We start from the raw sequence: 57,671 nt of genomic DNA on the forward strand, positions 1-57,671 counted from the left end.
AATCTTTTATAAATTATAAATTAATAAAAATAACTATTAAGCTTTCATTTTCAAGAAATGATTATTATTAGATTAGAAATGAATATATTAAATTCTTGTTTTCTTAAGTAGTATAGTAGAAGATAACGATTTTTGTATAAATGAAGGTATTTAATTATTAATCTAAACTTGTATTATACAATAAATTACTTACTAAGTTTAAGTTGAATCCAGAAGTCTTTAATTATTAATACATATTTAGATTTATTATTCAAGGGGTATTATATGAGTGTAAAAAGAAAAACGTTAAACAGCACACAAATGGTTAGGGCAATAGCAATAGTATTCATAGTTGTATGTTTTTTTATGGGTGTAATATGTTTTAAATACTATTGTAAATTGAGAAACACTGTGCAAGAAGAAAGTAGCAACTATCTTCAAGAAATATCTAATAGAATAGGTAGTAATGTGAGTAAGATTATTGATGATAGCTACTCTATATTAGATACAATAGCATTAATGATAAAAAATACAAATATAGATTCTTTTCAGAAAGCGAAACCTATAATGGATTCTCAAAAAAAATATTGGAATTGCCAAGATATTATGATGATTGATGAAAATGGAGTTGCATATAATTCTGATGGCGAATCAGTTTCTCTTAGCAGTGATGCATACCTTCAAGATGCTGTCATAAATAAGAAAGAATCTATGTCTGTGTCACAAATGATAGATAATAAAGAATGTATAGTTTTTGCTGTCCCACTAGATAATGTGTCAATTGATAATAAAAATATAGTTGCACTTGCGATAAGTTATTCTCCTGAAGCCTTTGATAAAGTGCTATCTATGACTTCATTTAACAATCAAGCATATTCACATATTATCAATAAAGATGGTACAGTGGTAGTTCGTTCATCATCTCCTATTGCTGAAAAAACAGGGTATAATATACTGAACACTATAAGCCAATCTCAGTTAGATTCTAATAGTGACTTCAGCAAGATGAAAAATGATATAAACAATAATCTTAGTGGGCAAATCGGGTTTAAATTAAATGGTTCACACGAATATATGGTATATATTCCTATTGGACAGGAAAATTGGTATTTGTTAACTTTTGTGCCAGTATCTGTAGTAAATGCAAAATCTAACTTATTGTTAAAGATTACATTATTATTATGTGGTTTTATAACATTAGCATTTGCAATTCTTACAATAGCTTTGATAATATCTTTTTATCGACATAAGAAGAACTTAGAACAGATTGCCTATGTAGATACTGTGACTAAAGGAAATACAATACAGAAATTTTATAATATCTCAGATGACTTATTAAATCAATCTTCTGAACAATATGCACTTGTATATATGAATATTGAAAAGTTTAAAATGCTAAATGACCAGTTTGGAAGAAAAGCAGGAGATTCTATATTACGAGGAGTGTATGATGGTATAACCTCTCTTTTAGCTCCTAATGAATGTATGGGAAGATTGTTTGCAGATAACTTCTGTATACTCATATCATATAGTGAGGATTCTTCTCTTACTAGAAGATTTGAAGATTGGTATGATGCTATTATGAAAAATTCTGGAAAATATGGGTTTGAGTGGGCTTCTCTTTCCATACAATTTGGTGTTTTTATAATTACAGATACTTCTATGGAATTTCCGTACATGGCTGACCGCGCAAAACTTGCACTACGTGATTCTACAAAAGATTTTAAAAATAACAAGATAAAGTATTCTATTTATAATGAAAAGGTTCGTCAACAATTAGTACGTGAAAAACAGTTAGAGGATATGATGGAAAGTGCCTTAGAAGAAGGAGAATTCCAAGTATATCTACAACCTAAATATATGACTGAAAATGAGAAAATAGGGGGAGCAGAGGCATTAGTTCGTTGGATTAGTAAATCAGAAGGTATGATTTATCCAGACGCATTTATCCCATTGTTTGAGAAAAATGGATTTATTGTAAATGTAGATTTATGGGTATTTGAAAATGTTTGTATGACTTTGCAAAGATGGCTAAATGAAGGCAAAGATTTAGTAAAAATATCTGTAAACTGTTCAAGGATTCAATTAAAAGATGAAAAGTTTTTAGATAAGTATTATGAAATTTTTTCACGTTATAGTGTGCCTTCACAGTATATTGAGATTGAGCTGACAGAAAATATGGTATATGAAGATACTGAACGTTTATCTGCCATTATTGATGAAATTCATTCAATGGGATTTGGATGTTCTATGGATGATTTTGGAAGTGGATATTCTTCACTAAATCTTATACAGGATATACCTGTAGATACATTAAAATTAGATAAGATATTTTTTAGAAATACTAAAAACAACTATGGTCGTACTAAGTCTGTAGTAAGCAGTATAATTGTTATGGCAAAATCACTTTCTATGACTACTGTGGCAGAAGGTGTTGAAGAGTATAATCAAGTAAAAATGCTAAAAGAAATAGGTTGTGACTATATTCAAGGATATGTATTTGCAAAACCAATGCCAATTTCAAATTTTGAAGAACTTTTATTTGGGTTACCAAAAAATGATGAGGAGTGATACTATATGTTACGATGTTTGAAGCTTAAATATTTAAGGCACTTTTATAAAATCAAACTATCTTTGGTATTAATTTTACTTAGTATTTTTGTAACTTTTATAATTTGTGGGTGTACAAAAAATGAAACAGAAGATATTCTAACACAAAAAGTAACCCAAGATAATCGAACTCCTATTACTATTTTGGTTAAGTATGCTTTTTCAATTAATAACTTTGAAAAAGCTGTTGAAAAAAAATTTCCTAATATTGATATTGTTCAAGTTGGGAACTACACAGCCAATACTACTTTAGCAGAGGAATATAAAGCACGTTTAGAGCATGATGATTTAACTGATATAGTTATGACTTGGCCATTAGATGTAGGAGAGGAATACTGGGATGACCGACTTATTGATTTATCTGGTATGACTTTTACCAGTAAGTATAATACATCCATGCTTAAGCCTATTACTAGAGATGGAAAGCTTTATTATTTACCAGGACCTGCAACTATACGTGCTATTGTCTATAATAAAACATTATTTGAAGAAAATGGTTGGGATGTGCCTAAAAATTATAATGAATTCATTGAATTATGTCAAAAAATTGAGAAGACAGGTATGCGTTCCTTACAACTTAGTCTTGGAAATAAAGAAGTCTTAGATACACCATTTATTGGTTTTAACTATGCAAATAGCTTTAGTAAACCTGAAGATGCTAAATGGCTTGATAATTATAATAATGGAAGTGGAAGTTTTGGTGATCATTTCAAACCTTCTTTGGACGTTTTTCAAGAACTTATCCAAAAAGGGGTACTGAAGAAGAATGACTTAAATCTACACTATCAAGATAGCCAAAATATGTTGTTTACTCGTCAATGTGCTATGACAGAAGACTCTAATTTACTGGCACATTCAGCTTTTGAACAAACTGGGTCTACTGATGAATTTGCACTTATGCCGTTTTTTAGTCCTGGTGAAGATGGAGATTGGGCTAGATTATATATGGTTTGTTACATTGGTCTTAATAAGCATTTAACTGAATCAGAAAATAAAGAAAAATATGACTTAGTAATGCAGTTGATGAATTATATTAGTACTCCTGAAGGGCAAGAAGCATTATCTAGTGATGCTGGTGGCATGTTTTCAAGTTTAAAAGGGATGCCATTACCAAGTGAACCCGAAATAGAACCATTATTACCAGCTTTAAAACATGGACGATATGCTGTTTTTCCTACTTTTAAAAATATACAAGACTCATTGCGTGAAGGTCTTGCTGGAATGATAGATGGGACATTAGATAAAAATGATGTTATAAAAATGGTTGATAAACAGAACACATCTTCTTCAAAAGCTATAAGTCCTAAAGTAATTGGAAATGCTAAAAAAGATTTTTCTATGATTGAAACAGGAAACCTTATAACAGATGCTATGCGTGCGAAAAGTGGATGTGAAATTGCATTGTTTTTAGATAATGGTAAAGATGGACGCTATAATGGTAAGGGAGTTAGCGCTAAGCTTTATAAAGGTGATGTTACAACAACAGATATACAACGAATATTTCCTGATTTAAAGCATGGAGAGACTGGAACACTATGGAAGATAAGTATGACTGGTAAAGACCTCCTTAACACTTTAGAACACTCTATAACTGTGGATAACAACAATAGTGGATGGTTTTATTATTTTTCTGGGCTTAAAATGGAGTATTCTCCAACAGATAAACCAGGTAAAAGAATTAAAAAGATTACAACAGCAGAAGGAGATTCTATAGATTTAAACAAATCATATTCAATTGCTGTTATGGATTATAGCGTTCCAGACAAATATATTAAGAAATGTGATAAGACAAATATTAAAATTACGGATATAATAACAGAATATATAGAAAAACAAAAAGGTGTTTCTCCTAGTGAAGACCAAAGATTTGTGATAGCAAATCCTTAACAACTTAACTTAATACATACGACAAATAATAATTTTTTTATATTAATTTATAATATTTTAGAATTATACAGATACATATAATTATGGGTTAATAAAGGACAGTACTAAAAGAGAAAATATGTATTATAATAGTTTATGCATAGACCAAATAAATAGGATTATCTAGTGAATATAAGAAATTAAAAACTGTAGACAGGAAAATACCAATAATATGGTATTATAGTGATTTTCTAATATTTAAGCAGGTGTTACAACAACATAAGAGTTGGCACCTGCTTTTTATATTAGATAAATTTGTTATTGAATTTTATAACATCTATACATACTTTCACCACTTTTAAAGGAGAATTTAAAATAAATTTTGTCATTAGAAAAGTCTTTTTCCATAGCTACTAAATCCTGGCTTTCTCCAGCTTTTCCTCCAGTACCAATCAAAAACACATTTTTATCACTATCTATTTCTTGAACTGACCCCATATATTTATAGTAGTCATCTATACTATATGAATTATATTCGGTAACTTTTTTATTTTCTTCATCCAATTTTATTTTAACAACTCTTGTAGCTTGATTTTTTACGCCATTATCATATAGAGTTATGTATCCATCTTCTGTAATTCTAGCATTATGTTGTCTTGAGAATTTTTGATTATCTGTTAAGTTAAACTCATCTCCCAATCCTCCTAATGTCCAAAGAATCTCTCCTGTTTTTCTATCTAATTTTATAACTTCATCTAGATTTCTAAATGAACAAATTAAGTTTCCATCATTTGGGTCAATAGCCATAGAATTAAAATGTACATAATCTAAAGCTGAGTCACTTTTTTGGCTAAAAGTATTGTTTTCAACGCTTTCTGAATATAGTTTTTGATTGTCAGTACTTTCCCACTGCCATACAACCTTTCCATCTTTTATCTCTTGTAATACACTATTTACTACATAAGGTGAATTTCCTTTACTTAAACTTGATGGAATATTTGTTGCTTTAACTTTTTGATAACTAGAAACAATATAGTGATTGTCATTTATATATATAAAATCATGATTTTCTAATTCAGTACCAGCATCTATATTTTTACTTTTTTCCATAGTAATTTTATTTATTTCATTATAGTTCTCATCTAAGATTACAAGATAAGTTGGTGAATATCCAACAGCATTTATTCTTTTTGTTGAATCTTTATCTTGTAGTAAGTACCCATATCTAATTTTACCATCCTCTGTAGTTATTTTTTTAAAGTCAAAAGGATTTGATTCAACCTCTTTATAAAAAATTATATTTCCATCATTGTTTAATTTAAATACAAAATTATGTTCTTCGTTGTGCGTAGTAAGATAATAATCACCATCATAAGGGCTATTTGCAGTAACATTATACTTTGGAAAGTTTTTTGAAAGAGAATTTATATAATAATTTCTGTATGAACTTTCATTTTTATACATAACAGATATTTTTATTTTTGAGGAACTACTTATTTCTTTCAATTCAAAAGTAGAGTTTTTAGATATATCGATTTCTTTGTCGTTTATTTTTACAATGCTTGCTTTATCATTGTTTTTTACTGCTATGCTATTTTGGGTAGTAGAATTAAGCTGCTTTACATTTTGACTATTAAAAATGCCTTCTTTAGAAAGTGTTATATCATAACCATTTATAGAGATATCTAGCGTTGGTTTTGATTTGTTTTGATTTGCAAAGACTCGATTTACAAAAATTCCGAAAATGAATAATACACTGCATAAAAATACAATCTTAAATAAATTTTTTCTTTTCATAGTTTACCACCTTTTCATATTAAGTTTTCATGTTGACATCTTGATTTTATTACATGAATAAAGAAAATAGATGAATTTATTTATGCTAAAAATGAATTTTATTGGACAATTATATGAAAATTCATTCATCTAAAAATAGAATAGATGAAGAAAATATGAAAAAATAAACTATTTTTAGAATAAATAATTACATAAAAAGATTATTAAACATAAAAAACCAGTAATAAAAAACAAAAAAATCATTTCTGTAACAAAAAAAACCACAAAAAATATAAAAAAGTATGGTTAGTTAAGTGATTAACAAGTAAAAATTAAAATAAAAATTAAAAAAAATTTATCAATGAAAGTTGGGTAAAAACCTATAATAGAGTAGCATTTTAGGGAAAACATTTTCTTTTGTTTCACAAAAAAAGCCACTTTTTGGCACGCGGCATGCTTTATATAAAGGCAAGAAAAACAAGATATAAGATAAGTGCAATTAGGAGGTGTAAATATGGAGTTTATAAATTTTGTAAGTGATAAAGTTATAAACCTTAAAATGGAGTGTAAAACAAAAGAAGATTTCTTTAAAGAAATACATAATAAAGTTTTTGAACTAGGCTTTGTAAAAGAAGAATTTGGAGAAAAAATATTAGGAAGAGAGAATGTATTTCCAACAGGTTTAAATTTAGGTGACTATGGAGTAGCCATACCACATACAGATGCAGAATATATAAAAGAGCAATTTATAGCAGTCTGTACTTTTAATGAACCAGTAGTATTTAGTTCTATGGAAGACCAAGATGAAAAAGTGCCTGTAAATTTAGCTTTTGTATTAGGTCTTAATCAACCACATAGTCAATTATCTGTATTAACAGAGTTGATGGGAATTATGCAAAATAAAGAGTTAGTTGACAAGTTAATAAATTCTACTGACAAAGAAGAAGTTTTAAAGACAATAAAGTCTTTATAAAAATAAAAAAGAAAAGTACTAAAAATAAAAAATAGAAAATAAAATCATTGGGAGGAAATAAAAATGAAAAAAATATTAGTAGCATGTGGAGCAGGAATAGCAACATCAACAGTAGTTTGTGACAAGGTAGAGAGATTAGTTAAGGAAAACAATATACAAGCAGAAGTTATACAATGCAAAATAGCTGAATGTGCAACAAAGCAAGATGGAGCAGACTTAATAGTATCAACAACTATATTACCAACAACTTATAATATACCAGCAATAAAAGCAACAGCTTATATAACTGGAGTAAATACAGCAGCATTAGATAAGAAAATATTAGATGCTTTAAAATAATCCTATCATAAATACATTGAAATCATATTTTATAAAACAGAAAAAGGAGGATTTATAAATGGATAAATTATTAGCAGTAGTACAATACATTTTAAACATGGGACCAACAGTAATACTACCAATAACAATTGTAGTCTTAGGAATGATATTTAGAATTAAGTTTACAAAAGCTCTAAAGTCAGGTCTTACAATTGGTATAGGATTTGTGGGTATAAACTTAGTTGTAAACCTATTAACTTCAACACTAGGGCCAGCAGCTCAAGGAATGGTTGAAAGATTTGGACTTAACTTAACAGTAATAGATGTTGGTTGGCCAACAACAGCATCAGCAACATGGGCTTCACCAGTTGCACCAATATTAATACCAGTTTGTTTATTAGTAAACTTACTATTATTATACTTCAATAAAACAAAGATATTAAACGTTGATATATGGAACTATTGGCACTTTATAGTAGCAGGTGCAGTTGGATATATAGTAACAGGAAGTTACCTTTGGGCTATATTCTGTGCGATATTAATGGAATTATTAGTACTATTTATTGCAGAAAAAACAGCCAAAAACGTCCAGGAGTTTTATGATTTAGAAGGTATAGCACTACCAACTGGTTCAACAGCTTCATTTGCTCCACTTGGATATTTAGTAGGAAAATTTGTTGAAAAAATACCAGGAATAAATAAGATACAAGCAGACCCAGATTCTATACAGAAAAAGTTTGGTATCTTTGGAGAACCAATGATGATGGGTATTATATTAGGTATAATACTTGGAGCACTTGCTGGATATGATGTAGCAGGAATATTCAATGTAGGTATATCAATGGGTGCAGTAATGTTACTTATGCCTAGAATGGTTAGAATATTAATGGAAGGTCTAATTCCAATTTCAGAATCAATAAGAGATTTCTTACAAGCAAAATATGGAGACAGAGAACTTTATATAGGACTAGATGCAGCAGTAGCAACTGGGCATCCAGCAGTTATATCAACAGCTCTTATACTTGTTCCTATAACTCTATTCTTAGCAGTTATATTACCAGGAAATAAAGTTCTACCATTTGGAGACTTAGCGACAATACCATTCTATATGGCATTTATAGTATGCTTTAGAAAAGGTAATATAGTTCAGTCAGTTATAACAGGAACTATAGTAATAGCTATATCACTTTATATGGCTACAAACTTTGCAGATGTTCATACACAATTATTACAACAAGCAAACATGATGCCAAAAGGAACAACAATGGTTACAAGTATAGATACAGGTGGTAACTTGCTAAAATGGGGAATATTGAAATTATCTCAATTAGTTTCTTCATTTGGAATATTCTAATATGTAGTTAATAGAGATTACTCTTTTTTAGTAAAGTATGCGAAAATTTAACATTTAGCAGCTACTAGAAAAGAGTAATATTTTTTATAAAATTTTAAAAAATACAAAATACAAGAGGAGGAGATTTATCGTGAAAGCAGCAGTATTACATGGCACAAATGATATGAGATTTGAAGATATAGAAATAAAACCATGTGAAAGTGATGAAGTAAAAATAAAAGTTATGGCAGCAGGAATATGTGGGTCAGATCCTCCAAGAGTATTAAAACATTGGAAATATCCAGTTCCAGCTATACCAGGACATGAATTTTCTGGAGTAATTGCTGAAGTTGGTAAGGATGTAAAGAATGTAAAAGTTGGAGATAGAGTAGTTGCAATTCCTTTTATACCTTGTAATGAATGTGAATATTGTAAAAGAGGATTATTTTCACTATGTGATGACCATGGAATGTTAGGAGCTAAGACTTTTGGAGCTTTTGCAGAGTATGCAAATATAAAAGCTACAAATGTATTACCAATAGGAGACATGGATTTTGAAGATGCAGCTATGATAGAACCATTAGCAGTTGCTATGCATGGAGTACTTAATATAGGTGTTCAAGTTGGAGACACTGTAGCTGTAATGGGTAGTGGAACAATGGGACAATTAGTAATACAAGGACTTAAAATAGCAGGAGCAGGAAAAATTATAGCAGTTGACATATCTGAGAATAAATTAAGAGAATCAAAGGAATTAGGGGCTGATATAATAATCAATGCTAAAGATGTTAACCCAGTAGAAAAAATAAAAGAACTTACTGATGGAAAAGGTGTTGACATAGCTCTTGAATGTGCAGGTTCAAAAATAACTCAAGAACAGTGTTTACTTATAACTAAAAAGAAAAGTAAAATAGGATTTTTAGGAATAGCATACTCAGATATAACTTTATCAGAAGAAGCATTTGAAAATATATTTAGAAAAGAACTAGAATTAAAAGGTTTCTGGAACTCTTATTCTGCACCATTCCCAGGGCAAGAATGGACTAAAGGAATCAACCTAGTTAATGAAGGAAAAATAAAATTAAAAGAAATGGTATCTCATAGATTTTCACTTGAAGACACTTACAAAGCTTTTGAGATGATAAGAGATAGAAAAGAAGAATTTAATAAGATATTAATTTTACCACAAGGGGTTGAAAAATAATGAAGGCAGTAGTTAAAACTAAACCAGGCTATGATAATGTAGAAGTCTTAGATGTAGAAGAGCCAAAAGCTACAGGAGACAAGGTTAAAATAAAAGTAGAATATAGTGGTATATGTGGTTCAGATATACATTCATTTAAAGGAGAATATGCAAATATAAAAGCTCCAGTAACATTAGGGCATGAATTTTCTGGAATTGTTGTAGAAATAGGAGAAGATGTTAAAAATATAAAAGTAGGAGATAGAGTTACATCAGAAACTACTTTTGCAACTTGTGAGAGCTGTATATACTGTGCAACTAAAGATTATAACTTATGCTCAACTAGAAAAGGTATTGGGACTCAAGTAAATGGAAGTTTTGCTGAGTATGTATTATCAAGAGAGGAAAGTATACATGTTCTTCCTGAAAATGTATCTTTATTATCAGCAGCTCTTACAGAGCCACTAGCTTGTTGTGTTCATGCAGCTCTTGAAAAGACTACTATAGAAAGTAATGATACAGTTTTAATAATAGGACCAGGACCAATCGGCTTATTATTAGCTCAAGTTGTTAAATCTCAAGGTGCTACAGTTATAATGTCTGGAGTTACAAAAGATAAAGAAAGATTAGAAATAGCTAAAAATCTTGGTGTAGATAGAACAGTAAATGTAATGGAAGAAAATTTAGCAGATGTAGTAAATGAAATGACTGATGGAAATGGAGTAAGTAAAGCCTTTGATTGTTCTGGATTTATGCCAGCAGTTAATGAAGCTTTAAGATTACTTAGAAAAAAAGGTACTTTTGTTCAAGTTGGAATATTTGCTAAGAAACTAAATGAAATGGACCAAGATGCAATAGTTCAAAGAGAATTACAATATATAGGAAGTAGATCACAAAAGCCTAGTTCTTGGATTATAGCATTGGATTTAATGAATAGTGGAAAAGTAAATACAGAAGCTTTAGTTACGAGAACTGTTAGTTTAGACGAATTTAAAGAGGGTATTACAGCTTTAATGAACGGAGAAGAAATAAAAGTAGCAGTAAAATCTTAAAAAAACATTTGTATTATTTTAAAAAAAATTGTAAAATCTACTGTAGGATAAGAAATGTAAGGTCTTAAAAAATAACAGGAGGAAGAAAGTATGAGCACTCTTAGATATCATTCTAATAACATTAGAAAAAACATAATAAAAATGGTTGCAGAAGCTAAAAGCGGACATCCAGGTGGTTCATTATCAATAGCTGACATATTGACAGTGTTGTATTTTGAGAAAATGAATGTATGTGTAGAAAATCCAAAAATGGATGATAGAGATAGATTTGTTCTATCAAAAGGTCATGCAGCACCAGCTTTATATGCCACATTAGCAGAAAAAGGATTTTTCCCAAAAGAAGAACTAATAACATTAAGAAAATTTGGTTCTAAATTACAAGGTCACCCAGACATGAAAAAAGTAGCAGGAATAGATATGTCTACTGGTTCTCTTGGTCAAGGTCTATCTGCAGCAAATGGTATGGCACTTGCAGGAAAATTAGATAACAAAGACTATACAGTGTATACTATATTAGGTGATGGCGAAATCCAAGAAGGTCAAGTATGGGAAGCTGCAATGACAGCATCACATTACAAATTAGATAATTTAATTGCATTTGTTGACTTAAATGGATTACAAATAGATGGTTCTAATGAAGAAGTAATGAATGTAAATCCAGTAGATGACAAATTCAAATCTTTTGGATGGAATGTAATGGTAGTAAATGGACATTCTTTTGAAGAAATAGGAAATGCAGTTGATGAGGCTAAAAAAGTTACAGGAAAACCAACTGTAATAATAGCTAAGACAGTAAAAGGTAAAGGTGTTTCATTTATGGAAAATAATGCTGCATGGCATGGAACAGCTCCAAATGCAGAACAAGCAGAACAAGCATTGAAAGATTTAGAAGGAGGTCTATAAGAATGGGAATAGCAACTAGAGAAGCTTACGGACAAGTGTTAAAAGAACTTGCAGAAAATAAAGATATAGTAGTATTAGATGCAGATTTAGGAAAAGCTACAAAAAGTATAACATTTAAAGAAGTTGCTCCAGATAGATTTTTTGATATGGGGATAGCAGAAGGTGACATGATTGGTACAGCAGCAGGTCTTGCTACTTGTGGTAAAATACCTTTTGCAAGTACTTTTGCAATATTTGCAGCAGGGAGAGGTTATGAACAAATAAGAAACTCTGTAGCATATCCAAATTTAAATGTTAAAATAGCAGCTACTCATGCAGGAGTAACAGTAGGTGAAGATGGTGGTAGCCATCAAGCTATAGAAGATATATCTCTAATGAGAGGTATACCAAATATGGTTGTATTAAATCCAGCAGATGCTTTAGAAGCAAGACAAGCTATACTTGCATCTATTGATTATAATGGACCTGTGTATATAAGATTAGGTAGAGCTGCGACTCCTGACATAAACAGTGAAAATTACAAATTTGAAATAGGAAAAGGAACTGTTTTAAGAGAAGGTTCTGATATAACAGTAATAGCTACAGGAATAATGGTAGCAAAAGCTTTAGAAGCAGCAGAAGAACTTACTAAAGAAGGTGTAAATGTAGAAGTTATCAATATGTCTACAATAAAACCATTAGATGAAGCATTGATAAAAGAAACTGCTAAGAAAACTGGAAAAGTAATTACAGCAGAGGAGCATAGCATAATAGGTGGTTTAGGTTCAGCTGTATGTGAAGCTTTAGCAGAAACTAAAGATGTAGTAATTAGAAGAATTGGTGTTAAAGATGTATTTGGTCAATCAGGTACACCAGCTGATTTATTAAAGCATTATGGATTAACTACAGAAGATATAGTAAAAAATATAAAAGAATTATTATAGATATAAATATATCTAATAATAAATTGATTTAATATAAATCAATTAAAGCTGTCTTAAAAATAGAAAGAAATTTCTACAATGGGACAGCTTTATTTTTACGATAATTGAAAAATATTAAAAATGGAAATGAAAAATCATGAAAGAGGTGCTGTTTAATGAAGATATCTATTGGATGCGACCATGGTGGTTATGAATTAAAAGAATTTATAAAAGAAAACTTATTAAATAAAGGTATAGAAGTTGAAGATGTAGGTACAAATTCAAAGGAAAGTGTAGATTTTCCAATATATGCAAAGAAAGTAAGTCAAAATGTTCAAAGTAAAAAATCAGATTTAGGTATACTTTGTTGTGGAACAGGTATTGGTATGTCTATTGCAGCAAATAAGTTTAAAGGAATTAGAGCTGCTGTTGTTTCAGATTGTTTCTCAGCTCAAGCTACTAGAGAGCATAACAATACAAATGTACTCTGTTTAGGTGAAAGAGTTGTTGGAAAAGGATTGGCAATGAGAATTGTTGAAGAATGGTTAAATTCAAGTTATAATGGAGAAAGACATGCAAGAAGATTACAAATGATTGATGACATAGAAAAAGAAAACTTATAAGTATCTAAAATTTATAACAAGGAGGAAAGTTATGTCTATTATTTGTGCTTCAATAATGTGTGCAGACCAAATGAATTTAAAAAAGGAATTAGAAGCTCTTGAAGAAGCAGATGTGAAATTACTTCATTGTGATGTTATGGATGGAATATTTGTTAAAAACTTGGCTATGGGTCCAGAGCTATTAAAGTCAATAAGTGAAAATACAACAATACCTTTAGACATTCATTTAGCTACAGAAACTCCAGACAAGTATATCGATATGATGTCTTATATAAAGCCAAAATATATTTCTTTTCATATAGAATCAAGTACAGATGTAAAAGCAGATATACAAAAGTTAAGAGATTATGGTATAGGGCCAGTCTTAGCAATAAGTCCTCAAACAAGTGTGGACAAAATAGAAGAATATATAGATTTAGTTGAGGGTATCTTAGTAATGACAGTAAATCCAGGATTTGCAGGTCAAAAGTTTAATCTTTCTGTATTGGATAAGTTGGATAAACTTACAGATATACTAAAAGATTATGATAATCCTCCATTTATAGAGGTTGATGGAAATATAAATAAGGATACTATCAAACTTATGAATGGTAAAAAAGTAGATATATACGTTGTTGGTACTTCAGCTTTATTTAATGACAAACCTCCAACTTCATATAAAGACAAAATAAAAGAGCTAAAGGAAAGTATAAAGTAACGATATAAATTTATAAGATGTTTCTGTTTCATAATGAAGGGCTTGAATAGAAACAATAAATTTTACAATATTTAATAAAAATTTTAGTTAAGTAAGGAGAATTTTTTATGGGAGACCTATATAAACTGCAAAATGGTACTGATATTAGAGGAATAGCATATGAAAATGATTCTAAGGAAGTTAATCTAACTGTAGAAGAAGTAAGAAAAATAGCTAAAGCGTTTCATATTTGGTTAAAAGAAAAGACTAAGAAAGAGAAAGTAACCGTTGCTATAGGAACTGATTCTAGGATAACAGGAAGTCAATTTAGAAGTACTGTTATTGAAACTTTGACTAATGACAATTGTAATGTAATTGATTGTAATATTGCCACAACTCCAGCAATGTTTATGACAACTATTATGGATGGATATAATTCTGATGGATCAATTATGATTACAGCTAGTCACTTACCATATTACTATAATGGTTTAAAGTTTTTTACAGAAAATGGAGGACTAGAAAAAACTGATATAAAAGAAATGTTGGACATAGCCGTTAAGAATGTTAGTGAAGATTGTAACGAAGTTGATAAAAAAGGTGAAGTCATCGTAAAAAATTTAATAGAAGACTATTCTAATTTATTAATAGATAAAATTAGAGTAGGTGTAAATTCAAGCAAAAATTATGAAAAGCCTTTTTCTGGACTAAAGATATTAGTTGATGCAGGAAATGGAGCTGGTGGATTCTTTGCTGAAAAAGTTTTACACATACTGGGAGCAGATACAACAGGTAGTCAGTTTTTGAACCCAGATGGTATGTTCCCAAACCATATACCAAACCCTGAAAATAAAGAAGCAATGGAAAGCATATGTAAAGCTGTACTAGATAATAAGAGCGATTTAGGAATAATATTTGATACAGACGTAGATAGAGCTGCTATTGTAGGTAAAAATGGAAAACCAATAAATAAAAATGCTCTTATAGCTGTTATATCATCAATAATATTAGAAGAACATCCAAAAACAGCTATAGTAACTGATTCTATTACTTCTGAAGGTCTTGCTAAGTTCATAAATGAATTAGGAGGAAGACATCATAGATTTAAAAGAGGGTATAAAAATGTAATAAATGAAGCCATAAGATTAAATAGTGAAGGCGAAGAATGCAATTTGGCTATAGAGACATCTGGACATGCAGCATTAAAAGAAAATTATTTCTTAGATGATGGAGCATACTTAATAGCTAAAATTTTAATAAAAGTAGCAAAATTATCCTTAGAAGGAAAGACTATAGAAGAATTGATAGAAAATCTTGAAGAAGCAAAAGAAGAAAAAGAAGTTAGAATAGGTATTAATAAAGAAGATTTTAGACCATATGCAGAAGATATATTAAAAGATTTAGATTCTCATGTTAGAAGTATTGATGGATGGTCTGTAGCACCAAATAATTTCGAGGGTATAAGAGTTAATTGTAATGAATCAAATGGTGATGGATGGTTTTTACTTAGAATATCACTACATGAACCATTACTGGCTTTAAATATTGAATCAAATAAGATTGGCGGAGCAGAACAAATTTATTCTAAGCTAAAAATTTTCTTAGAAAAATATGATTTAAAAGGTCTTTAGGATTAATAAAAAGCATATATTTATATTGAAGAATGGATGTAAATTTATACCTTAGATTACAAATATTACAAAATTGTAATCTAAGGTAACAGAGATGTAACTGATTATGGAAACTCTATGTGATATTATAAATACAGAGAGATGAAATACATGATGAATTATAGAGAAATATAATTTAAAATGTATTAATATCAAACCAAAAAGGTATAATCAAAAAATATGTAAATATAAACCCCAACATTTAGAAAAAGACCTCCAAGGAGGTTTTTTTCTTTTTTAAAACAAACATCAAATGTCATGATATAATAACCTTAGTAGAATGATAAGGGGATAATGATACTATGGGTAAAAGTGAATATATTAAGCGAGTTGAAGAATTTATAAATTCATATTTTGTAGAGAGAAATGTAAAAAAATGCATGTCTTTTTTTCATAAAAACATCTGTTGGTTTGGCACAGGAAAGTTTGAAGTAGGTAATAGTATAGAAGAGGTAGAACATTTATTAGAGGCATATATAAGACAGTCTCCAGAAGGTTTTAGCATAGAAAAATTATGGCTGGACAGTAGAGAATATTCAAAAAATTTACATATGGTATTTGGTGAATATTTGGTTGGTAAAAAAACTAAGAAAGGCTATAATTTTCAAGTAGAAATAAGAGTAACTTATTTATGTGTTGAATGTGAAGGAGAGATATTAATAAGTAGTGTTCATACTTCTGTTGCAAATGACTTACAGAAGGTAGGCGAATATTTTCCAATAAGTCTGATGGAAGCAGAAAATAATAGATTAGAAGCAATTGTTCATGAAAAAACTAAGGAAATAGAAGAACAGAAAGTTATGTTAATAGAAGCAAATAAAAAACTTCAGCAATTAGCCATCACTGATGAATTGACAGGTTTATTAAACCAGAGAGCAATTATAGGAAATATAAGAAAAGTTATTAAAGAAAATTTAAAGAAATATGCAATAATGATAATAGATATAGATAATTTTAAAAGTGTAAATGATACTTATGGACATTTAGTAGGTAATGAAGTTATAAGAACAGTAGGTCACATGGTTAAATCATTTGAATCTTATTATTTATTTTCTGGAAGGTATGGTGGAGATGAGTTTATTATCTTAACAGAGAACATAGAGAAAGCATTGTATATAGAATCTAAAGTCCATAGCAATTTACTTGAATATAACTTTGAAGGTATTGGACATAAAATAACTGTAAGTATTGGAATTTCTGAATGGGAAAGTTTTAACTCATTTGAAGTATTTTTAAGTGAAGCAGATAAGAAATTATATAAAGCTAAAAAATTAGGAAGAAATAGGACTATATATTAAAAATATGTGTATTGAGAGTGTTTTATAAGGTTGTAATTGGCAAGATAACTATCATCTAATGTGATATGATACTAACCTGCAATTACAACCTTATGTAATCTTATATTAATTAACTTTTTTGAAAATAAGTACCACCTTAAACAAATCAGCATCTATAATTATTTGCATGTTTGCATTTTCTAATTCAATTATGTTTTGAGCTATTGATAAACCAAGGCCAGAGCCATCTGTTTTTCTAGCTATATCACCTCTTCTAAATCTTTCTAGTAGTTCTTCTGGTTTTAGATTTAGTTTATCATTTGAAATATTTTTAAATGTTAATATTATATTTTCTTCTTCTGTAAGCATGTCTATATAAACTCTAGTGTTTGGCATAGAGTATTTTAATATATTATTAATTAGATTTTCAAAAACTCTCCAAGTTTTTTTCCCATCTATCATAGTAAATACAGAATGTTCTGGTGTTTTTATTATAAAATCTAAATTACTACTTTGAATTTTATCTTCAAACTCTACTGTACTTTGAATTAAAAGTTCTTTTATATCAGTTTTTGTTATATTAAATTCCACATCACCACTGCTGAGTTTAGAAGCTTCAAATATATCTTCTATCAATAACTTTAATCTTTGTGCTTTTTTATCTAAAATATTTATATAGTCGTTTATAGTTTCTTTATCAAATTCATTATTTTTTAACATATCTACATAATTTAATATAGATGTAAGTGGAGTTTTTAAGTCATGAGATACATTTGTGATAAGTTCTGTCTTCATCCTTTCACTTTTTATATTAGCATCTACAGCAGCTTCAAGACCATCTGTTATAGTATTTATACTTTTGGCTAAAGTAGATATTTCATCATCTCCTATTACTTCCAGCTTGTATTTTAGATTTCCATTCTCAATATTTTTTACATTCTTTGATATATTATTTATGTAATTAAACTTAGCCGATAAAAAGTTGTATATATAAAAATGAAAAACTGTGTTTACAAGTGTAAATAAAATTACTATAGCTATTGCCTCAGCATAATATATATACATAAAGAATATCAAAACCAGATATTGAATAATAGCTTGTATAACTATAGATATTAAAAATACTATAGCTAATTTTTTGTTTATAGTCTTTCTATTATACATGCTAAGTAAGTTTGAAAAGAATACATATGTTATAGACATATCTTTTAGATTATAGTTATTATATTTAATATTTTCATATATTATGTAGACTATAGATATAATGATAAAATTGTAGATTATTAAATTAGTGTTGTAAAATATTTTATTACTTGAAAATGCATGAAACCTTAAGGCTAATAGTATCAAAATTAATATAAGTGTAAGTTCTATTTTTACCTTAGAAAAAAGACTTATGACATTTTCTAAGAATTTGACTTTAGTCTGTTTATTTTTTTTATATAATGTAAAACATAGTATAGTCAATAAAAAACTTGATAATATAACACCTATACAGACAAACTCTAATTCTATTTTTGACAAATGCAAAGGCGCTCCGAAAAAATAAAAATAAGGTAGAGCAAACTCTCTATAGTAATAATCAATATTATAAGTAAAATTATTATTCAAATCATAAACTGCTTCAAACAATATAGAACTTAATAGAAATAGTAATAATAATAAAATGAATTTTGCTTTAGAATCATTAATAATTAAGTTTTTCAATTTTGTAACCAATACCCCACACCACCTTTAAATATTTTGGTTCTTTTGGATTAATTTCAATTTTTTCTCTAATTCTTCTAATATGAACAGCAACTGTTCTTTCACAACTGTAAGCATTTTCATTCCAAACATTTTCATAAATCTCACGAGAAGAAAAAATTTTACCTTTTCTTGATAGAAGAAGTGTAAGTATTTTATATTCAATAGGAGTCATCTTAACTTCTTCGCCATCTAAAGAAACTATTTTTGTATCTGTATTTAATTCCAGACCACCACTTTTTAGAATATAATTAGTATCCTTTGAATTGTTTAAATTGCTAAAATCTCCTAGATTTATGTATCTTCTAAGTTGAGATTTTACTCGAGCAGTAAGTTCTAGTGGATTAAATGGCTTAGTTATATAGTCATCAGCACCCATATTAAGACCTATAATTTTGTCCATGTCTTCTGATTTTGCAGACAAAAGGATTATAGGTATATTCTTCTTTTCCCTTATTTTAAGTGTAGTTTTGAGACCATCTAAATTTGGCATCATTACATCCATTATTATTAATTTAATATCATTTTCAATTAACATATCTAATGCTTCCAATCCATCGTATGCTTTTAAAATATTAAAGTTATCAGGTCTTAGATAGAATTCTATAGCATCAACTATTTCCTTATCATCATCCACGACCAATATGTTTTGAGTCAATTTATTAATCCCCCTTGAAATTTTATTTTAACCAATTTTTATTTTATACTAAAAATAGGTATTAGAAAACAGTGAGTATATTCATTATGAAATAAAACTAGTATTTTTATATTGTTAATGAATATAGTAAATATTGAAGTATAGATGTCTATGTTGATAAGAACTTAAAAATTTATGAAAGTATCTAGTATAATTTATCACGCTCCTTACCTTGTTTTAGATTTATTAACTTCTTGGGTATAAAAATATATTAACAAATATAAATAACAAATGAGTTTCATAATTATTAAGAATTTATAACAAATAATTATTTTGATTTAGTTTACTACAAAAATATATAAAATATTTAATAATAAAACTTATAGATTTTAAGGAGAATAGTTTATATCATTTAAGACGATATAACTTTAGAGTACTTATATGGTTGAACATTTTATATATTACACTATGATATGAAGAGAAAAGTATTGGGTAGATGAATAGTAGTGCACAAAATTAGTTTGAAAGCACTCTAAGAATGTTTGGGGTAGTAAATATAAATATATGATGGTAAAATAAAAACATAACAGAAACCATATAATAAAGCACAGGTTAATGTATAAGAGGGGAAAGGATTGAATAGCATGAAAATAGAAAAATCATTACAGAAAAATTATAAATTTAATAAAGATGATTTGAGGAAATCTATTTTACCAAATGTAGATGCATCATCAGGTTTTTCTGAGATAAAAGATAGAATCAATCCTGATAAATGCATTGCTTATCAAATAGATCTGCCAATTGCGACTATAAGAATTGATGCAAATGATCATCAATCTATTATATGGTATAATGATAAGTTTTTGGAAATGCTTGATTATACTAAAGAACAATACATAAAAGAAGAAAATGTTTATTACAATTGTATAGATTGTATAGATTTCGATGATTTTAGCCGTGTAAGTCGATTAGCACAGAATTTCGATGAAACAGGAGATAGTGTAGCATTGGAAGTTAAAGTATATACCAGAACGAAAGAAGAAAAAATTTGGGCAGTTACGCTATACTATGTAGATGGAAAAGAAAGTATGGATGGAATTTCATCCATCTATTGTTTTGGTATGGATATGACAATAGAGAAAAAGAGAAACAATTCATTTGTTAACATGGTAGAAAGAGATCCACTAACAAATGCTTTGAGTCGTGTTGAAACTGAGAAACAGATTCAAGATTATATCCAGGAAAGACCTAATGGGCAGGGTTGTTTGTTTATGATTGATACAGATGATTTTAAAACTATCAATGACACGAAGGGACATATTGTAGGTGATATGGTTCTTTGCGAAATGGCTAAAGGAATGAAACAGATTATGTGTTCAAATGACATTGTGGGAAGGATTGGTGGAGATGAATTTATCATATTTATGAAAGATTCCGATTCTGATGGTGCTAGAAAAAAAGCTCATGATCTTATTAAAATGTTTCAACAGTTGTTTGCAAATGAAAAAAACAATTTTAACATAAGCTGTAGCATTGGTATTTCACTTTATCCAGAAAATGGTCCTAATTTCAAAGAATTATATTCTAATGCAGATAAAGCACTTTATCAAGTGAAAAAACAAGGAAAAAACAACTACATGCTTTATGATGAAATATCTTTAGAACAAAAAATTAGCAGTTACACTTCAATTAGAACAAAGATCGAAACAGAGAACGCAGATGGAAATGTATCTATTGTAGGTTATGTGTTCACTACACTGTATGAATCTAATAATTTTGATCAGTCAATTAAAGAAGTTTTGAGTATCATTGGGAAACAGTTTGAAGTAAGCAGAGCTTATATTTTTGAAAATGCTGAAGATAACCTTACAACATCTAACACATATGAGTGGTGTAATGAAGGAATTACTCCAGAGATAGATGGACTTCAGAACTTGGACTTCAAGGAGTATGGTAATTACGAACAATTATTTGGAGATGATTCTATTTTTTACTGTAGAGATATTAATATATTGCCTTATGATCAAAAAAAAATATTATCTGAACAGGGAATATGTTCCACTTTACAATGTGCAATATTAGAAGATTCTGTGTTTACTGGATTTATTGGTTTTGATGAATGTACAGGATTGCGTATATGGACACAGAAAGAAATTGATATGCTTATCATGATGTCACAGATGATATCACTGTTTTTACAAAAGAAGAAATCAAAAGGAATCAAGAACAAGGCAAACAATTATCAAAATATCCTTTATAACCTTGAGGAATGTATCTTTGTAATAGAAAAAGGAAATGATACACTTTTGTATGGCAATTCCAAATTTAAATATTATTTCCCAAATTTCAAATTAGGACAGAGATGTCATATCGCAGTTAAAAATAGTATACCTATTTTATGGGATGAGAAAGAGGCAAACCTTTATAGTATGAAGATATAAAGTGAATTTAAAATAAAACAAAAAATTGATAGATTGTAATTGACAAATTACCGTTTGTCTATAAATTAATATTCAATACTTAAGTGATTAATCCCTATGATTGATGTTTTTTGTTAAATATAAAGGACACCAATTAGGTGTCCAAATTTTTTTTATTGTATTAAGATTAGTACATTAGTGGTAAATTGTATGTTTTTTTATTCGCAAATTTCTAATAGATATAATATTTAAACGATAATAAACGTTTCTATTTTAAATTTAAGTTAAACTAAATATTATAAATTAGGTGTATGAAGTATAGCAGGAACGCTTTTATCACTAAGTAATTTATCAAACGATTTATGGTCGGATTTATAACCAATACCTTCTCTACATTCTAACTCATCAACAAGCTTATATTGTTCACAAGCCTTTTTTACTTTTTCATAATCCTCATAGGAATGTGCTTTGTAAATTATCTTATTATTGAAAGTTATTTTATCAGCAAACTTAGGTTTTACAAAATATTTAACATCTTTTATTTGACCAGCATTATACAAATTTTGGATAACAGAACCATTTTTTAAATGTTGCAAATGGTCATCTAACTTATAAGTATGTGCTATATGAGTTACACTTTTAAAATTTTCTTCAAAAGCAAGAGCAATTTTCTCCATATAATTGAAGTCAGTATTACCATTTGTATTTTTTTCTGGTAATAATATTATATTTTCTCTTTTTACCCCAAGATTATTAAGTGAAGCTAAAAACTCTCTATTTCTGTACTCTGATTTTTGTATGTCTGTAAGGTTTTCATATTTTTTATATTTATCAAAAACAGATATACCACATCCAGTAGATACCAAAACCACAAATACATGATTTTTTCCTCTTTCTTTTATAGCATTTACAATAGCACTGCCAGCCCACAACACTTCATCATCTTGATGTTGAACATAAAAGACAACATAATCTTTAAATTTTCTATTATCATAATTCACATAACTATTGAAACCTGTTAAAATCAAGCATAAAACTAAAATGATAGATAAAATTCCATACTTATTTATAGTAAATTTTTTATTCTTGAGTGTCATTTAATCATCTCCTGAAAAGCTGTCTTAATTATATTATCAAACAAAATCCTAAAAAATATTTCTTAAATCTTAAAAAATATAGAGTGGATTAATGGAATAAAATTTTTTTATTAGTTTAAAATCAAAAAAATAGTTATATGTAAAACTAGTAAAAATAATAGGAAATTTAGGTATAAATATAAAAAGTGCACATTGATACTTGTGCACTTTTTATTAATATAATTGGTTATTTACTACAAAAACAGAGTCTTTTGAGACCTAAAATGTTTGATGCACCAGCTATCGTAGTTCCATAATAGTAAACTGGTTTATTTAATGATATAAAATTTACAATTGAGTTATTACATAATGTGCTTCCTGTACAAATAATTATATCAGCCCAAGATATTACATCCTCATAATCTCTTATACCATCTTCAATCTTGACATTATACTGAATAGTGTCTATAAATTCAGGGTTTAAATCTAATACTCTAGTTTCAAAAAAATCTTTAACATTATCGATTATAGCTGGTTGATATCCTATAATTGCTACTTTGGGATTGTTAAATTTACTTTTTATAACTTTAGGAAAGTTCTTTGCACATACTTCTGGCTCATTGTTTTTACAGTGAATGGTTCTATCTGTCATACCTAAGTGCCTCATAACTGCATTTAATGATGCTATAAAAAGACTTCTATCATGAGAGCTAGCATGTAAATCTAATGAGAGTATTTCTTTCAAAGAACCTTCAAATATAGCTGGAGTAGAAGTAAATGCTTGCCCTTTAGCTCCTTTAAAATCGGCTTCAAGCATTATTTCTTTACCTACTATAATTGGAAAATCTTTGCGTTTAGTATTTCCAATTGCTTCTTTAGCAGATAGAGATTTAGATACAATACTTATCATATCCATATCTAAATTATATTTGTCAACTTGTTCTAATAAGTAATCTTTTAAGGTATCAAATATATTCATAGAAAAAAGATTCTCCTTTCTGTCTTACTTGTTCATTTAATTCAAAAATATGATTTATTTTTCCATCATTCATTATTCCTATTTTATGAGCAAAGAACATTGCTTCAGAAATATCATGAGTAACATGAATAACTGTTGGCTTGTATTTTAGATAAACTTCCTTTAGTATTTTGCTTATGTGTTTTTTTGTAATATAATCTAATGAGCTCATAGGTTCATCTAGTAGTAATATATCAGGTTCAGCTATTAATGCACGTGCAAATGCAACTCTTTGTTTTTCTCCTCCACTTAGATTTTTAGGATACCTTTTTTTTATGTTTTCTATCTGCATTAATTTGGATAAATGATTAACTTTAAACATTTGTTCATCTTTATGTATTTTTCTCAATTTAAGTGGGAACCTTATATTATCTTCAACATTCATATTTGGAAATAGTTCAAAATTTTGATATACAAACCCTATATTTCTACTTTCTGGAGGTAAACTTGATATTAGATTTTCTTTGTATGTTACATCTCCTTTAGCAAATGAGTATCTTCCTGCTAATGTTTCTAGAAATAGAGTTTTACCTGAACCACTAGAACCTAATAAAACGAAGTATTCATGATTATTAATTTTTAAACTATTTTTTTTCAACTTAAAATTAGGCAAATCAAGCGATAAATTTTTAATTTCTAACATATTAGTTTTTATCAACCTCTCTATTAAAAAATATTTCAAAAAACATCAAGCATGCAAGTGATATAAATATCAAAATTACAGCTATACCTACTGCAATATCTATATCACCAGTAGACATATTTAAATATATCGAAGTGGGTATAATTTCAGTTTTCATACGTGTAGAGCCTGCTATCATAGCCACTGCACCAAATTCACCAAGTGCTCTTGACCAAGTCATTACAGTTGCAGATATTATTCCAATTTTTAGATTTGGAAGAATTATAAATTTAAATGCTTCCCAACGGTTACATCCAAGAGTGCGTGCAACAAATACCATCTTTTCATTACCATCATTTAATGAAGTGAGGAGTATTTTAATTGTGAGTGGTAGATTTACGAATACCTGAGCCAAAACTATTCCTTGTCTTGTAAATACAAAATCAAGTTTAAGAATTTTATAAAGGGAATCTCCAATACCCATTCTACCAAACAAAAGTAAAAGAGCAATTCCTGACACTAGATGAGGAAGAGACATAGGAAGATTTATTATTTGTATAAGTAGTTTTTTTAATGGTAATTTAGTAATATGCAAAAAGTAAGCTGCTGGAATAGCTAATAAAAGACATACTATGGTAGATATTAAAGATGTCTTGATGCTAAGTACTATTGCAAATTGTACTTCCACTGAATTTAAGCATATAGGAACATAACTCAGCCCCTTAATGATTAGCATAAAAAGTGGAGATACGATAAATAAAAAGACTATAGCAAAGAATCCAGTAAGTAGCATAATAAAGATTTTATTTTTCAAATTAAACTACTACTTAACTGGTTCAAAACCATATTTTTTAAATACTTGTTTAGCTTCATCAGACGCTACATAATTTATAAATTTATTGGCTAAATCCTTTTTATCACTATAGTTCACAGTTCCTGCTGATATGATTTGGTCTATGTTTTTATCTGGAGCAATCTCTATAACTTCTACATCATTATTGCCAAAAACAGAGTCTTTTGTAGCTATTGTAGCATCTGCTTTACTTGATGTTAACTGTACAATCATTTCGTTTACAGTTGCAGCTGTAGAAACAACATTATCATTTATTGATTTCAAATTATTTTTTTCAAGTATTTTTTGAGTAGTCTTACCGATAGCATTAGACTCTTTATCTCCAAAAATAAGTTTAATACCATCTTTATTTAGGTCTTCTAGGTTTTGAATATTAGCGGGATTTCCTTTAGGTACAACTATTGCAGGTGTATGATGTGCCACCGTTTTATGTTCACTTACAAGTTCTTTTTCAAATGCTTTTGAGTAGATTGGCTCAGAACCAACAATAAATGCATCGCCTTTGTGACTTGTTTCAATTTGAGCTATTAGTTGTGCAGAACCTGCATAACTATATTCAATTTTGACATTGTTTTCTTTCTCAAATTTTTGAGCTATTTCATCCATTGGCTTTTTTAAACCTGCCCCTGAATAGACAAAAAGAGTTTCTTTTTCTTTTGAATCATTAGTTGTTGTCACTTTAGTATTAGCTTCATTATTAACTTTTTTGTCTTTAGAATTACATGCAGTAATACTTAACGAAATAATCATAGCTAAAGCCAATACCGAAAATTTTTTTAACACAATATATTCCCCCTTAGTAAATTAATGTAAATTCTTTTTCAGTATATCATACTAAGAAAACGATGTCTAAGTTTTTGTTGTGTTTTGTTGCGTTTTATAATATTTTGTTATGTTTTATTATGTTAAAAAGATTTATCTGAGAGAATAGATATAATATAGTGGCTAAATGGTAAAGAGTTACTTTATTAATTATTGTTTAAAATTTCTAGTGTTAGCTTAGTTTATATGAATTTAACTAATAAAATATCAAGTAAGAGGTTATGTGGAATAATTGTAGTCTATTAAATAAATTTAAAAAATAAATTTATTTTTATATAATATTTTTATTATATAAATGGGATTAGAGTTTTAATATTCTATTTAATTGATATAAAATTTATCTTTATTTCTTAAAAAAAAATTATGGAAGATATTTGCATATTATAATATAATAAGTCATTTTTCTAGTGTATAATATATGATATGGAATAGGTGTTATAAAGTGGCAATGATAGAAAAACTTAAGTATAGAAGTATATTTTAATTGATAATGTATATAGGAGGAGGACAAAATTTGAGTACCATTATTTATGCCTATTTGATACCATTTATAGGATTAATTTTTTTGATATTTCTTATTAAAATGAATCATTTATTTAATAAAGAGCAGAGTAGATTGTTTATAATATCAATAGTAATTAACTTAATACTTATTATAGCCACATCTACTGATTACATAATATCAAGACAGACAAATTCATCACTATGGATGATTCGTAGGATTACATCTTTTTTAAATTTTGCAATAAGTCCATTGATTCCTATTTTACTTATAAAGATATTTAAACAAAAAAAGGATACAATTATATTTTATTTGCCATTTTTGATAAATTTTATTATTTGTTTTTTTAGTATGTTTATTAAAATTATATTTTTTATAGATATAAATAATTATTATGAAAGAGGGTGTCTATTTTTTATACCTTCTTTTACAGTATTATTATATATTTTAATATTTATAATCAATCCAGTTACTTCTCATGTACAAGAAAAGAGAATGGAACGTATTATTGTTACATCCATTGCTGTTACAATAATAGCAGGATTACTTTTAGAAATTTTTTATTACTATCATTTTCTAAGTTACGGATTCTCAGCATTAGGGCTTATTATTTATTATATACTACAAAATATTAATTTCTTTTCAAAAGATTCTTTGACAGGAGCATATAATCGCCAAATGTATAATTATATGCTGGATAAAATTAATAATTCTTTAAATTGTGTTATTGCTCTTTTAGATATTAACAATTTCAAATATATAAATGATAATTATGGACATGATGAGGGCGATAAAGTATTAATTTTATTTGTTAATGTTATTAATAAGAATATTAAAGATATTGCATCTTTTTATCGTACAGGTGGAGATGAATTCATGTTGATATCAACTAAAGTAACTGAAGATGTACTCTTAAATGCTCTTAATAAATCTAAGATAGAGTTAGAAAAATATGACCTAAGTTTTGCTTGTGGAGTAAGTGAATATAATAAAGAAGATAATCTTGAGGAAATACTACATATGGTTGACAAAAAAATGTATATAAATAAAAATCAAATTAAAAATCAAGAAAAAGAATAATTCAAAGTAAGAAATTATTTGAAATTCTAATAATAATTAAGTGAAATATATTTTAAATAAAAGCATGTATTTTTTAATATGATTTTTAGTTTTTATATCATTGAGTAGTGGAAGAAAAAAATATTTTATAAAAAAATTTTAAGTATTTAATATACTAATAGGAAGTCCAAAAAAAATTACATAAGATAAAAATGTTAAAAATACTATAAAGTATATGAAAAAATAAAATAATTTTTTTAGATGCAGATAAATCAAATCTTTTTCTCGGTTTATCACACAAATAGGATATCAGATAATAGTCTTTAATTTAATCTCCTCATAGAATCAGTATGAGTTTAGAATACTATGAGGAGATAATTATATTAATTTAATTTGCAGTATTTTAAATAAATAGATATAAAAAAATATCACATTAGATAAGAAAAATTCATTTTTACATATCTTAAGAAATCGACTTAAGTTAAATCCAGACGATTCTAATAAATAAATTAGTAATCTAAATTATTTTAGATTTGTTATATTTTGTTAAAAAATGAAAATCTGAATAATAAGAATATATATCAATTAATTTTCATTAAGTATTTTTAAAAAGTAGAAAAAACTAAAAAGGGTTTTCTAGAAAATAAAATCTATCTAATTATGTTTACTAATAGCATAACTTGATGTAAATAATTTTCAACTATTTTTATCCGCTCTATAGTATAAAATCATTTAATTGTGTATCTATAAAATCGTAATAATCATATGCACTACCAATATAGGTAGATAATATATGAGTGTATCTATCTATATTATTTGTAAATATACTATCATATCCCCCTAAAAAACTTTCATAAAAACAAAAAGAAAACATCTTTTTGGCAACTGGCTAACATAACTTATAAAAATTTTATAAGCCTTAGTCCCTATAGCTTTGCGTCACTAAATTTCTCTAGTTTTGCCGATTTAGTTTTACTCTACAATTATATAATACAACAGAATAGAGTATTATTCAATAGATTTATTTGAAAATTGAAAAATTTATAAAAATGAAAAAATTATTTTCTAAATAAAAATCGACGATTAATTAATTTTGATATAGTATTGTAAGGTATAATTTATTGTGAGATATCGATGTATATAAATACAGTTTATGAGCAATTAAAGAATGGTGAAAAATAATGATAGATATAATAGAAATGTTAACAAATAAAAAGTGTTATTGAAATAAGAATAACCTGAAATTAATAGCATTTCATTTTTTGTATGAAATTTAAATGACAAATGGGAATTAAAAAGATAAAAGTGATAATATTAGGATGAAAAATTATATTCAAATAATCAAATAAAAAAAGACCCTTAAAAGAGTCTTTCCCGAAAAATCTATATATTATAATATAGTTATATTTTCTGCTTGAGGACCTCTAGCGCCTTTAACTATATCAAAGCTTACTTTTTGACCTTCTTCTAATGATTTAAATCCTGAAGTTTGTATAGCTGAGAAATGAGCAAATACATCATCTCCATTTTCTACTGATATAAATCCAAATCCTTTTTCGTTGTTAAACCATTTCACTATTCCATTATTCATTAAAAATACTCCTATTAACCTATATCAAGATATACTTGATTTAATTGTGTATCAACACAAATACTATTGTATCATAATTTAATAGAGATGTCTACCTAATTATGATTTATAGTTAATATTTTATATTAAAAGGTTCTCAATATTTATTTTTTAGATGTAATTATTTCTCTAGTTTATTAAATGTAGAAAAAACTAAAAAGGGTTCTCTAGAAAACAAAATCTATCTAATTATACCTACTTACCAATACCATCACTTGATGTAGACAAGATTCTACTACATTTTCTCCATACTCTAGTATAAAATCATCTAGCTGTGTATCTATAAAATTACAGTAATCATATGAACTGCCAATATAAGCAGTTAATATATGTGTACACATATCTATTTTTTCCATAAACATTTTACATCCCCCTAAAAAACTTTCATAAAAAACAAAAAGAAAATATCTTTTTGGCAACTGGCTGACATAACTTACAAGGGTTCTATAAGCCTTAGTCCCTATAGCTTTGCGTCACTAAATTTCTCTAGTTTTGCCGATTTAGTTTTATTCTACAATTAAATAATACAACAGAGTTGTTTATTATTCAATATATTTATTTGAAAATTGGATTAATTTATAGATATGAATGTTATTTTACATTAAAAAAATAGATTTAAGATGCAAAACATATGTTGAAACTTACTTGTAATTTTTGCATTAAAAAACTTTTACTATTAATTTAAATAAATTCGATTTCAGTATAAATATTAAGAGATATTTAAACAATTTATTAACATATTAAAGAATTAAGTTACTTTTAATTTGATTTTTTTATTTTAAAAACTATGAGGTTTTATGAATGATATATAAGAGTTGTATTATAAGATGACAGAATAAAGTTATTTAGTAATAGATAAAAAAGATTATTAACTAACAGGAAGTCTGTATGTAATCGGTGGAATAACTTGTAATGAAATTAAAGAATTAAATAAGACTAGAGGAGAAAAATTCACTCAAATATATAGGTGAGAATATATGAACAACAATGAATAAGGCTAAAAAGTTTATAAAATAAAAGTTATAAAAGTATTTAGACAAAGAATGTTAATTTTTTTAAGTAGCCATTTTTAGGGAAAGGGAAACTTTTTTCGAAATATAATATAATTATAATAATAAAATAATACTTTTATAAATATCAAGACACAGAATATAAAAATTTTATAATAATATATTTACCAAAATTATACAACATATCTTATATTATAACTATATAAATCATATAAATCAATACTTAGACAGGCTGATAGAGTAGTTTTTAAAAACAATAGAGTTATAATACAAAAACTATCTTAATCTCCCTTTCCCTAAAATAGGAGATTTTTATTATTATTTAATAATGATTTTTAATATTAAAGCTAATATTCAAGTATTATTTAAAAATATTTAAGATTTAAATCCTAATTTATAATAATATTATAAAAAGTAAATTGGTATGTACTGCAATAATTAAAACTTTAGACTTTAATTAAAATACTTTTTAGTCGAGTAGTCTAATGTATATTCATATAAAATTGTTAAATATGTAATTATGATAGTAAAAATATAGAGTTAGATTGTGTAATTTTAGATATTTATCTTTATACAGTAAACTAAAAATCAAATGAAATACAAAATAAAATACATAGTCTAAAACAATTTATATCAAAATATAAAAATCTTGGTTTTAGTTAGTAAGTGATTTTAAATAATTTTATCAAATATATATGTGAAAATAATTTACTAGGTACATACATATCTTGTGTGAAATTTAAAGTATGCAGAAAATATATGAAAAGAATAAAGACTATGGATTCATAGTTGTTAAAGTTTCTGATAATGGTAAAGAAATACTATTGGAAAATATACTAAAGATATTTACTTAGTTATTTATAGAAAAAATAATGATATTTAGGAGTGACTATAATGCAAACTAATGTATTGATAATTGATGGAGATAAGAATAATTGCCAAGAATTAAAACAGTTTCTAGAAGAAAAAGGCATAAATGTCTATTTAGCATATAATTGTAAAGAAGCTATTGGAAAAATATTTAGTAATAAATTTGATTTGATATTTCTAGAAATAATTTTAACTGATGGTGATGGTTGGGATTTTTGTAAAAAAATTAGAAATATAACTACTTGCCCAATTATTCATATAACTTACATAAATGAAGAACAAAGTATTTTAAATGCTTTAAATTCTGGTGGAGATGACTATTTAATAAAGCCTTTAAATTTAGAAATATTATATGCGAAAGTTAAAGCTATTTTAAGAAGATTGAATTCATATACAAATAATAAGGAAAATAACATAAAATTAGAAGAATATAATAGAGCCAGTGGAGTCATAAAACTAGAAAATAAAATGATAAAATTAACTCCAACAGAAAATAGGTTATTAAATTACTTTATGGATAATGCGGAAAAGACTCTAACAATTAAAGAAATATATGAACATGTATGGATGAATGAGTATTTAGAGGATAATTATAGTGTTGTAGTTGCAGTGAATGGTTTAAGAAAGAAAATAGAGAAAGATTATAAAAATCCTCAGAAGATTATAACAATAAGAGAAGTTGGATATTATTTTAATAATATATAAAGTTTTACAAATGGGATGATAAGAGGTTCTACCCAAACATAGATTTTATTAATAGATATAGTTGATACTTTATATAAAATAATTATGAAAATATGGAAAAATATGTTTAATATGATTATGATTAAGGTATAAAATTTAATAAATAGAGTGATAAGGGGTGGATAAGATGTTAATACATGATAAATGCTTTTATCCAAATAATATTTATCCAGCGATAGACTTTCTTAAGATAAAAAAGCAATTAAAATCAATATACAAGAATGATTTATCAGATTGTGGAAATATATGTATAATAGAAAGAAAAGAATATTCTATAAGTATAAATAGTATAGGTGAGATAAATATATATTATGATTTAGAATATGAAAATAAGATACAGAGTATAGTTGATGAGATTGAACAGTTATTCAAAACTCAAGTTAAAAATTTTAGTGTATCAAAATTTAAGCATTAATGATTAAAAGGTAGCAACTATCTTCAGTTGCTACCTTTTAAAGTGTAGGTATATAAGAAACTAAGTATAGCCATTTATCAAATAGTAATGATAGTATAAAGCCTGAAAGAAATATACCTAATATGTACCATAAGAAAGTATTTAGATTTTTTTTCATAGATAATCACCAATTCATATTATATTTAATCTTCTTAATTAAAGTATAGCAATAATAAGTATAAAGAGTATATAAAATATCGCAAATATTAACAGGATACATGAAACTATAGTAAAAGTTGTAACAATAAAACGAACGAAAATTATCATACTAAAAGCACTCCAATAATTTTAGGAGTGCTTTTATGATAATTTATTAAAATGTAAATCATTAATAGCATTGTTTGAAAATATTTAAAATGCTGTAAAACCTCCATCAACAGGCATAAATATACCAGTTACATTGCTTGCTTCATCTGATGCTAAAAATAAAGTAACATCTCCAACTTCTTCTGCAGAAGCTACTCTATTCTGTGGAGATACTGTTTTTCCTGATACGATTCCATTCTCAGTATTTTTATTTCCTGTTTCTTTCCTTTTGTTGTTTAAGAATTCTAATGCTTCATGGTACATAGGAGTATCTGTAGTACCTGGATTAATTGCATTTACTCTTATGCCATTTTTTGCATAATCTAAGGCCATATTTTTTGTTAATCCATTTAAAGCATGTTTTGAAGTAACATATGCACTATGCCCAGGGAATCCAGTTAAGCCAGCAACTGAAGATACATTTATTACTACTCCTCCGTTGCCTAATTTTATCATTTCATTTATGCTAAAGTGTGAACAATGAAATGCTGACATAACATTACAATCAAAGACATGTCTAAACATTTCTTCTGACATTTCATGAACAGGAGCAGGTGTTCCAGTGATTCCAGCATTATTTATTAGTATATCTAATCTTCCAAATTTATTAATTGCTGTGTCGATAACTTTTTTACAATTCTGAGAAGTTTTCAAGTCTAGTATTAAGAATTCTACATTTGGAGTTATCTCTTTTATTTCCATCAAAGTTTTTTTACCCATTTCTTCTTTTTTATCTGCTAATACTAATTTTGCTCCTTCTTTGGCAGCTCTTAATGCTATTGCCTTACCTATTCCTCCTGATGCTCCTGTTACAATCATAACTTTATCCTTAAATCTATCTTTAATTATAGCTGACATAATAAATAACTCCTTTTATTATTTTAGTATTAAAATAACCTTTTTATATGAAATCTATTCTACTTGTGATTTTATTTTAGAAAGATACTTTTTTTAAAAACATACATATTATTACCCAAGTAAAAAAGTTTCATAAAAACAAAAATAGTATATGTTTTTGATAAGTTGATGATATAAATGATAATTTATTTTACAAGTCTTAGTTCATACATATTTATGTCACTAGAGTGCTCTAATTTTAGCGATTTAATTTCATTCTACAGTTAGAAGAGTGCAATAGAACTAGTTATTATTTAACATATATGTTTGAAAAATTGATAAATTTATAGATATGAATAATAATTTTAATATATAAAAACAAATTAAATAAGTGGGTCATATGGTAAAGTCTACCTATAGTTTTTGTGTTAAAAAGCTCCTATTATTAGTTTAAGTTATACTGAATGAGGGAGCGACATAAGATGGAAGAAGAAATAATAATAGAAAAATTATTAAGAGCAGAACTGATAATAGTGTAAGTATTTATGGAAAAAAGATTCTAAAATGTCTAAAAAAGAAATTATAAAAGATATAAAGCAGATATATAGATGGCATAAAAGGACAATAAAAATACTACTAAGAAGATTAGTTGATAAATGTTACTTAGCTAGGGATATTATAAAGTTTTAATCTCATTATAAAATAATAATAGATAATGAAAAATATTACACTTTTAATCTAAAAGTAGACCTAACTGTCATTTTAACAACATTAAAAGATATACAAACTGTAGATAGCAAAATAGATACAACTAAAACAGAATTAACAAGCAACATAGAAACTGTTAAGACAGAGATTAATAATAAAATAGGAGATACAACACTACTTGAAACAACAGATAAAACAAATATAGTTAGTGCAATTAATGAGGTAAAAACTAGTGTAGATAGCATAGAAAAACAGCAGAAAAAACAATAAACTATGAACTTACAGACAATGCGATACACACACTTAAAATAGTAGTTACAGATGCAACTCTACAATATATATCATCCAAATTAGTAGAAATTGGAGAAGGATTTAAGAATGTGAAAACAAGTATTATAAATACTTTAGTGCTTAAAAATATAGATGCAAATTTATATCAAAGTTTTTCTTATCTATTTTTTATTATAAATATATTTATTAAATTTAGAAAAAATATGTTTTTTGACTATTTATGCGTTTTTGATGGCTAGTTAGACAGTAAGTGTTGAATATTTTGAATATTTAATTTATTATTTTAATAAATAATTATATATAAGTACACATATAATTATTTATTAAAATAAAATTAAGAGGTGATTTTATGAATTTAGATTTTCACTATTATGGTACATATCTTGCAGCTAAAATAGCTGGTTATAATGATTCTGATGCAAATACAATAGCTTATGCTGCTCAATATGTGGATGAATCAACTAAGAGTATGATTCTTGAAGATGTAAATTTTACACTACCTACAGTACAGACAACTTTAGAATTTGAAAAATATTATGCAGATTTTACTTCATGGGGCTATAAATGGAATCTTGATAGTTTAAATGAAATAAGAAAAGTATGGATACCATTTCATTTTTTACCTGGAAATTTGAACAACCAATATGAGTATAATGGAGTTAAAGAAAGCACAGGACTTACAACAAACTGGAAATTTAAAGATGGAGATGAGAGAAGATTTAGATTAATGTGTTTACCAAATAGTGAAACTGTTTCTTCTATTATAAATGACCTTATCTATTTTCATAGTACTGAGGAATATAAATTACAATTTATTGGAATGAGAATGCATGTACTTGCAGATACATGGGCACACATGTATTTTATTGGAAGACCTGAATGGTATATTAATGATGTTAAAGAATTTATAGCAGAAGAAAGTAAATACATAGAAGAAACTAAATGGACTAAAGCAGAAGAATATCGTAACGGTAGCTGGCATGCTATTAATGTTTCTGGTACTCCTGAGGTTGGTGGATATGAAGGAATTGCATATCTTGGACATGGAAGAATGGGTCATATACCAGACTATGGATATCTTAATTACAGATATGTTCCAAATTGGAGTTGTACTGATGATAAAGTGAAGATACAAAAAAATAATCAAGACAATTTCTTTAAAGCATTTTGTCAAATGGTATATGCACTAAAGTGTATTAAGAATGGTACTGATTTTAGCCTAAATCAATATGAGAGTTTAACAGAAAATCAGAAAATAGAAGTTATAAAAGTAATAACAACTAGAAAAGATGACCAGTCAGATGCATGGAGAAAAGCAATAAAAGCTTTAGGATATAGTTCTTTAGATAACTTTGATAAAAACAAATGGAAAAATGAATTTGAAAAATCTTCTAATAAGCAAAAAACAAACTATTATTATTTTAATCTAGTAGCCAAGAAACATATAGATTATGTAAATAATTTCTTAGAAGAAAATAGATTGAAATTAGATGAAATGTGTAGTGAATATTGTGAATTCAAGACTTTTGATGATAGCCAATTTGCTAAAAATAGAAATAGAGTAACAAAAATTATACTTAGAGGAGCTTTTATAGTTGATGCTATACAGTTTGTATATGATGGAAAATATAAAACTCAACTACATGGAGAACCTTTTGGGGGTAGCATAGTATCTATGGATTTAGATGTGGATGATTATATAATTAAAATAAGTGGTTCTATAGGATGGTTTACTGGTTTATCTATACCAGCTAGAACAATAGGTAAAATAACTTTTTTAACTAAAAAAGGAAAAACTATAACAGCAGGAGAAGAAAAAGCCTTTAAGAAATATGGAAACTTTACTCTGGAACCAGAATCTGGTGAACAAATATTTGCCCTTCAGGGTTCATACTCAGTATATAAATTTAGTTCAGAGTATAGCAAAAGATATTTAGATTGTCTAGGGATTGCTTGTATGAAATAATTACATGAAAGAATGTTTAAAAGCCAAATTAGAAATTTTTATTTAATAGATAGATTAGAAGGTAGCAACTAGAGTTAGTTGTTACCTTCTTTTACTATTAATCCTATTATATTTTATATAACTATATATCTTTTCCTAATTATATAATAGGATATTATTGTTATAATAGATACTAATATTACTGATATTATCGCAGTATCAAGTCTTCTTATTAATAACCCCATTATTATGTATTCCAAGCCTATTAAATATTGAAAAAGTATTTCTAGTTTAGTAGCTTTTTCTCTATCTATATTACCATATTTTAATTCTAATTTATTTAAATACTTTTTCTTACAATAATTAGTTTTACCCTTGATTAAATATCCTACAGTAACCACTATTGTAAATGTTACTCCATAACTTAAAAATATAATGTTCCAAGAGTTCATAGTATAGATACCTCCATTTAGATTTAGATTTATTTTTCTTAATCAAATTATATCAGTAGTATGAACGTAAAGAATGTCTAAAAAATTACAAATATTAACAAAATGAATAACATTATACAAGATTAAATAGAGAAAAATGTGGTAGGGTTAACCTACCACATTTTTACCTACTAATAAATGATGATACAAAAGTCAGTATAAAAAATGAAACAAACAATATAATGAACTTGTGCAATTTGCTTAGTTGAAATACTTTATTAGCAAAAAATAAAATTAATACTGAGAGTAATGCAAAAAGTAAATATTTTATAATAATCATTTTATATCCTATTGATTTCTTACAGATTGTAAGTAGTATTTAGTTACATAAGCCCCGCCTTTATTATAACGTATTTTTTTAAATTTAAAGATTTTCCCAGATGTTATATTTGACCCAAGATGCATTGTAATTGCTCCAACTATAGCAGCAGCAAGATACTAACCTACACCAGGAATGGCACCAGCCAAAAGACCTGCAACTCCTTTAGAAAGATATAAATCAAAGCCTGTCTTAGTCCAAACTATTTTATTTGTCCTAGCTTTTCTATAATATAATTCATTTTCAATAAGAGTAGTGTTAACATCGTTTTCCTTAAGGTTTTTAATTAGTTTATTCATATCTATGTATGTAACTGTACCTGGTTTAGGTAATTGAGAGTCGTTGATTTTCAAGTCTTCTATTGACGCTGGATTATTTTCCATATAATTTGGGATGTCATTTGAAAGCCCCATTGCATTGGCTGTTTGTCCAATAGGTATACCTACAAATAATGCTACTGATAACAATTTCTTAATCCTTGGGTTTCTTAGTTTCATAAAATACATCCATTTTAAATTAGTTATATATCAAAGATATATATTATTGTTGTAGAATGTAATTCTTAAGAATTAACTATATTAAATATTAATAAAACATATAGTAAAACTTAAGAATGCATACAATAAAACTGAATATAAATTAAGTATATGAGATAAATTTCATGTAATATAAGCTTATATATTATAATTATATATAAACTTATAATATATATTGTAACAATAAAACGAACTAAAATTATCATACTAAAACATAAGACATGTTAAATTGTATTAGATATATAAATTGACATACACCAAAGCACTCCTATAAAAAGAGTGCTTATTTTTTTGGAACACATTAAAGAAAAAACTATCAAGAATATTACTCAACATACCTTAGAAACGATTTAAATAGGTCTTTTTAACAACCTAGAACATATGATATAATAAAAAAATAGAAGTGTATTTGCAGTACACTTCTATATCTGTAACTAAGCATTCTCATGTCAGGGAATGATTTTTTCATTTCTCCAAACAACCTTGTTTTTTTCATCAACAATTATCTTACATATACTAGCAATAAAAAAAGACCCTAAAAGAGTCTTTCCCGAAAAATCTATATATTATAATATAGTTATATTTTCTGCTTGAGGACCTCTAGCACCTTTAACTATATCAAAGCTTACTTGTTGACCTTCTTCTAATGATTTAAATCCTGAAGTTTGTATAGCTGAGAAATGAGCAAACACATCATCTCCACCTTCTATTGATATAAAACCAAATCCTTTTTCATTATTAAACCATTTCACTATTCCATTATTCATTAAAAATACTCCTATTAACCTATATCAAGATATACTTGATTTAATTGTGTATTACTACAAATACTATTGTATCATAGATTAATAGAAACGTCTACTTAATTATATTTATTTAGTTAACATTTCTACTTATTCTTAATATTAAAAATACATTTAAGACCTTTGTATTACTATAAATTGGTACGAATGTAGATAAAGCTAAAAAAAATTCTCTAGAAAACAAAATCTATATAACTGTGTATCTATAAATTTATAATAATCATATGAACTATCAGTATAAGCAGTCAATATATGTGTATATCCATACAATTTATTTTTAAATATAGATATTATTACCCACCTAAAAAACTTTCACAAAACCAAAAGAGTATATGTTTTTGATAACTTACCAATATAACTTATAACTCATCTTACAAGTCTTATTTAATAAATATTTATACCACTAAATTCCTCTAGTTTTACCAATTTAGTTTTATTCTACAATTAAAACAATACAATATAACTAGTTATTATTCAACAGATATGTTTGAAAATTGAATAAATTTATGGGTATGAATAATATTTTTTATATATAAAAATAAACTAAAACAGTAGAATATATGGTAAATTTTACCTGTAGTTTTTGTGTTAAAAAGCTCCTATTATTAGTTTAAGTTAGACTGAATGAGGGAGCGACATAAGATGAAAGAAGAAATGTTAGTAGAAAAATTATTAAGAGCAGAATTAATAGTGATGGAATATTTATGGAAAAAAGATTCTAAAATGTCTAAAAAAGAAATTGTAAAAGATATAACACAGATGTATGGATGGCATAAAAGTACAATAAAAACACTATTAAAGGGGCTACTTGACAAAGGTTATTTGGCTAGGGATATTATAAAGTTTCAATCTCATTATAAAATAATAATAGATAATGAAGAATATTACGCTTTTAAGAAAAAGGTACTAAAATCTAGCAAGAGTAGAAAAATAATGCGCTCTCTTACTACCATGCATAAAAATGTAAGTAAAGAAAAGTTAGATTCATTAGAAGAGTATTACAGAAACTTAAAAGAGTAATATGGTGAAAATCAGATGTATATATTTGGCTAAATTCTCTTGTCTGAGGAGTTTTATTGATGTAGAATTTGCATATGCATAAATCGGCAAAAGGGTGTAAACTATGAAAATTAGTAAATTACCAGAAGCAGAATTAAAAGTTATGAGATATATTTGGGAAGCTAACAAAGTATTAACTTCTAGAGATTTGGTTAATGTAATGAAAGAAAAAAATAGATGGAATGAATCAACTACATTTACAGTTTTAAAAAGATTAGAGCGAAGGGAATTTTTAGGTACAGAGAAAACAGGTAAACTTACACACTATAATGCAGTAGTAAAAGAGGAAAAATATCTAAGGTTTGAAACAAAATAATTTTTGAAGAATATACATAAAAATTCAATTTCAAGTTTAATATCAGTATCGCATAGTAAAGATGATGAAGTGGATGAAGATAAATTAATTGAACTCGAAGAACATTTTAAGTGTTTGAAAGAAAAAAATGACAAATAGATACATAATAAATAAAATGAAGGTAGAAAAAGTTATAATTTCATACCTTTATTTTATTTAATATTCTGAACATATTAAAAAATGAAATAGGTTTGTCTTATATTTATATAAATTTTAACAGAATATGTATGGTATATAATAGATAGTATGTATAAAAATAGAATTTAAATAAGTAGCTATTATTGCAGTTAAATAAATGCTTCTAAGCCTATTTGGGTGGAAGAATGGTGGAAGAAAACTAGTAAAATATGATTCTTCCACCATTCTTCCACCTTAAAAATAAAAACTGCTCAATAAGAATTAATATACATTAATTCAGCTGAATCCAATCAAAATACTTAAATAAAAGTAATCTGAAAACAACATAATTAAAATCAATTAATTCAAATAAACCTCAATTTATCTTAAATCTTAAGAAATATTTAAGATTTAGGATAATATTTTCTTAAGATTTATATTCTATTATATATTTATAAGGTAAAGTTACAAAAATGTAAGCCAAATTAATATAACAATTTAGTCATTGTTGAGAAAGGGAGTGAAAGATATTGTATAATAGAGATGAGTATTATTATACAATAGAGGAAGTGAAAACATGTACAACATATTAGTAGTAGATGATGATAAAGAAATCGTTGATTCAATAGAAATATATCTTAAATCAGAAGGATTTAAAATATATAAAGCATATGATGGAATGAAAGCTTTGGAAGTAATAACAGAGAATGACATTCATCTAATATTAATGGATATAATGATGCCTAAATTGGATGGAATCAAGGCAACTGTGAAAATACGAGAAGAAAGAAACATACCAATAATTTTAATTTCAGCAAAAAGTGAAGATACAGATAAAATAATGGGATTAAATATTGGAGCTGACGATTATATAACAAAGCCATTTAACTTATTAGAGCTTATAGCTAGAGTTAAATCAAACTTAAGACGTTATGTAACTTTAGGCAATTATGAAGATGCAAGTCAAGAAGTTTTAAAAAGTGGAGCTTTGGAGTTAAATACACTAACAAAAGAAGTGAAAATTGATGGTGAAAATATAAAAATGACTCCAATTGAGTACAAAATCATTAAACTTCTTTTAGAAAATAAAGGACGAGTTTTCTCAATAGATGAGATATACGAAAAAGTATGGAATGAAGAAAGTTTTAATTCAGAAAATACAGTAGCAGTACATATTAGGCGAATAAGAGAAAAGATTGAAATAAATCCAAAAGAACCAAGATTTTTAAAGGTGGTGTGGGGAGTTGGTTATAAGATTGAAAAATTTTAGTGGAAAACTTATAAAAGAAAAAAGTTTAATATTTAATTGCGTTTTGATTTTGGTCATTTTTACATTTACACAAATGTTAGGAATTCTTATATGTTTTAACTTTTTCTCTAGTAGCTTAATTTATTCTATGGGAATTATGCTTGTATTAAATTTTATATTATATAAAATACTGACAATGTAGATGAGGTGGACAAGTTGGAAAAATATAGAGCATTGAAGTTAGTCTCATTAATCATAATATCTATCTCATTTCCATTAACTATATTGTTGGTAACAATAGGACTTGCTGAACCTAAATACAATATACAAAAAACTTCTACAAAGAATGGAATTTTTAATATATCTGATGATTTTTATGACAGTAATTTGTTTGATGATGAGACAATGTTGAATTTATTATACAATTTTAAGCTATCTATGGGTATTGGGTTAAGTAGTGAAGAAAAAATAAATTATGAAGATTTTTACACAAGAGGTAAGAGTCTAGATTCAAGTAGTAGCATTTCTGATTATAATAAAATCATGAAGAAGGTAGAAACTTCTTCTGAATATTTAAGTTCTCTAAAAAATATAAAAATGTATATTGTAAAGATAAATTCAGGCGAATTTTATACAAATACAGAATATAGTTCGTTAGAGGGTTTTAAGCAAAATATTAAAGGCTATTGTGACATAGAGATAGTAAATGATGGAGAAAGAAGCTCATATACTAAAAAAATAAATGGAGAAAAATTTGAATTAAATAATGTTAGTATGGAACTAAATGGAGAAGAGGACGCTTTTGAGGTCTATGCATCTTTTCCCAAAGAACCCACTGTAGATGATGGAATAGTATATACTAACTTTCAAGTATTTAAACAAGCTACAGAAAAAGTAAGATTATTTTTTGTAGCTAGTTTAAGTTTAGCAATTATATGTTTATTATCTATAATTTTATATAGTAGAATAAAATGTGAAGCTTTAAAAAGAAATAACATACTTTTACTAATATACAATAAGATACCTATGGAATTTAATGTAATATTGGTATCTATTTCAACCGTGTTTTTGACTATGTATATTTTTGATGTATCTTATGATATTTATGTTATGATGTTAGTTTCTGTATCCTTATTGGTAGTATCAAATAATATATTTTTTATACATGTTCAATTGAGTTATTTAGAAAATAAAATATGTATATTTAAGTCAAGTATTATAGTAAGAGTGATTTTATGGCTAATAAAGACTGTAAAGGAGGTCATTAACGCTATAAAAAAAGTATCTTTAGCAAGAAAAGTTATTATGATAGTGATAGCATCTTTAGTTTTAATCATGGCGATTAGCACTCAAAGTACAAGCTTTGGATTATTGGTTTCTATATGGATATTTTTAGGATTTGCAATATATATAACTAAAAGACTTTCCTATCTTAGCTATGTAATAGAAGGTACAGAAAAGATAAAACAGGGAGAGTTAGATTATAAGATAAAAATTGCAGGAAATGATAATTTTACATCTTTAGCCGAAAATATAAATAATATTGGAGAAGGTCTTGATAAAGCAATAGAAGAGCAAGTAAAGAGTGAAAGAATGAAGTCTGACCTTATAACAAATGTATCTCATGATTTGAAAACTCCACTTACTTCTATAATAAATTATGTAGACTTGATTAAAAAAGAAGAATCTATACAACCAGACTATATAAATGACTATATAAATGTGCTTGAATCAAAGTCAAAAAGATTAAAATTATTAATAGAAGATTTATTTGAAGCTAGTAAAGTAAGTAGTGGTAATATAGAATTACAGATTAGTAAAATTGATTTAGTGCAACTATTAAGACAAAGTATAGGTGAACTTGAAGAGAAGTTGTCTAAAAGTAATTTAGATATAAAATTAAATGTCCCAAATAATAAGGTATATATATGGGCAGATGGAAGAAGAATGTATAGAGTATTTGAAAATCTTTTGTCTAATATAGCTAAATATTCTTTAGAGGGAACTAGAGTATATATTGATGTATACGATTGTGATAAAAATCTAAAAGTAACTATGAAAAATATATCTTCTTATGAATTAAACTTTGACCCAAGTGAGATTATGGAAAGATTTAAAAGGGCAGACGAATCAAGAAATACTGAAGGTAGTGGATTAGGACTTGCTATTGCAAGAGATTTAGTAAACTTACAAGGTGGAAAGTTCTATATAGAAATAGATGGAGATTTATTTAAAGCAAATTTAGAGCTTCAAAAATATGAAGAAGAAGTAACAAGTGTAGATTGAGATAATATTTAAATACACACATACTTTTATAAAGAATAATAAATTTTATCATAATAAATTAAAATCTTGCTAGTAACGATTGAAATGTAAAAAACAGAGTGGTTTAAAACTACTCTGTTTTTTATTTAAAATCAAGATGATAATAAATTAAAATTGTACATATAATTTAGAAACTATTATCTAAAGATTATAGGATAATTCCAAATAAATATATAGATATCACACCTGTAACAATAGAAATTCCAATAGATTTAAACCTATAAGCTACAAGAAGTACAACTAGAAAAGATATAATTTTAGGATTAGTCATAGATAAATATAAATTATCATCATTAAAGAATACATCTTTAGCAGTTAAAGAAGTAAGTATTGCTACAGGTATAAATTTCATAATTTTTTTCAAAGGTTCAGGCATTTCTTTTTTTGAGAAAATCAACATAGGAAGAACTCTTGGAAGATATGTGACAATATACATTCCAATTATAATACAAAGTATGTAATAATTATTATTCATAAGACTCCTCCTTTTTATAGTAAGATTCCTCTATGAAGAAACCAATCAAAGATGCTAAAATTGAAGTAACTATTATCACCAAATTATTTTTAAATAATGCATATAATACAACTGAAATAATAATTGATGATATAAATACCACAATATAAATTTTATTTTTTATCTGGGAAACTATTAGAGCTATAAACATAGAGGTCAATATAAAACCAGAAATAGAACTATCTATAGATATACTTTCTCCTAAAAATGCTCCAATAAAATTAGCCAAAACTGATGAAATTAGACAGAAGAAGTTTAGATAAAGTGCATTTTTATCAGACCAATTTCCAGTAGTAAATTTTTCGTAATTAACTGCAAAAGTTTCATCTGTTATAGTATGACAAAATGGTAATATAAATTTTGGACTTTTATTTTTTATACACATATTTAAATTAGAGCTCATTAGAAAATGTCTTAAATTAACAATGAATGTAGTCAAAACAATAGATGTTATACTTGCCCCAGTAGAAATCATTGAAGCTGCAATAAATTGAGAACTTCCTCCAAATACTAGTGTTACCATTAGTGCTATTTGAAAAGGTGAAAGACCAGATTTTTGTAATAGTATTCCTCCTACTATACCTATAGGTATATAACCTAGAAATATTGGGATTGAAGCAATAAAACTTTCTCTTAGTTCTTGAGATTTTCCCATAATAAAATCACTCCTTTTGTTTTAATGTATTAAAGATTAGTAAAACAGTAAAATAGATTAGTGGTATAATTGCAATCATACTTAAAAATGAATTTGGATTAATATGTAAACTACCATATAAAATCAAGATAGTTTAAAAATACTATCAAAATCAATATACTGGTAATAATCTATATTAATCTCTATAAATTAATTACTATCTGTTGTAATTTTATTGTAACAACAAAAAAAAATACACACAATTAAAAAATTGTGTGCAATACAATTATCTTTTCTCATCCAATAATCTTTTCAGTACAGTAAGACCTGATTTAAGTTCTTCTGTACTTTCTGTAGCACATACGGCTATTCTTATTGCAGAAATAGGTTTTTCCTTTCCAACAGCAAAACGCTCAGATGCATAAACCTGTACACCTTTTTTAAGTGCTTCCATTTCAAATTCTTCTGCCATTATATCATCAGGCAGAATCAACCACCTAAAGATACATTCGTCACTTCCTAAAAGATTGTATTCAGATAAATACTGATTAATAATCTTGTTTCTTCTCCTTGCAGATTTGCGACGAGCATTGATTAATTTATCAGCTTCTCCTGAACTAATCATACGATAAGCAATTTCTGTTAAAAAATAGGATTGAGATAAATTAATATTGTATAAAGCACTTGATAATGCTTCTCTATACTGTTTAGGTGTAGAGATATAGGCCAAACGTAAGCTAGGTGCAATAATTTTTGATAAACTAGTAATATAGATTGTCTGATTTGGTATATAAGAAGCCACTGGATTTAAATGTTCTTCATTAAGTAAGCTATGAATAGCATCTTCAATAACAATTAGATTGTATTTAGATGCAATATTTGCAATCATCTTTCGCCCATTTTGTGACATTATATGTGTAGTTGGATTTTGATAATCTGGTATTATGTATAGACCTTTAATATTTTCATTTTTACAAGCATATAATAGACCTTCTTCACTAATTTCCATATTTTCTTGTTTAATTGGAACTAGTTGTATTCCAAGCATTTTAGCTGCAGTCTTTATTCCAGGGTAAGTTAATGGGTCTACACCTATTTTATCTCCATGTTGAAATAAACCTGCTAAAATGGCTACAATTGCATTTTGTCCACCACTTGCAGGAAGTAGACTATCTGCTGTAGTTTCAAGTCCAGCTCTATAAATTAATTTAACAATAGCTTCTTTTTGCCACTTGGCACCATCTCTTTGGCCATACTGAAATATAGTTTTAAAATCGATTTCTTTAATTATATGCTTAAACAAGGTATTCATTTCTTCTAATGTGAAATCTGGATTCATTGTACCCATTTCAATAAATGTAATTTTATTATCACTCGACATTAAGAATAAATTTGAGCGTGTATCATAAGATACAAAAGTCCCACTGCCAGTAACTCCACTTACCAATCCTTTTTTTTCACAAATTTTAAAAGCTCTAGAGATGGTACTGACATTAACATCTAAAAAATCTGCCAATTCACGTTGTGGTGGTAATTTAGTACCTGGCAACAACAATCCATTATTGATGTCTTGTTCTAACTGTTCTGCAAGAGCTTTATATAATATTTGTCCTTTTGAAGGTCGCTTTGGTTTCCAGCTCATAGGATAATTTTCAAAAGAATTAATTGGCATAAATTTTCACCTCTCATTATTAGTTTAATTGCTATCTTTATCTAAAACAATGAAGCCATATTTTTAATTATTCTTATTTTCTAACTCTATTTCCAAGTTCTTTATAAATTTATTAAATTCTTCTGGATGTCTTTTTCCAAATAATATTCGTACAAGGACTGAATTAATTTTTCCAAATACATTTCTCTCACTTTCACTTTCAGTGAAAATAAGTTTTGTATTTTTTAAATCAATATGTATAAGTTCATACCTAGTGATAATACTTTCTCTGTTATTGCTTGTTTTTATCTCATATATTTTATTTTTTTCAAAATTAGTTATTTCAACCTTAAATCTTTTGTTATTTTTCTGTTGTACAAATGTCCCCACTGCTTTTTTTTCATTAAAATTAGGAAAATTTAATCTTGCAGATTTTGTAAATATATTAAATATATCTTTTGCAGAATGTTTTAATAAGATTTCAGCTTTAAATGTATTCATATCGTTTTCCTCTCTGTATGTAAATTTAATACTCGTAAATTAATTTTTAAGTTAAAATAGTATAATATGCCATATAAAAGCATGTAAAAGTCATTTGTATATCCAAAACCATATGGTATAAGTATTTATACTATTATATAAAAGTAAAATTTTAAAACAGAAAGTGTTAAAAGCATAATTTATAATAATTTTTATTGTTGAGTAGATATGTATTATTATATCTAATTAAACAAGTTTTTCAATTATAAATTTATAAATATTATTATATTATAATTCAAATAAAGGATTAAATTATTTAAATTTATAAATAGTAAATACATTTAGTAAATTACTAAATATACAAAATGTAAATGATTATCAAATTGTATAAGTACCAATAACACCCAGTTACCTACAGGGTTTGAATAGCAAAAAATATTAAATTAAGTATGGCATGATAGTTGCTTATATAATTTATCAAGAAAGGAGTTATTAAGCATGGAGTTGAGAGATAAACTTGTAAACATCATAAATACAGAAAATAAAAAGGAACCATTAACAGATGTTCAGATAGCAAAGTTTTTAAGTACAACTAGAGAGAATATAACTAATTTAAGAAAAGAGCTTAATATAAGTAATTCAAGGCAAAGAAGATATCCTTATCTAAAGTCAGCAATTTCATCTATATTACAAAAGAATAAAAATATTTCTATATCAGAAATCACAAGAGAATTGATGGCAGAAGGTTTTAATATATCAAGAAGAGTTGTAGAGGAACTTTTGCCTAATGAAAGTTTGGAAATGAATGTAGTAGAGATACCTAAAGAAGAATCAGAAGATTCATTTGAAACTCTAATAGGAAATAAGGGAAGTCTTAAAAATGCAGTGGAACAGGCTAAGTCAGCTATATTATACCCTCCAAAAGGATTGCCCACGTTGATTGTAGGAGAAAGTGGAGTTGGTAAAAGTTTATTTTCTAAGCATATGTATGAGTTTGCAAAGAAGAAAAAAGTAATAAAAGAAAGTTCAAATTTTGTTGTATTTAATTGTGCTGATTATAGTGACAATCCACAATTATTGTTATCTTTGTTATTTGGATATAAAAAAGGTGCATTTACAGGTGCTGAATATGATACACCAGGTCTTGTAGAGGAAGCTGATGAAGGAGTTTTATTTTTAGATGAAATACACAGATTGCCTCCAAAAGGTCAAGAAATACTATTTTCTATATTAGACAGAGGAAAGTTTAGAAGATTAGGTGAAACTAATGCTGAAAGGAAAGTAAGTATTATGTTGATTGGAGCTACTACTGAAAATGTAGAAACTAATTTATTATTGACATTTAGAAGAAGAATACCAATGCTAATAACTTTACCACCATTACATGAGAGACTACTAAAAGAGAAAATAGACCTTATATACAATATCTTTCAACAAGAGTGTAATAGAATAAATGCAAAAATATTTGTAGATAAAAATGTAATTGAAATACTTGCACTAAAAAAATTTAGTGGAAATATAGGGCAATTACAAAATATGATTCAGGTTCTTTGTGCAAGAGCTTTTATGAAGTTTATAAATTCCAAAGGTGAAGATAAAGAGTCAATAGTAGTAGTAGATATAAATGAAGTTCTAAAGCTTAAAGATTCTTTTAAAGATGCAGCTTTTCAAGAGGTAGAATACACAGAAATAAGAAAATATTTAAAAAATGCTATATTTATGCCATTTAATTCAGATGAATCATCAGTAAAAGGAAATTTTTTGAGTGACGAGTATATGTTACCAGAAGATATATACAAAACAATTGAAAAAAAATATTATGATTTAAAATCCCTTGATATTGAAGATATAGATATAGAGAATATTTTATGGACTTTTATTTTAAATAGATTTGCTGATTTAAAGTTCAATCTTAATAGTGATGAAGAGCTTTTTTCAATGAGTGATTTAAATAGTTTTGTAAGTGATGATTTAGTCAAGTTAGTAAAAGAACTTATGAATGATATAGTTGAAAAAAATATTAGCTTAGAAGTAAATAAAAACATGTTCAAATATCTGGCAATACACTTAGAAGAAGCTATAAAAAGAATTAAATTAAATCAAAAAATAATAAACGTAAATTTAGAAAAAATAAGAAGTGATTTTTCAAAAGAATATGAAATTGGTAAAAATTTTGCAATAAAAATAGAAGAATTAATTGGTATTAAGATTCCAGATGATGAGATTGGATTTATAACACTATATATAAAATCAGCTCTAAAAAATGAAGTAAAAAAAGATAAAGTAGGATTAATAATAATTTCTCATGGACGTATAGCTACTGAGACTGTAAATGTGGTTAAAGAACTTTTAGGAGTAAAGTTTCCTGTAGCTATAGACATGCCTTTAGATGAAAAACCAATAAATATATACAATAAGGCAGTAGAATTATCAAAAATAATAGACCAAGGAAAAGGAGTTTTGTTTTTGGTAGATATTGGTTCACTTACGAACATAGGTCAGATAGTAAATAAGCGAACTAATATAAATACTAAAACTATTGATAGAGTGGATTTATTAATGGCATTAGAGGCAGCTAGGAAAGTTTCTATGGGAGATGAAGAATTAGATGAAATATTTTTTTCTTTGTTAAAAGATAGGATGGGATATAACTATGAATTGGAAAAACATATGGATAAATCAAATGCAATTGTAACTTTGTGTCTTACTGGAGAAGGAACTGCCAAATACATAAGTGAAACATTGGAAGAAAAGTATAATAATACTAAATGTTATCAAATGAGTGCGTTAGATGAAAATTTATTTTGTAAAATTGAAAATTTGAAGGAGACAAACAATATATTGGCTATTGTTGGAACAATAAATCCTAAGATATCAGGTATAAATTTTATCCCATATAATAAAGAACTTTTCAAAAACCTGGATATATACTTATCAAACTCAAGAAAACAAGAAGACAAACAAATTAAAGTGTATGAAAGAATGCTTGATGAAGATTTAGTTATTTTCGAACCAAATATATACTTTAAAAAGGATTTATTAGAGTATATATGTTCAATTCTTATAAATAAAGGATATGTGGAAAAAGATTACTTAGATTCTGTTTTACATAGAGAAGAAATGCTTCCAACATACTCTAAAGGAGCCATAGGTGTACCACATGGAGATTCATCTACTGTAAATAGTACAAGGTTTGTTTTTGTTAAACTAAAGAATCCTATTGACTGGAATGTAGGTAATGTAAATTTTATATTTATGCCAGTTTTTAAGACTAATGATAAAGATATTGTTAAAAATGTTCTTGAAATATTAAAAGATGAAGAATTTATGAATAATGCTAAGCAGTGTTTTAATAAAAATGATTTCAAAAATATTATATTAGATAAATTTAAACATCTGTAGCCATAACAAAAAATTGAGAGGAGTCAAAGTAATGAATGTAGATTTAATATCATTAGGCTTAGAATCTAATGATTATGAAAGTGTTATTAAAGAATTAGGAAATAAAATGTATGAAAAAGAATATGTAAAAAACACATACATAAGTGCTGTATTAGAAAGAGAAAAGACACTACCAACAGGTCTTGATATTGGTGAAATGTGTGTTGCTATTCCGCATACAGATTCAAAACATATAAATGAATCTAATGTAGCTGTGGGTATATTGAAAAATCCTGTAAAGTTTAATTCAATGATAGACCCAACAGATAGATTAGATGTAGAACTTGTATTCTTATTAGCAGTAAAGAATCCAGATTCACAAGTAAAATTATTAAAAGATTTAATGTCAGTTTTTCAAAATATAAAATTATTAAAAAATATAAAAAATGCGTCAACAAAAGAAGAAGTAGCTCAATTATTGGATTTTATAGAGTTATAGTGAAAGTCCAAACAATCAAGAGTAAGTGTTGTTTTTAAATGAATTTAATTTATATAAAATAAAAACTTAAAGTATAAAATTAGGAGGAAATTATTATGAAACAATTCAATGTATTATCAGTTTGTGGTTCAGGGACAGTTACATCATCAATGGTGGCAGGTAAATTAAAAGAAGTATTAGGAGATAAGGGAATTTCTATTACAACAACAGAAGCTAGACCAACAGAAGCACTAAATTTGGCACAATCAGGAAGGTTTGATTTTATAACATTTACTAGTCCACTTCAAACAGGTGATTATGGAATACCTACCATAAATGCATTTGCTTGTTTAACTGGAATAGGTGAAGAGGCATTTTTTGAAGAGGTATTAACTGTTATTGAGGGAATAAATAAGTAATATCTGGGTGTAAATTATAGTATTTAAATCTGTGATTTAGATACTATAATTAGTCTGAAAATTCAATTAAATATTTATAAATAGGAGGATAAAAGATGTTAGAATTTATGAAATCTATAATCGATACGTTTGGTTCTGCAATTATAGTTCCAATTATAATATTCATAATAGCAAAGATATTTAAAGTAACTACAAAGAAATCGTTTCTTTCTGCTGTATATGCAGGAGTTGCTTTACAAGGTTTTACACTTATATTAAATTCTTTTACACCAATAATAACACCAGTTATTAATAGAATGGTTGAAAGTACAGGGGTAAATCTACCAGTTTTTGATGTTGGTTGGCAAGCTACATCATTGGTCGCATTTTCAACAAGTGCAGGAATGATATATTTAGGCCTTGGAATTTTATTACAAACAATTTTATTTTTAGTAAAATGGACAGACGTATTTCAGCCCTCAGATTTGTGGAATAATTATTCGTATATGGTATGGGGAGCTATGGTCATAGGAGTAACAGGAAATTTCCCTTTAGGTATAGGATGTATGGTTTTATTAAACTTATATAGTTTATTAATATCAGAATTAGTTGCAAAGAGATGGTCCAGTTACTATAGATATCCTAATTGTACAATAATAGCTATGCATAACGTTGAGGCCTCTGTATTTGCAGTATTTGCAGACCCTATATACAATAAACTTGGATTAAACAAAATTAAATTAAATCCTAAAGAACTAGAGAAAAAACTAGGTTTTTTAGGTGAACCAATTACTTTAGGTCTTTTTCTAGGTATGTTTATTGGGATATTAGGTAATATGACAAGAATAAATACTATGGAAGCTTGGGGAGAAATAATGAAGGTAGGAATATCTACGAGTGCTGTTATGGCAATTTTCCCTAAAGTAGCAAGTATGTTTGCTCAAGCATTTGCACCTATAACAGAAGCTGCTAGAAAGATTATGCAAAAAGCTGGAAATCGTGAGTGGTATATAGCAGTAAATGATGCTGTTGGATATGGTGAACCTGCAACACTAATATCAGGTCTTATTTTAATTCCAATAATGCTTGTAGTAGCCATGATACTTCCTGGTAATAAGGTATTACCAGTTGTAGATTTATTGGCAATTCCATACATGGTACAAGGTTTAGTTGCTATACATAATGGTAATATTCCAAAAGTATTAGTTTCAGGTATAATTTGGTTTGGACTAGGATTATATATTTGTACATATACAGCACCATTATTTACAGATATGGCTACAGGAATAGGAGTTGCTATACCAGCAGGAGCAATGCTAATAACAAGTTTCAATATATTAGGAAAACCTTTGATGGGATTAGTTTTCTTTGCGTTTTTAAGTGCAAATCCGATTTATATAGGTCTTTCGATTGTAATTTACTTCGTCTTATGGGCGTTATTTAGAAAAAATAAAGTAAGTATACTTGATTATTTAGAAAAGCAAGCACTTAAAAATGTAGCAGAAGAGTCTGTGGCAGTTTAAATTTATAAGTGATAAAAAGAGTAATTAAAGGAGTTTATAGTTGATTTTATATAAATATCAGAGATTATTTGATAAGTATTTAAATGAAATATAGACTCCTTTTTATGATGTATATATTTATAATTTATTGTATTGTATAGTCAATTTTTTAGGTGTCTTGTTATACAAACATACTCTTTTATGTTTATACAATAATGTAGTCTAATTTTATAAAATGTAACTCATATTGGCAAAATACCTTGTATATAACGTATTCGCATGAATAAACTATTTATCTTTTGTATGGCATAGATATTGCTATATACAAGTATATAGCATGAAAGGAGATATTTATATGTCAGATAAAATGAGAGCATCAGTATTATACAATATAGGTGATATTAGATATGAAATGGTAGATATACCAGAAATAAAAGAGAAAGAAGTACTTGTAAATGTAAAATATGTTGGAATATGTGGTTCGGATTTACCTAGGTCTATGGTAAGTGGTTTGAGTGGAAATACAGCATATCCATTAATTTTAGGACATGAATTTTCTGGGGAAGTTGTTAAAGTTGGAGAAAAAGTAAAAAATATTAATATAGGAGATAGAGTGACAGTTGCTCCATTAGTACCTTGTAGAGAATGTAACCATTGTAAAAAGGGTAATTTTGGTTTGTGTGATGATTACAATATAATTGGAACAAGAGTAAATGGAGCATTGGCAGAATATGTAAGAGTTCCTGAAGAACATATTTTAAAACTTCCAGATACATTGGACTATGAAACTGCTGCTGGAATTGAACCAGCAACTATAGCTTATCATGGTATTTCAAATTCAGGTATTAAAGTAGGAGATAGTGTAGTTGTATTAGGTTGTGGTCCAATAGGCCAATTTACTATACAATGGGCAAGGGTTTTTGGAGCGTCTAAAATTATAGCTATCGATATTTTTAATGAAAAATTAGAACTTTCTAAATCTCTAGGAGCAAATTATACCTTGAATTCAAAAGAAGTAAATGTAATTGAAGAAATAAGAAAAATAACCAATGGTGGTTCTGATATTGTTATAGAAACTGCTGGTAGTAGGTTTACACAAGAACAATCTTTACTAATAGCGAAAAAAAGAGGGCAGATAGTATTTGTAGGAATATCACATGCAGAACTACCGCTTAGTGTAGACGCTACTGAGTGTATATTGCGTGGAGAACTCACTTTAAAAGGTTCTTGGAATTCATATACAAGTCCTTATCCTGGAAGAGCATGGACTGCAACTTTGGATTTTATGGAAAAAGGTGATATTGTTTTTACACCAATGATTTCACACAAAATAGGGCTTAATGAGGTAGGAGATTTTTTAAGTAAAATGAGCAAGAAAGAGATTAAATTTAATAAAATCCTAGTAGAGATATAATAATTAAATTATAAAATTTGGATATTAAACAAAACAAGAGTAATTTTTCTAAATAAAATGTAGGGGGGAGAAAGATGTTAGAAAGTTTAAAGGAAGAGGTACTAAAAGCGAATTTAGAATTACCTGCAAGAGGGCTAATTACTTATACCTGGGGAAATGTGAGTGGTATAGACAGAGAAAAAGGATTGGTAGTTATAAAACCAAGTGGTGTAGAGTATAGTAGTATGAGTGTAGAAGACATGGTAGTAGTTGATTTAGAAGGCAATGTAATTGATGGTAAATTGAAGCCGTCTTCAGATACTCCAACGCATCTAGTTTTATATAAAGAGTTTGAAGAATTAGGAGGAATAGTGCATACACATTCAAGTTGGGCAACTATTTGGGCTCAAATAGGAAAATCTATACCAGCATGTGGTACTACTCATGCAGATTATTTTTATGGAAGTATACCATGCACTAGAAAAATGGTTCGAGAAGAAATTTGTAATGATTATGAAAAGGAGACTGGAAATGTGATTGTTGAAGAGTTTATGGGAAAAAATCCAATTCATTGTCCAGGAATAATTGTGAATGACCATGGACCTTTTACATGGGGCAAAAATGCGAAAGAGGCTGTACATAATGCAGTAGTTTTGGAAGAAGTCGCAAAAATGGCTTATTATACAGAATTAATCAGCCCTGAGAATATTATGGATAAAGTGCTTATGAATAAACATTTTTCGAGAAAACATGGAAAAGATGCATACTATGGTCAAAAATGATTATTTGGAGGTAAATTATGTTGGAGTCTTTGAAGGCTAAAATTGTTGAAATAGCAATTAAAGCAGAACATTATGGCTTATGTAAAGAAAAGGCTGGTAATTTTAGTATTAGAGATAAAGAGACTGGATATGTTCTCATAACACCCTCTGGTATAGGAAGAGGAGAACTAAAAACAGAACATATTTGTGTGTTAGATTTAGATGGAAATGTAATAGAAGTTAAGAAGGGAATTAAGCCTAGCAGTGAGATATTGATGCATATTGAAATATATAAAACAAGGGAAAATGTGAATGCTATATCACACACTCACTCTATATATGCAACATCTTTTTCGGTAGCAAAGAAACCCATTATACCAATTGTATATGAGTCTGTTAATTATGGTGGTTATGTGGATATTGCTCCATATGCAAGGCCAGGAACTTTAAAACTTGCTAAAAATGTTTCAAATTTATTGCTATATACAGATGCTTGTTTGTTAGAAAGACATGGATTAACAACTGTGGGTAATGATTTAGAAGAGGCATTATTAAAATCAAGGTATGTAGAAGAAGTAGCAGAAATATACTATAGGTCTTTAGTGTTAAATCAATTTAAGGAACCTGAAGCAGTAGATGTTGATGAATTTAAATCATGGAAATATCCAGAAGAAATAAAATTTTAATCTATACAAATTACATTAAGATATTAATTAAAATATAGATATACTATTTATGTGAATTATTATTTTTGTAAATGTATTTAGTATACTTTTTTAAACGAATATAGAATTCCAGAGTCGTATGAATTTGACTTGGAATTCTATATTTTTTATTTATGCATTATTTTTCAACTGATTTTCTGGAGAATTTATATATTCAAAGTATTTTTTAGTTTCAGATACTATTATAGGAGATAATGCAAGTAAAGCTATTAGGTTAGGTATTGCCATAAGTCCATTTACAATGTCAGCAATTATCCAAACAACTTCTAATTTTAAGAATGCACCTAATAGTACCATGGCAACAAATACAGTTCTATATCCATTCATGCCTTTTACACCAAATAGGAACTCAAAACATCTTTCTCCATAATAACTCCAACCTAAAATTGTAGTAAATGCAAATAATGTCAAACTAATTGTAAGTAATATTGGTCCAAATGTAGGAATTGCTCCATTAAAAGCTGCCTGTGTCATAACAGCTCCATTAAGGTCTGAACACCATACTCCTGAAATAACAAGAGAGAATCCAGTAAGTGTACAGATTATAATAGTATCTATAAAAGTACCTGTCATAGATATAAGACCTTGCTCCGCTGGCCATTCAGTTTTAGCCGCAGCCGCAGCTATTGGAGCACTACCTAGACCAGATTCATTTGAAAATACACCACGAGCTATACCATTTCTAATAGCTAGTGAGATAGTTGCTCCTAGGAAACCACCAGTTGCAGCAGTAGTTGTAAAAGCACTTTTAATTATTAGCATAAAAGTTTCTGGTATCTTGTTCCAGAAAGATATTAAAATAATACCACAGATTACAATGTATATAACAGCCATAAAAGGTACTATTTTAGTAGCTACATTAGAGATACTTTTAAGACCTCCAAACACAACTAAGGCTACAAATACTGCTAATATGACACCTGTAATTCTAGGGTCTACACCAAAACTACTATTTATTGCATCTGTTATTGAATTTACTTGAGTGAAAGTACCTATTCCTAAAAGTGCAACTAATATACCACTTATAGCAAAAAATATTGCAAGAGGTCTCCATTTTTCACCCATACCATTTACTATGTAATACATAGGTCCACCAGACACTTGACCATTTTTGTCTTTAGTTCTATATTTTATTGCAAGAACACCTTCTGAATACTTAGTAGCCATTCCAAAGAATGCTGCTATCCACATCCAAAAAAGGGCACCAGGTCCACCAGCCTTAATAGCTGTAGCAACACCTACAATATTACCAGTACCAACTGTAGCAGCTAGTGCAGTACATAAAGCTGCAAAACTTGAAACATCACCACTACCTTTGTTTTCAGCAGAGAAGATTAATTTAAGAGCCCTTGGAAGTTTAGTTATTTGTATAACTCCAAGTTTAACAGTAAGTAATATACCAGTACCAACAAGTAGTACTAGTAAGGGTGGTCCCCAAATAAAAGCATCAACTTTGTTTAAAATATCAATTAGATTCATAAAAACACTCCCTCATTTTTTTGCTTTGCATAATCAATAGAATTTTTAATGAAGTAATTGACAGGAAATAAGTATAATTTATTAATAATTTCTAGTGTAATAAAAAAAGCTAAATCTAAAAAAGATTCAGCTCTGGATATACACTAATTAACAACCAAAATAAAAGTATTAATAATACTGATTTTGGTAGATAATCCCTGTCCTTTTGCCTGAGAGATTGAGCATAAAAGCCTTGCCCCTTCGGCGCCCATAATGGGTCTCTCCAGAGTTCCGTAAATTTTACAGTCCTACTTTTAAAAAGTACCTGAGAGTGTTACTCCTTCGGTGTGC

Annotated in this window: 53 protein-coding genes, 1 pseudogene and 3 riboswitches; of the genes and pseudogenes, 32 read left to right on the forward strand and 22 right to left on the reverse strand. The window is 27.2% G+C overall.

Annotated features, from left to right (window positions below):
* Positions 1-264: 264 nt before the first annotated feature.
* Positions 265-2,550 carry a GGDEF domain-containing protein gene (locus tag Q3287_RS00005; protein WP_054277108.1) on the forward strand — a complete coding sequence of 762 codons (2,286 nt, stop codon included), beginning with the start codon at positions 265-267 and terminating at the stop codon, positions 2,548-2,550.
* Between the two features lie 6 nt (positions 2,551-2,556).
* On the forward strand, positions 2,557-4,476 hold the full coding sequence (locus Q3287_RS00010; protein ID WP_407963275.1) for an extracellular solute-binding protein: 1,920 nt from the start codon (positions 2,557-2,559) through the stop codon (positions 4,474-4,476).
* 297 nt (positions 4,477-4,773) lie between these two features.
* Here Q3287_RS00010 and Q3287_RS00015 read toward each other — a convergent pair whose 3' ends face one another.
* On the reverse strand, positions 4,774-6,252 hold the full coding sequence (locus Q3287_RS00015) for an arylsulfotransferase family protein (protein ID WP_219672962.1): 1,479 nt from the start codon (positions 6,250-6,252) through the stop codon (positions 4,774-4,776).
* A 493-nt stretch (positions 6,253-6,745) separates the two neighbouring features.
* Between Q3287_RS00015 and Q3287_RS00020 the strand changes: the two genes are divergently transcribed.
* The 11 genes from Q3287_RS00020 (at position 6,746) to Q3287_RS00070 (ending at position 17,162) form a co-directional block, all read left to right on the forward strand.
* Positions 6,746-7,204, forward strand: a complete 459-nt coding sequence (locus Q3287_RS00020) for a PTS sugar transporter subunit IIA (RefSeq protein ID WP_021385161.1) — start codon at positions 6,746-6,748, stop codon at positions 7,202-7,204.
* Between the two features lie 63 nt (positions 7,205-7,267).
* Positions 7,268-7,543 carry a PTS sugar transporter subunit IIB gene (locus Q3287_RS00025; protein ID WP_021385190.1) on the forward strand — a complete coding sequence of 92 codons (276 nt, stop codon included), beginning with the start codon at positions 7,268-7,270 and terminating at the stop codon, positions 7,541-7,543.
* Positions 7,544-7,601: 58 nt separating this feature from the next.
* A complete protein-coding gene (locus tag Q3287_RS00030; RefSeq protein WP_054277105.1) occupies positions 7,602-8,876 on the forward strand; it encodes a PTS galactitol transporter subunit IIC in 1,275 nt (424 codons plus the stop codon).
* A gap of 130 nt (positions 8,877-9,006) precedes the next feature.
* The gene (locus Q3287_RS00035; protein ID WP_054270926.1) at positions 9,007-10,059 is read left to right on the forward strand and encodes a galactitol-1-phosphate 5-dehydrogenase; all 1,053 of its coding nucleotides are present in this window, start codon (positions 9,007-9,009) and stop codon (positions 10,057-10,059) included.
* Positions 10,059-11,090: a zinc-binding dehydrogenase gene (locus Q3287_RS00040; RefSeq protein WP_054277103.1), complete on the forward strand. Its 1,032-nt coding sequence runs from the start codon at positions 10,059-10,061 to the stop codon at positions 11,088-11,090. The genes Q3287_RS00035 and Q3287_RS00040 overlap by 1 nt, the downstream gene beginning before the upstream one ends.
* A gap of 90 nt (positions 11,091-11,180) precedes the next feature.
* Positions 11,181-11,993 (forward strand): transketolase, encoded by an 813-nt coding sequence (locus Q3287_RS00045; RefSeq protein WP_407963276.1) that lies wholly within the window; start codon positions 11,181-11,183, stop codon positions 11,991-11,993.
* 2 nt (positions 11,994-11,995) lie between these two features.
* Entirely contained in the window at positions 11,996-12,916 is a 921-nt protein-coding gene (locus Q3287_RS00050; protein ID WP_074178380.1) for a transketolase family protein, read from the forward strand.
* A gap of 155 nt (positions 12,917-13,071) precedes the next feature.
* Positions 13,072-13,518, forward strand: a complete 447-nt coding sequence (gene rpiB, locus Q3287_RS00055; RefSeq protein WP_054277101.1) for a ribose 5-phosphate isomerase B — start codon at positions 13,072-13,074, stop codon at positions 13,516-13,518.
* Positions 13,519-13,549: 31 nt separating this feature from the next.
* Positions 13,550-14,215 (forward strand): ribulose-phosphate 3-epimerase, encoded by a 666-nt coding sequence (locus Q3287_RS00060; protein ID WP_407963277.1) that lies wholly within the window; start codon positions 13,550-13,552, stop codon positions 14,213-14,215.
* A 107-nt stretch (positions 14,216-14,322) separates the two neighbouring features.
* On the forward strand, positions 14,323-15,825 hold the full coding sequence (locus Q3287_RS00065) for a phosphomannomutase/phosphoglucomutase (protein WP_407963278.1): 1,503 nt from the start codon (positions 14,323-14,325) through the stop codon (positions 15,823-15,825).
* 341 nt (positions 15,826-16,166) lie between these two features.
* The gene (locus Q3287_RS00070) at positions 16,167-17,162 is read left to right on the forward strand and encodes a GGDEF domain-containing protein (RefSeq protein WP_407963279.1); all 996 of its coding nucleotides are present in this window, start codon (positions 16,167-16,169) and stop codon (positions 17,160-17,162) included.
* A gap of 105 nt (positions 17,163-17,267) precedes the next feature.
* Here the strand turns inward: Q3287_RS00070 and Q3287_RS00075 are convergent, their stop codons facing one another.
* Together Q3287_RS00075 and Q3287_RS00080 are read right to left on the reverse strand one after the other, a co-directional pair.
* Entirely contained in the window at positions 17,268-18,860 is a 1,593-nt protein-coding gene (locus tag Q3287_RS00075; protein ID WP_407963280.1) for a histidine kinase dimerization/phospho-acceptor domain-containing protein, read from the reverse strand.
* Complete coding sequence (locus Q3287_RS00080) at positions 18,829-19,545, reverse strand: response regulator transcription factor (RefSeq protein ID WP_407963281.1); 717 nt, start codon at positions 19,543-19,545, stop codon at positions 18,829-18,831. The genes Q3287_RS00075 and Q3287_RS00080 overlap by 32 nt, the downstream gene beginning before the upstream one ends.
* An 848-nt stretch (positions 19,546-20,393) precedes the next feature.
* Between Q3287_RS00080 and Q3287_RS00085 the strand changes: the two genes are divergently transcribed.
* Positions 20,394-21,965, forward strand: coding sequence for a GGDEF domain-containing protein (locus tag Q3287_RS00085; protein ID WP_407963282.1), 1,572 nt, complete (start codon positions 20,394-20,396; stop codon positions 21,963-21,965).
* Between the two features lie 275 nt (positions 21,966-22,240).
* Here Q3287_RS00085 and Q3287_RS00090 read toward each other — a convergent pair whose 3' ends face one another.
* From Q3287_RS00090 to modA, 5 genes are all read right to left on the reverse strand, one after another.
* Positions 22,241-23,041, reverse strand: a complete 801-nt coding sequence (locus Q3287_RS00090) for a PIG-L family deacetylase (RefSeq protein ID WP_054277095.1) — start codon at positions 23,039-23,041, stop codon at positions 22,241-22,243.
* A gap of 226 nt (positions 23,042-23,267) precedes the next feature.
* Positions 23,268-23,999 carry a Rossmann-like domain-containing protein gene (locus Q3287_RS00095; protein ID WP_407963283.1) on the reverse strand — a complete coding sequence of 244 codons (732 nt, stop codon included), beginning with the start codon at positions 23,997-23,999 and terminating at the stop codon, positions 23,268-23,270.
* Complete coding sequence (locus Q3287_RS00100; protein ID WP_167639970.1) at positions 23,986-24,681, reverse strand: ATP-binding cassette domain-containing protein; 696 nt, start codon at positions 24,679-24,681, stop codon at positions 23,986-23,988. Before Q3287_RS00100 ends, Q3287_RS00095 begins: the two co-directional genes overlap by 14 nt.
* A 1-nt stretch (position 24,682) precedes the next feature.
* Complete coding sequence (locus Q3287_RS00105; RefSeq protein WP_407963284.1) at positions 24,683-25,348, reverse strand: ABC transporter permease; 666 nt, start codon at positions 25,346-25,348, stop codon at positions 24,683-24,685.
* 135 nt (positions 25,349-25,483) lie between these two features.
* Positions 25,484-26,296, reverse strand: a complete 813-nt coding sequence (modA, locus tag Q3287_RS00110; protein ID WP_079740376.1) for a molybdate ABC transporter substrate-binding protein — start codon at positions 26,294-26,296, stop codon at positions 25,484-25,486.
* A 553-nt stretch (positions 26,297-26,849) separates the two neighbouring features.
* On the opposite strand from modA, the gene Q3287_RS00115 reads away from it, so the two are divergent.
* Positions 26,850-27,917: a GGDEF domain-containing protein gene (locus tag Q3287_RS00115; RefSeq protein WP_054277092.1), complete on the forward strand. Its 1,068-nt coding sequence runs from the start codon at positions 26,850-26,852 to the stop codon at positions 27,915-27,917.
* Positions 27,918-28,611: 694 nt separating this feature from the next.
* Here the strand turns inward: Q3287_RS00115 and Q3287_RS00120 are convergent.
* The 3 genes from Q3287_RS00120 to Q3287_RS00130 form a co-directional block, all read right to left on the reverse strand.
* On the reverse strand, positions 28,612-28,770 hold the full coding sequence (locus tag Q3287_RS00120; protein WP_219672954.1) for a hypothetical protein: 159 nt from the start codon (positions 28,768-28,770) through the stop codon (positions 28,612-28,614).
* 3 nt (positions 28,771-28,773) lie between these two features.
* Positions 28,774-28,869, reverse strand: a riboswitch (cyclic di-GMP riboswitch).
* A gap of 417 nt (positions 28,870-29,286) precedes the next feature.
* A complete protein-coding gene (locus Q3287_RS00125; RefSeq protein ID WP_021385087.1) occupies positions 29,287-29,487 on the reverse strand; it encodes a cold-shock protein in 201 nt (66 codons plus the stop codon).
* Between the two features lie 224 nt (positions 29,488-29,711).
* Positions 29,712-29,888, reverse strand: a complete 177-nt coding sequence (locus Q3287_RS00130) for a hypothetical protein (protein ID WP_054270912.1) — start codon at positions 29,886-29,888, stop codon at positions 29,712-29,714.
* 49 nt (positions 29,889-29,937) lie between these two features.
* A riboswitch (cyclic di-GMP riboswitch) is annotated at positions 29,938-30,033 on the reverse strand.
* A 1,397-nt stretch (positions 30,034-31,430) separates the two neighbouring features.
* Between Q3287_RS00130 and Q3287_RS00135 the strand changes: the two genes are divergently transcribed.
* Complete coding sequence (locus Q3287_RS00135) at positions 31,431-32,111, forward strand: response regulator transcription factor (protein ID WP_054277089.1); 681 nt, start codon at positions 31,431-31,433, stop codon at positions 32,109-32,111.
* Positions 32,112-32,277: 166 nt separating this feature from the next.
* Positions 32,278-32,565, forward strand: coding sequence for a hypothetical protein (locus Q3287_RS00140; RefSeq protein WP_054270910.1), 288 nt, complete (start codon positions 32,278-32,280; stop codon positions 32,563-32,565).
* Positions 32,566-32,955: 390 nt separating this feature from the next.
* Here the strand turns inward: Q3287_RS00140 and Q3287_RS00145 are convergent, their stop codons facing one another.
* Positions 32,956-33,768, reverse strand: coding sequence for an SDR family NAD(P)-dependent oxidoreductase (locus Q3287_RS00145; protein WP_054277088.1), 813 nt, complete (start codon positions 33,766-33,768; stop codon positions 32,956-32,958).
* A 543-nt stretch (positions 33,769-34,311) separates the two neighbouring features.
* Here Q3287_RS00145 and Q3287_RS00150 point away from each other — a divergent pair.
* A complete protein-coding gene (locus Q3287_RS00150) occupies positions 34,312-34,437 on the forward strand; it encodes a BlaI/MecI/CopY family transcriptional regulator (RefSeq protein ID WP_079740374.1) in 126 nt (41 codons plus the stop codon).
* Positions 34,438-34,472: 35 nt separating this feature from the next.
* Here Q3287_RS00150 and Q3287_RS00155 read toward each other — a convergent pair whose 3' ends face one another.
* Complete coding sequence (locus Q3287_RS00155) at positions 34,473-34,700, reverse strand: hypothetical protein (protein WP_407963285.1); 228 nt, start codon at positions 34,698-34,700, stop codon at positions 34,473-34,475.
* 6 nt (positions 34,701-34,706) lie between these two features.
* Between Q3287_RS00155 and Q3287_RS00160 the strand changes: the two are divergent.
* A pseudogene (locus tag Q3287_RS00160) lies at positions 34,707-34,889 on the forward strand (hypothetical protein); the annotation flags it as partial.
* Positions 34,890-35,095: 206 nt separating this feature from the next.
* The gene (locus tag Q3287_RS00165) at positions 35,096-36,712 is read left to right on the forward strand and encodes a DUF6765 family protein (RefSeq protein WP_407963286.1); all 1,617 of its coding nucleotides are present in this window, start codon (positions 35,096-35,098) and stop codon (positions 36,710-36,712) included.
* Positions 36,713-36,825: 113 nt separating this feature from the next.
* Here the strand turns inward: Q3287_RS00165 and Q3287_RS00170 are convergent, their stop codons facing one another.
* The 3 genes from Q3287_RS00170 to Q3287_RS00180 all read right to left on the reverse strand — a co-directional run bounded on the left by Q3287_RS00170 (position 36,826) and on the right by Q3287_RS00180 (position 38,804).
* Positions 36,826-37,143: a hypothetical protein gene (locus Q3287_RS00170; protein WP_407963287.1), complete on the reverse strand. Its 318-nt coding sequence runs from the start codon at positions 37,141-37,143 to the stop codon at positions 36,826-36,828.
* A gap of 477 nt (positions 37,144-37,620) precedes the next feature.
* Positions 37,621-37,998, reverse strand: coding sequence for a hypothetical protein (locus Q3287_RS00175; protein ID WP_407963288.1), 378 nt, complete (start codon positions 37,996-37,998; stop codon positions 37,621-37,623).
* 605 nt (positions 37,999-38,603) lie between these two features.
* Complete coding sequence (locus tag Q3287_RS00180; protein ID WP_021384215.1) at positions 38,604-38,804, reverse strand: cold-shock protein; 201 nt, start codon at positions 38,802-38,804, stop codon at positions 38,604-38,606.
* 678 nt (positions 38,805-39,482) lie between these two features.
* Between Q3287_RS00180 and Q3287_RS00185 the strand changes: the two genes are divergently transcribed.
* The 3 genes from Q3287_RS00185 (at position 39,483) to Q3287_RS00195 (ending at position 40,353) form a co-directional block, all read left to right on the forward strand.
* Entirely contained in the window at positions 39,483-39,860 is a 378-nt protein-coding gene (locus tag Q3287_RS00185; protein ID WP_054270845.1) for a BlaI/MecI/CopY family transcriptional regulator, read from the forward strand.
* Between the two features lie 103 nt (positions 39,861-39,963).
* Positions 39,964-40,215, forward strand: coding sequence for a BlaI/MecI/CopY family transcriptional regulator (locus Q3287_RS00190; protein WP_227832274.1), 252 nt, complete (start codon positions 39,964-39,966; stop codon positions 40,213-40,215).
* A 3-nt stretch (positions 40,216-40,218) separates the two neighbouring features.
* Complete coding sequence (locus Q3287_RS00195) at positions 40,219-40,353, forward strand: hypothetical protein (protein WP_255646113.1); 135 nt, start codon at positions 40,219-40,221, stop codon at positions 40,351-40,353.
* Positions 40,354-40,467: 114 nt separating this feature from the next.
* Here Q3287_RS00195 and Q3287_RS00200 read toward each other — a convergent pair whose 3' ends face one another.
* Positions 40,468-40,614 (reverse strand): hypothetical protein, encoded by a 147-nt coding sequence (locus Q3287_RS00200; protein ID WP_167641110.1) that lies wholly within the window; start codon positions 40,612-40,614, stop codon positions 40,468-40,470.
* A 334-nt stretch (positions 40,615-40,948) separates the two neighbouring features.
* Here Q3287_RS00200 and Q3287_RS00205 point away from each other — a divergent pair, with 334 nt between their 5' ends.
* Together Q3287_RS00205 and Q3287_RS00210 are read left to right on the forward strand one after the other, a co-directional pair.
* Entirely contained in the window at positions 40,949-41,641 is a 693-nt protein-coding gene (locus Q3287_RS00205) for a response regulator transcription factor (protein ID WP_054270844.1), read from the forward strand.
* Between the two features lie 195 nt (positions 41,642-41,836).
* Positions 41,837-43,906, forward strand: coding sequence for a histidine kinase dimerization/phospho-acceptor domain-containing protein (locus Q3287_RS00210; RefSeq protein ID WP_407963289.1), 2,070 nt, complete (start codon positions 41,837-41,839; stop codon positions 43,904-43,906).
* Between the two features lie 187 nt (positions 43,907-44,093).
* Here the strand turns inward: Q3287_RS00210 and Q3287_RS00215 are convergent, their stop codons facing one another.
* From Q3287_RS00215 to Q3287_RS00230, 4 genes are all read right to left on the reverse strand, one after another.
* Positions 44,094-44,420, reverse strand: coding sequence for an AzlD domain-containing protein (locus Q3287_RS00215; RefSeq protein WP_054270841.1), 327 nt, complete (start codon positions 44,418-44,420; stop codon positions 44,094-44,096).
* Positions 44,413-45,114: an AzlC family ABC transporter permease gene (locus Q3287_RS00220; protein WP_054270840.1), complete on the reverse strand. Its 702-nt coding sequence runs from the start codon at positions 45,112-45,114 to the stop codon at positions 44,413-44,415. Before Q3287_RS00220 ends, Q3287_RS00215 begins: the two co-directional genes overlap by 8 nt.
* 265 nt (positions 45,115-45,379) lie before the next feature.
* Entirely contained in the window at positions 45,380-46,765 is a 1,386-nt protein-coding gene (locus Q3287_RS00225; protein ID WP_407963290.1) for a PLP-dependent aminotransferase family protein, read from the reverse strand.
* Between the two features lie 63 nt (positions 46,766-46,828).
* Complete coding sequence (locus Q3287_RS00230; protein ID WP_054270838.1) at positions 46,829-47,245, reverse strand: DUF3284 domain-containing protein; 417 nt, start codon at positions 47,243-47,245, stop codon at positions 46,829-46,831.
* 477 nt (positions 47,246-47,722) lie between these two features.
* Between Q3287_RS00230 and Q3287_RS00235 the strand changes: the two genes are divergently transcribed.
* The 7 genes from Q3287_RS00235 to Q3287_RS00265 all read left to right on the forward strand — a co-directional run bounded on the left by Q3287_RS00235 (position 47,723) and on the right by Q3287_RS00265 (position 55,823).
* A complete protein-coding gene (locus Q3287_RS00235) occupies positions 47,723-50,626 on the forward strand; it encodes a sigma 54-interacting transcriptional regulator (RefSeq protein WP_407963291.1) in 2,904 nt (967 codons plus the stop codon).
* A 31-nt stretch (positions 50,627-50,657) separates the two neighbouring features.
* On the forward strand, positions 50,658-51,104 hold the full coding sequence (locus tag Q3287_RS00240; protein ID WP_054270836.1) for a PTS sugar transporter subunit IIA: 447 nt from the start codon (positions 50,658-50,660) through the stop codon (positions 51,102-51,104).
* A gap of 95 nt (positions 51,105-51,199) precedes the next feature.
* A complete protein-coding gene (locus tag Q3287_RS00245; protein ID WP_054270835.1) occupies positions 51,200-51,502 on the forward strand; it encodes a PTS sugar transporter subunit IIB in 303 nt (100 codons plus the stop codon).
* Positions 51,503-51,597: 95 nt separating this feature from the next.
* Positions 51,598-53,004, forward strand: coding sequence for a PTS galactitol transporter subunit IIC (locus Q3287_RS00250; RefSeq protein WP_407963292.1), 1,407 nt, complete (start codon positions 51,598-51,600; stop codon positions 53,002-53,004).
* A 334-nt stretch (positions 53,005-53,338) separates the two neighbouring features.
* Positions 53,339-54,397 (forward strand): galactitol-1-phosphate 5-dehydrogenase, encoded by a 1,059-nt coding sequence (locus tag Q3287_RS00255; protein ID WP_407963293.1) that lies wholly within the window; start codon positions 53,339-53,341, stop codon positions 54,395-54,397.
* Positions 54,398-54,471: 74 nt separating this feature from the next.
* Positions 54,472-55,158, forward strand: coding sequence for an L-ribulose-5-phosphate 4-epimerase (araD, locus tag Q3287_RS00260; RefSeq protein ID WP_407963294.1), 687 nt, complete (start codon positions 54,472-54,474; stop codon positions 55,156-55,158).
* Positions 55,159-55,175: 17 nt separating this feature from the next.
* Complete coding sequence (locus tag Q3287_RS00265) at positions 55,176-55,823, forward strand: class II aldolase/adducin family protein (RefSeq protein WP_407963295.1); 648 nt, start codon at positions 55,176-55,178, stop codon at positions 55,821-55,823.
* A 150-nt stretch (positions 55,824-55,973) separates the two neighbouring features.
* Here the strand turns inward: Q3287_RS00265 and Q3287_RS00270 are convergent, their stop codons facing one another.
* Positions 55,974-57,341, reverse strand: a complete 1,368-nt coding sequence (locus Q3287_RS00270) for a sodium:alanine symporter family protein (protein ID WP_054270830.1) — start codon at positions 57,339-57,341, stop codon at positions 55,974-55,976.
* 187 nt (positions 57,342-57,528) lie between these two features.
* A riboswitch (glycine riboswitch) is annotated at positions 57,529-57,617 on the reverse strand.
* Positions 57,618-57,671: the final 54 nt, after the last annotated feature.

It is taken from the genome of Clostridioides sp. GD02404 (genome assembly GCF_045898275.1).
GTDB lineage: Bacteria > Bacillota > Clostridia > Peptostreptococcales > Peptostreptococcaceae > Clostridioides > Clostridioides difficile_A.

What these genes read in the sequence shown, in the direction of transcription:
- Q3287_RS00100 (WP_167639970.1), bottom strand. Translation starts at nt 24,681, where the DNA reads ATGTTAGAAATTAAAAATTTATCGCTTGATTTGCCTAATTTTAAGTTG.
- Q3287_RS00090 (WP_054277095.1), bottom strand. Translation starts at nt 23,041, where the DNA reads ATGACACTCAAGAATAAAAAATTTACTATAAATAAGTATGGAATTTTA.
- Q3287_RS00005 (WP_054277108.1), top strand. Translation starts at nt 265, where the DNA reads ATGAGTGTAAAAAGAAAAACGTTAAACAGCACACAAATGGTTAGGGCA.
- Q3287_RS00095 (WP_407963283.1), bottom strand. Translation starts at nt 23,999, where the DNA reads ATGAATATATTTGATACCTTAAAAGATTACTTATTAGAACAAGTTGAC.
- Q3287_RS00155 (WP_407963285.1), bottom strand. Translation starts at nt 34,700, where the DNA reads ATGCTATCTACACTAGTTTTTACCTCATTAATTGCACTAACTATATTT.
- Q3287_RS00245 (WP_054270835.1), top strand. Translation starts at nt 51,200, where the DNA reads ATGAAACAATTCAATGTATTATCAGTTTGTGGTTCAGGGACAGTTACA.
- Q3287_RS00060 (WP_407963277.1), top strand. Translation starts at nt 13,550, where the DNA reads ATGTCTATTATTTGTGCTTCAATAATGTGTGCAGACCAAATGAATTTA.
- Q3287_RS00215 (WP_054270841.1), bottom strand. Translation starts at nt 44,420, where the DNA reads ATGAATAATAATTATTACATACTTTGTATTATAATTGGAATGTATATT.
- Q3287_RS00010 (WP_407963275.1), top strand. Translation starts at nt 2,557, where the DNA reads ATGTTACGATGTTTGAAGCTTAAATATTTAAGGCACTTTTATAAAATC.
- Q3287_RS00040 (WP_054277103.1), top strand. Translation starts at nt 10,059, where the DNA reads ATGAAGGCAGTAGTTAAAACTAAACCAGGCTATGATAATGTAGAAGTC.
- Q3287_RS00265 (WP_407963295.1), top strand. Translation starts at nt 55,176, where the DNA reads ATGTTGGAGTCTTTGAAGGCTAAAATTGTTGAAATAGCAATTAAAGCA.
- Q3287_RS00015 (WP_219672962.1), bottom strand. Translation starts at nt 6,252, where the DNA reads ATGAAAAGAAAAAATTTATTTAAGATTGTATTTTTATGCAGTGTATTA.
- Q3287_RS00050 (WP_074178380.1), top strand. Translation starts at nt 11,996, where the DNA reads ATGGGAATAGCAACTAGAGAAGCTTACGGACAAGTGTTAAAAGAACTT.
- Q3287_RS00070 (WP_407963279.1), top strand. Translation starts at nt 16,167, where the DNA reads ATGGGTAAAAGTGAATATATTAAGCGAGTTGAAGAATTTATAAATTCA.
- Q3287_RS00150 (WP_079740374.1), top strand. Translation starts at nt 34,312, where the DNA reads ATGTCTAAAAAAGAAATTATAAAAGATATAAAGCAGATATATAGATGG.
- araD (WP_407963294.1), top strand. Translation starts at nt 54,472, where the DNA reads ATGTTAGAAAGTTTAAAGGAAGAGGTACTAAAAGCGAATTTAGAATTA.
- Q3287_RS00125 (WP_021385087.1), bottom strand. Translation starts at nt 29,487, where the DNA reads ATGAATAATGGAATAGTGAAATGGTTTAACAACGAAAAAGGATTTGGA.
- Q3287_RS00180 (WP_021384215.1), bottom strand. Translation starts at nt 38,804, where the DNA reads ATGAATAATGGAATAGTGAAATGGTTTAATAATGAAAAAGGATTTGGT.
- Q3287_RS00190 (WP_227832274.1), top strand. Translation starts at nt 39,964, where the DNA reads ATGAAAATTAGTAAATTACCAGAAGCAGAATTAAAAGTTATGAGATAT.
- Q3287_RS00030 (WP_054277105.1), top strand. Translation starts at nt 7,602, where the DNA reads ATGGATAAATTATTAGCAGTAGTACAATACATTTTAAACATGGGACCA.
- Q3287_RS00120 (WP_219672954.1), bottom strand. Translation starts at nt 28,770, where the DNA reads ATGTTTTCTTTTTGTTTTTATGAAAGTTTTTTAGGGGGATATGATAGT.
- Q3287_RS00270 (WP_054270830.1), bottom strand. Translation starts at nt 57,341, where the DNA reads ATGAATCTAATTGATATTTTAAACAAAGTTGATGCTTTTATTTGGGGA.
- Q3287_RS00205 (WP_054270844.1), top strand. Translation starts at nt 40,949, where the DNA reads ATGTACAACATATTAGTAGTAGATGATGATAAAGAAATCGTTGATTCA.
- Q3287_RS00235 (WP_407963291.1), top strand. Translation starts at nt 47,723, where the DNA reads ATGGAGTTGAGAGATAAACTTGTAAACATCATAAATACAGAAAATAAA.
- Q3287_RS00175 (WP_407963288.1), bottom strand. Translation starts at nt 37,998, where the DNA reads ATGAAACTAAGAAACCCAAGGATTAAGAAATTGTTATCAGTAGCATTA.
- Q3287_RS00045 (WP_407963276.1), top strand. Translation starts at nt 11,181, where the DNA reads ATGAGCACTCTTAGATATCATTCTAATAACATTAGAAAAAACATAATA.
- Q3287_RS00185 (WP_054270845.1), top strand. Translation starts at nt 39,483, where the DNA reads ATGAAAGAAGAAATGTTAGTAGAAAAATTATTAAGAGCAGAATTAATA.
- Q3287_RS00220 (WP_054270840.1), bottom strand. Translation starts at nt 45,114, where the DNA reads ATGGGAAAATCTCAAGAACTAAGAGAAAGTTTTATTGCTTCAATCCCA.
- Q3287_RS00135 (WP_054277089.1), top strand. Translation starts at nt 31,431, where the DNA reads ATGCAAACTAATGTATTGATAATTGATGGAGATAAGAATAATTGCCAA.
- Q3287_RS00170 (WP_407963287.1), bottom strand. Translation starts at nt 37,143, where the DNA reads ATGAACTCTTGGAACATTATATTTTTAAGTTATGGAGTAACATTTACA.
- Q3287_RS00225 (WP_407963290.1), bottom strand. Translation starts at nt 46,765, where the DNA reads ATGCCAATTAATTCTTTTGAAAATTATCCTATGAGCTGGAAACCAAAG.
- Q3287_RS00085 (WP_407963282.1), top strand. Translation starts at nt 20,394, where the DNA reads ATGCTTGATTATACTAAAGAACAATACATAAAAGAAGAAAATGTTTAT.
- Q3287_RS00065 (WP_407963278.1), top strand. Translation starts at nt 14,323, where the DNA reads ATGGGAGACCTATATAAACTGCAAAATGGTACTGATATTAGAGGAATA.
- Q3287_RS00140 (WP_054270910.1), top strand. Translation starts at nt 32,278, where the DNA reads ATGTTAATACATGATAAATGCTTTTATCCAAATAATATTTATCCAGCG.
- Q3287_RS00130 (WP_054270912.1), bottom strand. Translation starts at nt 29,888, where the DNA reads ATGTTTATGGAAAAAATAGATATGTGTACACATATATTAACTGCTTAT.
- Q3287_RS00025 (WP_021385190.1), top strand. Translation starts at nt 7,268, where the DNA reads ATGAAAAAAATATTAGTAGCATGTGGAGCAGGAATAGCAACATCAACA.
- Q3287_RS00230 (WP_054270838.1), bottom strand. Translation starts at nt 47,245, where the DNA reads ATGAATACATTTAAAGCTGAAATCTTATTAAAACATTCTGCAAAAGAT.
- Q3287_RS00250 (WP_407963292.1), top strand. Translation starts at nt 51,598, where the DNA reads ATGTTAGAATTTATGAAATCTATAATCGATACGTTTGGTTCTGCAATT.
- rpiB (WP_054277101.1), top strand. Translation starts at nt 13,072, where the DNA reads ATGAAGATATCTATTGGATGCGACCATGGTGGTTATGAATTAAAAGAA.
- Q3287_RS00165 (WP_407963286.1), top strand. Translation starts at nt 35,096, where the DNA reads ATGAATTTAGATTTTCACTATTATGGTACATATCTTGCAGCTAAAATA.
- Q3287_RS00020 (WP_021385161.1), top strand. Translation starts at nt 6,746, where the DNA reads ATGGAGTTTATAAATTTTGTAAGTGATAAAGTTATAAACCTTAAAATG.
- Q3287_RS00255 (WP_407963293.1), top strand. Translation starts at nt 53,339, where the DNA reads ATGTCAGATAAAATGAGAGCATCAGTATTATACAATATAGGTGATATT.
- Q3287_RS00240 (WP_054270836.1), top strand. Translation starts at nt 50,658, where the DNA reads ATGAATGTAGATTTAATATCATTAGGCTTAGAATCTAATGATTATGAA.
- Q3287_RS00145 (WP_054277088.1), bottom strand. Translation starts at nt 33,768, where the DNA reads ATGTCAGCTATAATTAAAGATAGATTTAAGGATAAAGTTATGATTGTA.